Genomic DNA, 56,471 nt, shown 5'->3' with positions numbered 1-56,471 from the left:
CGTGGCCGTCACGGCCGGTCTTGGGCGTCAGGAGCCAGATCAGGCCGCCTTCGGCGAGGTACTCCAGCGCGTCGACGAGGGCGTCGGTGAGATCCCCGTCCTCTTCGCGGTGCCACAGCAGGACGGCGTCGGCCACGTCGTCGTAGTCCTCGTCGACGAGATCGGTGCCGGTGGCCTCCTCGATGCCGTCGCGGAGCTCCTGGTCACTGTCGTCGTCGTAGCCGAGCTCCTGGACGATCTGTCCGGCCTCGAAGCCCAGACGAAGCGCCGGGTTGGACTTGTCCGCGGGGTCCGCGGTCGCGCTCACGGGAATAACCTCCAGTATTCGGCTCGGCATCCATGCCGAGGCTGTGGGCGTAGTCCACACGTGCGCGGCGGTTCGCGCAAGTACCCGACACCCGATCCCACCCAAAGGTTGACGTGTCGGAGGGGAACACGCCGGGTGATGTGAGGGGAATCACACCCGTTTGCCCTTTTCTGCCCCGACCGGTGGTGCTTCGCGCGCCCCGCCGGACGTGAACGGAGTCGCACGCCTGCCCGAGATGCGAACGGCATTCGGGTGCACCCCCCATCCGGGCGTAAAGTCTCCTGTTGGCCCTCACCCCGACCGCCCGTTTCCGGGCGGGAGGGATCCAGGTCGGACCACCTCTTCGTAACACCACCACCGGGGCTGCGCAGAACGGGCGACGACGCCCGCCGCGCATCCCCTGACCGGCCCGCCCACCAGGCGGAACGGTTACCGATCGGTAGAGATGACGGATCTCCGAGTCGCGGTACACGATGGAGGCGGCGCGACACACCTCAGTTTCGACCGACAGTGAAGGAACAGCGTGGCTTCCGGATCCGATCGCAACCCGATCATCATTGGCGGCCTTCCGAGTCAGGTCCCGGACTTCGATCCCGAGGAGACCGCGGAATGGCTGGAGTCGCTCGATGCGGCCATCGACGAGCGGGGGCGTGAGCGCGCCCGTTACCTGATGCTCCGCCTCATCGAGCGCGCCCGTGAGAAGCGTGTCGCCGTGCCCGAGATGCGCAGCACGGACTACGTCAACACCATCGCGACCAAGGACGAGCCGTTCTTCCCCGGCAACGAGGAGATCGAGCGCAAGATCCTCAACGCGACCCGGTGGAACGCGGCCGTCATGGTCTCCCGGGCCCAGCGCCCCGGCATCGGCGTCGGTGGCCACATCGCCACCTTCGCCTCCTCCGCGTCCCTGTACGACGTGGGCTTCAACTACTTCTTCCGCGGCAAGGACGCCGACGGCGCCTCCGGCGACCAGATCTTCTTCCAGGGTCATGCCTCCCCCGGCATCTACGCCCGCGCCTTCCTCCTGGACCGACTCACCGAGCAGCAGCTCGACGCGTTCCGCCAGGAGAAGTCGAAGGCCCCCTACGGCCTCTCCAGCTACCCGCACCCGCGGCTGATGCCGGACTTCTGGGAGTTCCCGACCGTCTCGATGGGCCTCGGCCCGCTCGGGGCGATCTACCAGGCCCGGATGAACCGGTACCTGGAGCACCGCGGGATCAAGGACACCTCGGACAGCCAGGTCTACGCCTTCCTCGGCGACGGCGAGATGGACGAGCCCGAGTCGCTGGGCCAGCTCTCGCTGGCCGCCCGCGAGGGCCTGGACAACCTGACCTTCGTGGTGAACTGCAACCTGCAGCGCCTCGACGGCCCGGTCCGCGGCAACGGCAAGATCATCCAGGAGCTGGAGTCGCAGTTCCGCGGCGCCGGCTGGAACGTGATCAAGCTCGTCTGGGACCGCTCCTGGGACCCGCTGCTCGCGCAGGACCGCGACGGCGTCCTGGTGAACAAGCTGAACACCACGGTCGACGGCCAGTTCCAGACGTACGCCACCGAGACCGGCGCGTACATCCGCGACCACTTCTTCGGCGGCGACCTGCGCCTGCGCGCGATGGTCGAGAACATGTCCGACCACGAGATCCAGCACCTGGGCCGCGGCGGGCACGACCACCGCAAGGTCTACGCGGCGTTCAAGGCGGCCCGCGAGCACCAGGGCCAGCCGACGGTCATCCTCGCGCAGACGGTCAAGGGCTGGACCCTCGGCCCGAACTTCGAGGGCCGCAACGCGACCCACCAGATGAAGAAGCTGACGGTCGAGGACCTGAAGCGCTTCCGTGACCGGCTGCACCTGCCGATCACCGACAAGCAGCTGGACGAGGGCTACGCGCCCTACTACCACCCGGGTCGTGACTCGGAGGAGATCCAGTACATGCACGACCGCCGGCAGGAGCTCGGCGGCTACATGCCGACCCGCAAGGTGCGCCCGCGCAAGCTGGAGCTGCCGGGCGACGACGCGTACAAGGCGGTCAAGAAGGGCTCGGGCAACCAGACCATCGCCACGACCATGGCGTTCGTCCGGGTGCTCAAGGACCTGATGCGCGACAAGGGCATCGGCAACCGCTTCGTGCCGATCGCGCCCGACGAGTACCGCACCTTCGGCATGGACTCGCTCTTCCCGTCCGCCAAGATCTACAACCCGCTCGGCCAGACCTACGAGGCGGTCGACCGCGAGCTGCTCCTGGCGTACAAGGAGTCCAAGACCGGCCAGATGCTGCACGACGGCATCTCCGAGGCGGGCTGTACCGCCTCGCTGATCGCCGCCGGTTCGTCGTACGCGACGCACGGCGAGCCGCTGATCCCGGTCTACGTCTTCTACTCGATGTTCGGGTTCCAGCGCACCGGTGACCAGTTCTGGCAGATGGCCGACCAGCTGGCCCGCGGCTTCGTGATCGGCGCCACCGCCGGCCGCACCACCCTGACCGGTGAGGGCCTGCAGCACGCAGACGGCCACTCGCACCTGCTCGCCTCGACCAACCCGGGCGTCGTCGCGTACGACCCCGCGTACGGCTACGAGATCGCGCACATCGTGCAGGACGGTCTGCGCCGGATGTACGGCTCCAGCACCGAGCACCCGACCGGTGAGGACGTCTTCTACTACCTCACGGTCTACAACGAGCCGATCCGCATGCCCGCGGAGCCGGAGGGCGTGGACGTCGAGGGCATCCTCAAGGGCCTCCACAAGCTCCACCCGGGCGACGCGGGCAGCATCCCGGCGCAGATCCTCGCCTCCGGCGTGGCCGTGCCGTGGGCGCTGGAGGCCCAGCGCATCCTCGCCGAGGAGTGGAACGTCAAGGCCGACGTCTGGTCGGCGACGTCCTGGAACGAGCTGCGCCGCGACGCCGTCGAGGCGGAGCAGTTCAACCTGCTCCACCCGGAGGAGCCGCAGCGCGTCCCGTACGTGACGCAGAAGCTCCAGGGCGCCGAGGGCCCGTTCGTCGCCGTGTCCGACTGGATGCGTGCGGTGCCGGACCAGATCTCCCGCTGGGTGCCGGGTGCGTGGCAGTCGCTGGGCGCGGACGGCTTCGGCTTCGCCGACACCCGTGGTGCGGCCCGCCGCTTCTTCCACATCGACGCCCAGTCGGTCGTCCTCGGCGTGCTCACCGAGCTCGCCAAGCAGGGCAAGATCGACCGCAGCGCGCTGAAGGACGCGATCGACCGCTACCGGCTGCTCGACGTGACCGCGGCCGACCCGGGTGCCGCCGGCGGCGACGCCTGATCACCCGCTGAAGCACCCCTGCACACGGCCGGGGGGCGGGCCCCGGCACGCCGCGTGCGGGCCCCCGCCGGTGGGGGTGAGGCCCCCCGGGAGGGGGGGAGGACCGTCTCGAACTGCAGCCGGGCGATCGGCCAGTCGTCCTCGGGCACCGACACGCGGACGGCGTACTCGGTGCCGTCCGGCGTCACGAACGCCTGGTCGGCGGCGTGCCACGAGCCGCCCTCCGGGGCGCCGGAGGTGAACTCCCACAGCGCGCCGTCCCGGCCCCGGTAGACGTTCGGCCCCAGGACGAGCCGGGTGTACCCGGGCTCGGCCGCCGCGTCCTGCTCAAGCGCCAGGAAGTGCTGCTCGGACGACTGCACCACGCCGGGGGCGACCGCGAAGCGCAGCACGTGCACGCCGCCGTCCGGCGAGTAGTCGACCCACCGGCCGGCCTCGCTGCGCGTCCAGCCCTCCGGGACGGCGGCCCGGAAGCCCGCGGGGTCGTCCGCCCAGCGGAAGCCCGTCGGGGCGGCGGCGGGCGTGGCGGCGGAGGTCGCGGACGGCGTGCGGGCCGGCGTCGCCGTGCTGCCCGGCGGGGGTGTGGGCGTCCGCGGGGCGAGCGGCCCGGTGGAGGGTGTCCGGGCGGTGTCCGGGCTGCCCGTCCAGACGGCGAACGCCAGCCCGCCGGAGAGCGCGGCGGCCACCACGGCCGCCACGGCGATCGGCCGGGCCCGGCGGCGCCGCGGGGCGGCGGGCACCGGACGGACCGCAGGACCGGCTGCGGGCACGGGTGCGGGTGCGGGAGCAGCAGGTGCGGGTGCAGCGGGTGCGGGCGGCGGCGGCCCGGCGGTCGCCGGTGCCGGGCAGGCCTGCGGGCGCCGCGTCCGGGCCCGGGTGGCGCCGGGCGGGAGGCCGGCGGCGTCCTGCAGCATCGCGCGCACCTCCTCGGCGGTGGCCCGTTCGGCCGGGTCCGCGCGGAGCAGCGCCGCGATCACCGGCGCGAGCGGCCCGGCCTCCCGGGGCTCGGGCGGCGGGCCCGGGTCGCCGGTGCCGGGGGACGGCAGCGGCCGGCCCTCGACCGCCGCGTACAGCGTCGCGCCGAGCGACCAGAGGTCGGCCTCGGGGCCGGGGCTGCGGCCGGCCGCGCATTCCGGGGCCCGGTGACGGGTGCCGGGGCCGGGTCCGGCCGCGGCCGACGGCGGGGCGATGCCGAAGTCGGTGAGGACGGCCCTGCCGCCGCGTTCGAGCAGCACGTCGGCGGGCTTCACGTCGCGGTGCAGCACGCCGTGCCGGTGGGCCTCCTCCAGGGCGGCCAGCACCTGCACCCCGATCAGGGCGACCTCCCGCGGGGGCAGGGCGCCCTCGTCGGCGAGCACCTCGGCGAGCGAGGGGCCGTCGATCAGCTCCATGACGATCCAGGGGCGGCCGTCCTCCTCCACCACGTCGTAGAGGGTGATCACGCCGGGGTGGTTGAGCACCGCCGCCGCCCGGGCGTCCTGCGCCATCCGCTCGCGGAGAGCCGGGAGGTCGTCCTCCGGCACGTCGGCGGCGCCCAGCTCCTTCACGGCGACGTGGCGGCCGAGCCGGGCGTCCCGGGCGACCCGGACGGTGCCCGTGCCGCCCCGGCCGAGGCGGCGGCCGAGCAGGAAGCGTCCGGCGAGCAGGTGCCCGTCGCCGGGTGCGGCGGGGCGGTCGGGGTGCTCGTCCGCAGCGTTCATGGCCCGTCCCTGTGTGCCCGGTTCCGCGGTCCCGTCGTGGCCTTCCGGGCGACGGCCCCGTCCGGATCCCAGTCTCACGCCCGTCCCGTCACCCGGCGAGCCGGAGCGGCGGCGGAGGGTCGCCCGGGCGGGCGGGCCGGGGCGGTCCGGCGGGCCGGGCGGGCCGGGCCCGACAGCACCGCACCCGGCCGGGAACGTGCTCCGGGCCGGGTGCGGTGGTGGTGCGGTGCGGTGGTGGTGCAGTGCGGTGCGGGGACGTCAGATGTGGACGGCCGGACCGGCGTCGTTGGCGCCGCGCCTGGTGAGCAGGCCGAGGCCGGCGGCGGCGAAGGCCACCACGGCGGCGACGACGAACGCGAGCGACATGCCGCTGACGAACGAGGAGTGGACGGCACCCGCCATCGCGTCGACGACGCCCTGCGGGGTGCCGGGCTGCGCCGGCGGGGCGATGCCGAGCTGGGCGGCCTGGTTCAGGCCCTCGGCCTGGGCGCCCTCGACCGGCGGCAGGCCGGCCTTCGCCCAGGTGCCGGGCAGCACGTCGGTGACCCTGGCGGCCATGATCGCGCCGAGCACGGCGGTGCCGAGGCTGCCGCCGACCTGCATGGCGGCCTGCTGGAGGCCGCCGGCCACGCCGGAGAGCTCCAGCGGGGCGTTGCCGACGATGACCTCGGTGGCGCCGACCATGACCGGGCTCAGGCCGAGGCCCATCAGCACGAACCAGAGCGACATGACGCCGTTGCCGGAGGTGGTGCCGAGGGTCGACATGCCGATCATGGCCGCGGTGGTGAAGAGCATGCCGGCGACGATCGGGATGCGCGGGCCGAGCTTGCCGATGGCCGCACCGGCCACCGGGGCGCCGACGATCATCATGCCGGTCATCGGGAGCAGGTGGACGCCGGCGTCGACGGGGGCCAGCCCGCGGACGTTCTGCAGGTAGAAGGTGACGAAGAAGATCCCGCCGAAGAAGGCGAAGGCCATCAGCACCATGAGCACCGTGCCGGCGGACAGCGGCACCGAGCGGAAGAGGCTGAGCGGGATCAGCGGCTCCTTCGCCTTCGTCTGCCAGAGGGCGAACAGGGTCATCGCCACGACGGCGCCGCCGAGGAAGAGCAGCGTCGCCGGGTCGCCCCAGCCCCAGACGGGGGCCTTGATGATGCCCCAGACCAGCATGAACATCGCGCCGGAGAGCAGCACGATGCCGGGGACGTCGAAGGACTTCGCGGCGTTCTCGCTGCGCACGTCCCGGAGGATCCACAGGCCGAGCGCGAGGGCGATCAGGCCGACCGGGATGTTGATGAAGAACACCGACTGCCAGCTGACGTGCTCGACCAGGAGGCCGCCGACGATCGGGCCGGCGGCGGTGGAGGCGCCGATGACGCCGCCCCAGATGCCGATCGCCATGTTGAGCCTGTCGGCCGGGAACGCACCGCGCAGGAGGCCGAGCGCGGCCGGCTGGAGGAGCGCGCCGAAGAGGCCCTGGAGCACCCGGAACACGATGACGGTCCGGATGCTGCCCGCGAAGCCGATGGCGGCGGAGGTGGCGGCGAAGCCGGCCGCGCCGACGAGGAAGGTCGTCTTGTGGCCGAAGCGGTCGCCGATCTTGCCCGCGGTGACCAGGAAGACGGCGAGCGCCAGCAGGTAGCCGCTGGTGACCCACTGGATGTCGGCGGGCGAGGCGCCGAGGTCGGCCTGGATCGCCGGGTTGGCGATGGCCACGACGGTGCCGTCGAGGGCGACCATCATGACGCCGACGGCGACGGTGAGGAGGGTCAGCCACGGGTGCCCCTTGAGGCGCCCGGTACCGCCCGGCGGTGTGCTGCCGGACGCGGGCGGGGTGTCCGCCCTGCCGGTCCTGACGACGGACGAACTCATGGCTGCTGACCTCCGTGGGCGAGGGACGAGGGGATGGCGCCCGGGGCCCACCCGTCCCCACGAGCTGTCCGGCCGCGGGCGCCACACACCGCGGAACATTATGTCAGCTGCTGACATTCGGCAATTCATGACGTACGCCAGGGACTGTCATATGACAGAACCGCTATCGTGGTGTCCGTCCCGCTCTGTGACGAAAGGCGCCCTGCATGGCCCCGCCGCCCACCACCGTCCGCACCGAACAGCCGGCCGCGGCCGACTGCCGGGTCCTCGGGCTGCGCGAGCGGAAGAAGCAGCGCACCAGGGACGCCCTGGTCGCGGCGGCGCACGCACTCTTCCTCGGCCAGGGCTTCGCCCGCACCACGGTCGACGAGATCGCCGCCCGGGTGGACGTCTCCCAGCGCACCTTCTTCCGCTACTTCGGGAGCAAGGAGGAGGTCGCCCTCGCGGTCCTCGCCGACGCCGAGGACCACTTCGTCGACCGCCTGCGCCGGCGCCCCCCGGAGGAGACCCCGCTGGAAGCCATGCGCGCGGCGATCACCGAGACGTGGGACGGGCTCGGCCGGGACGCCGGCAGCGGCCCCCACGGCGTCCAGGCCGCGCTGGAACTGATCGACCTGATCGAGAGCACCCCCGTGCTGCTCGCCGCCCACCTGCGGCGCACCATCGAGCAGGAGGGCGTGGTGACGGCCGTCCTCGCCGAACGCGAGGGCCTCGATCCGCGCACCGACCTGCGCCCCCGGGTGCTGGCCGCGGCCTTCGGCGCGGTCGTCCGGGTCTCGCACCTCTCGTGGACCTCCGACACGGCGGCCCACGAGGCCGGGCCGTCCGGCATGATCGCCACCATCGAGCGCCACTGCGACCAGCTCGGCCCCGCGCTCGCCGGCTCCTGGCGCGGATGACCCCCGCCGTCGGCGGGCCCGCCTAGGCTGGCGCCCATGGTGACGTTCGACCAGTTCCTGGAGATGGGCCTCGCCCTGCCCTCGGCCACCGAGCGCCTCACCTGGGAGACCGAGGTGACGCTGAGGGTCGGCGAGAAGATCTTCGCGATGGCCTCCCCCGACTCCGGCCGGGCCTGCGTGAAGGCCACCCGGGAGGAACAGGCGGCCCTGCTCGCCGCCGCCCCCGGGACGTACGCGGCGGCCCCCTACGTCGGCCGGTACGGCTGGGTGCTGGTCGACCTCGGCCGGGTGGGAACCGAGGAGCTCCGCGAACTCGTCATCGAGGCGTGGCGCAGCACCGCGCCCAAGCGGACGGTCCGGAAGTTCGACGACGATCGGGCAACCTGACGCCACACCAGGTCCCTCGCGCGTGTGACTCATCCCACGGTTTAGACTCTGCTCACCCCGGCCGGGGCGCCTCTACCCTGGCTGGCACAGCAGTCGTACCCGTCGGGCCCCGCCCGCTGTCACCGGTCACCGGCCCCGAGGGAGAGTCGCCCATGCAGCGCAGGCGGGTCAAGCGCATGCTGATAGGCGCGTTCGCCGCCTCCGCGGTCCTGCTCGACGCCGGCGCCGCCGCCGCACAGGCCGCCGCCTCCAACGAGCAGGTCGCGATCACCTCGCCGCCCGCGGGCGCCGCCGCCTGGGTCGAGGACGAGTCCGTGGGCCGCGCCCTGCCCGACCCGGCCACCGCCGACGCACCGTCGGTCGCGGCCTTCTTCGCCACCCTCGCCGACTCCGAGCAGCAGCACCTCGCCGAGACGTACCCCCTGGTCGTCGGCAACCTCGACGGCGTCCCTCCCGCCCTGCGCTACCGCGCCAACCGGATCGCCGTCGCCGCCGAGCGCGACCGCGCCCGCGAGCGCGCCGCCGACACCGGGCTGAACGCCGCCGAGCGGGCCGCGGCCGCCGTCCGCGCCACCGACACCGGCCGCCTGCTGAAGGCCGGCCGGCAGATCCTCGCCTTCGACCCGCGCGGCCGCGGCCTGGTCAGCGAGGTGTACGGCGACCTCGCGGCCGCCGACCGCGTCGCCGTCCTGGTGCCCGGCTCGGACGCCGACCTCGCGCACTTCGACCAGACCGGCGACCCGCTGCGCTCCGTCACCGGCATGGCGCGGGCGCTCCTCGCCGAGGAGCGGCGGCAGCAGCCCGGCAGCCGCACCGCCGTGGTCGCGTGGACGGGGTACGTCACCCCGTCCGGGTTCGGTCCGGACGCCGTGACGGCCCGGCTCGCCGAGGCCGCGGCCCCCCGCCTGCTGCGCCTGCTCGCCGGCCTGAAGGTCACCGGGCACGCCGCGGTCCCGCCCACGCTGCTCTGCCACTCGTACGGGTCGGTGGTGTGCGGCACGGCCGCGCCCGGCATCCGGGAGAACGGCACCACCGACGTCGTCGTGTTCGGCAGCCCGGGCATGGGCGTGGACGCCGCGGCCGAGCTCGGCCCCGGCGTCCGGGTGTGGGCGGCCCGCAACCCGACCGACTGGATCGGCAACGTGCCGTACCTGGAGTTCGGCGGGCTCGGGCACGGCACCGACCCGACGACGCGGGAGTTCGGCGCCGTCGAGCTGTCCTCGCAGGGCTCCGTCGGCCACACCGGCTACTTCGCCGAGGGCACCGGCAGCCTGCACAACTTCGGCGCCGTCGCCCTCGGCGACTACCAGGACGTCGCCCTCCAGCAGCCCTGAGCCCGGCAGGTCACTCGCGGGCGGCCGCGGTGGACGACATGTCGGCGTAGCGGGTGCCGGTCACCTGCCCGGCGATCGGCTCCAGCGCGGCGAGCTCGGCCGGCGTGAGCACCAGCTCGGCCGCGGCGGTGTTCTCGGCGAGCCGGGTGCGCTTCCGGGTGCCGGGGATCGGCACCACGGTCAGGCCGTGCACGCCCGCCCGGTGGTGCACCCAGGCCAGCGCGACCTGGGCGGCGGTGACGCCGCGGTCGGCGGCGATCGTGCGGACGGGCTCCAGCAGCGCGGCGTTGCCCGCCGCGTTCGGGCCGGAGAACTGCGGGTGGTAGCGGCGGAAGTCGCCCTCGGAGAGCTCCTCGGCGGCCGCGAACGCGCCGGTGAGGAAGCCGCGGCCGAGCGGCGAGTACGGCACGAAGGCGACACCGAGCTCGGCGGCGGCCGGCACCGCGCTGCGCTCGACGTCGCGGGAGAAGAGCGACCACTCGGACTGCACGGCCGCGATCGGGTGCACGGCGTGCGCCTCGCGGAGCTCGGCGCCGGTCACCTCGGAGAGCCCGAGGTGGCGCACCTTGCCGGCCGTGACGAGTTCGGCCATCGCCCCGACCGAGTCGGCGAGCGGCACCTGCGGGTCGCGCCGGTGCATGTAGTAGAGGTCGATGACGTCGACGCCGAGCCGCTCCAGGGAGGCGTCGACGGCGGCGCGGACGTACGCCGGGTCGTTGCGGACGGCCCGGTACGACGGGTCGTCGGCGCGGCGTTCGATGGCGAACTTCGTGGCCAGCACGACGCGGTCGCGGTGCTTGCGGACGAACGGCCCGATCAGCTCCTCGTTGTGGCCGCTGCCGTAGATGTCGGCGGTGTCGAAGAGGGTGACGCCCAGGTCGAGGGCGGTGTCGAGGGTGGCGAGCGCCTCGGCGGTGTCGGTCGGGCCGTAGAACTCGCTCATGCCCATGCAGCCGAGGCCCTGGATGCCGACGGCGGGTCCGCCGGTGCCGAGCTGTGCGGTGGGGATGCTCATGCGCTCTTCTGCTTCCTGTCGGTCACGGTCGTGTCGGGCTGCGTCCTGGTCCGCGCGGCCGGGCCGGGCGCGGTCGTCCCGGAGGCGACGGCTGCCGGGACTCCGGCCGGGCCTGCCGCGGCGGCCACGTGGGACGCGTAGACGTCGATCTTGTGGTCGAGGACGGCGAGGGTGGCGTGCAGGTCGGCGATCCGCTGCCGCACCTCCTCGCGCTGGGCGACGAGGATGTCCCGCCGTTCGAGCTCCGTGTGGTCGCCCTCCCGGGCCAGCTCCACGTACCGCAGCATGTCCGCCACCGGCATGCCCGTGAGCCGCAGCCGCCCGAGGAACGCCAGCCGGGCCAGGTCGGCCTCGCTGTAGCGGCGCTGCCCCGAGTGCGAGCGGTCCACCGGGTCGAGCAGGCCGATCCGCTCGTACCAGCGCAGGGTGTGCGCGGTCAGACCGGTCGAGGCCGAGACCTCGCCGATCGTGCGCCACTGCGCGTGGTCCAGGACCTCCCGCAGGTCGGTCCCGCAGACGGGCGGATCGTCGGTGGTCGGTGCGGACGGTGTCACGGTGCCCCCCTTGGTCGGCGACGGCTACGACGCTAGCGAGTTCGAGTGCACTCCAGGCAAGCCTGCCACGCACCGCCCCGGGCCGGACGGCTATCGTCGGCGCATGGAGAGCTTGCGGATGATCGAGGACTGGCCGGTGCCGAACGCGGCGGCCGCGGTGGTGCGTGGCGCGGACGGCGCCGTGGTGGGGTCGCACGGGCTCCAGGAACACCTGTTCCCGCTGGCGTCCGTGACCAAGCTGCTGTCCGCGTACGCCGTGCTGGTCGCGGTCGAGGAGGGCGTCTTCGAGCTCGACGACCCGGCGGGCCCGGAGGGCTCGACCGTCCGCCACCTGCTGGCGCACACCTCCGGACTCGCCTTCGACGAGCGCCGGACGGCCGCCGGGCCCGGCACCCGGCGGCTCTACTCCAACGCCGGTTTCGACGTGCTCGCCGACACCCTCGCGCAGGCCTCCGGCATCCCGTTCGCGCAGTACGCGGCCGAGGCCGTCTTCGCACCGCTCGGCATGAAGTCCACCCTGCTCAACACCGCGCACCGGGCCCCGGCGGGTGCGGGCGGCCTCTCCACCGTCGCCGACCTGGCGCGGTTCGCCGCCGAACTCCAGGCGCCGACCCTGCTGGACGCCTCCACGGTGCACCGGGCGACCCGCGAGGTCGCCTTCCCCGGCCTGGGCGGCGTGCTGCCCGGCTTCGGCCACCGCCGCCCGAACGACTGGGGCCTCGGCTTCGAGATCCGCGACGGCAAGGACCCGCACTGGACGGGCACCACCAGCTCGCCGGAGACCTTCGGGCACTTCGGCCAGTCCGGCACCTTCCTGTGGGTCGACCCGGCCGCCGGCGTCGCCTGCATCGCCCTGACGGACCGTGACTTCGGCCCGTGGGCGGCCGAGGTGTGGCCGCGGTTCACCGACGCCGTCCTCGCGGAACTGCGCGGCTGAGGGCCGCGGCGGCGGGCCGGCGGCCTCCGCCCAGCAGGTCGGGGCCCGCGGCCCGCGTCAGCCGAAGCGCAGCGGGGAGTGCATCTCCCACAGCAGCAGTTCGGCGCCGTCCGGCCCGGCCGTCGGGTCCGCGAACGCCTCACCGGTGATCCGCACCGCGTCGCCCGGCTCCAGCGAACGCCCGCCGCCCTGCGGGCCGGGCACCGTGCGGTAGCCGAGCGAGCCCGCGGTGAGGTGCGCGTAGCGGTACGGCGCCTCGGGCAGTGCGGGCAGCGGCTCCCACGGGCCGGCCGTGACGAGGTGCAGCGCAGCGTCCGAGCGGCGCAGCCGCAGCGCGTCCGACCCGGCGTCACGGTCCATGCCGGAGGCGAGGAGTGTCGGGCCGTCCGCCGTGGGGGCGACCCGCCGCAGGCCGTACGCGGGCGGGGTGCCGAAGACGTCCGGCTGCAGCCACATCTGCACGAACCGCACGGGCCCGGTGGCCCCGCCGAGGTTGCGTTCGCTGTGGGTGACGCCCGAACCGGCGCTGAGGTGCTGCACCATGCCGGGGCGGACGACACCGGCGTGCCCGTCGCCGTCGCGGTGCGCGAGGGCGCCCTCCAGCACCCAGGTGAGGATCTCGGTGTCGCGGTGCCGGTGCGCGTCGAACCCGGCTCCGGGTGCGAGCGTCTCCTCGTTGCAGGCGAGCAGGGCACCGAAGTGGGTGTTCTTCGGGTCGTAGTGCCCGGAGAAGGAGAAGGCGTGGCGGGTCTCGATGCCGTCGGCGGGCGTCGAGCGGTAGCGCTCGGGGGCCCGGCGGAGGTCGGCGCGGCCGCGGTCTCGGGTCTCGGTCACGCGGTTCACGGTAGCCGGTCCGGGGCGCCGCGCCGGGCACGACCGGCGGGGGCTGTGCACGAGCACGCCGTACGGTGAGGCAGTCTTGTCCTGTGCCAGCCCCTTCAGCGAAACCCGACAGCGCCCCCGCCGACCCGAAGGCGACCGACAAGGCTGCCGAGAAGGCGGCCGACAGGAAGACCCCCTCCCGCAGGGCGGCCCCGGACGCCGAGGCGCCGCGTCCGGCCAGGGGCGGCAGGCTGACCGCGCAGGAGCGGAAGCTGGCCGCCGAACGCGCCGAGCTGCGCGCCGCGACGCTGAAGCGGCTGGAGAAGTCCTCGGGCAAGCTGGCCACCGCGGCGATCTCCAGGATGGACGACCAGCTGTCGTGGTACCGGCGGATGCCGCCCGAGCACCGCTCGTGGATCGGCCTGGTCGCGCAGGCCGGCATCGCCGCGTTCACCGAGTGGTACCGCCACCCGGAGGCGCCGCAGGCGATCTCGACCGACGTGTTCGGCACCGCCCCGCGCGAGCTGACCCGGGCGATCACGCTGCGCCAGACCGTCGAGCTGATCCGCACCACGATCGAGGTGATGGAGGAGGCCATCGAGGAGGTGGCCGCGCCCGGCGACGAGGACGGCATGCGCGAGTCGGTGCTCGTGTACGCCCGCGAGATCGCCTTCGCCACGGCCCAGGTGTACGCGCAGGCCGCGGAGGCCCGCGGTGCGTGGGACGCCCGGCTGGAGGCGCTCGTCGTCAACTCGCTGCTCTCCGGCGACGCCGACGAGGGAGTGCTCTCCCGGGCCGCCGCCCTGGGCTGGGGGCAGCCCAGTCAGGTGCGGGTGGTGATGGGCAGCGCCCCCGACGGCGACAGCGAGGCCGTGGTGGAGGCGATCCGGCGGGCCGCCCGCTACGCCAAGCTGCAGGTGCTCACCGGGGTGCTGGGCCGGCGGCTGGTCGTGGTGGTGGGCGGCGACAAGGAGCCGGTGCACACCGCGAAGGCGCTGATCGGGCAGTTCGCGCCGGGCCCGGTGGTGGTCGGCCCGACCGTGTCGGACCTGCTGTCCGCGACGCGGTCCGCGCAGGCCGCCGCGGCCGGCCTGAAGGCGTGCGCCGCGTGGCCGGACGCGCCGCGGCCGGTGCTGGCCGACGACCTGCTGCCCGAACGGGCGCTCGCCGGCGACCAGGCGGCGCGGCGGCAGTTGGTGGAGGAGATCTACACACCGCTCGACGAGGCCGGGTCGGCACTCCTGGAGACGCTGAGTGTCTATCTGGAGCAGGCGTCGTCCCTGGAGGGGGCGGCCCGGATGCTCTTCGTCCACCCGAACACCGTGCGCTACCGGCTGCGTCGTGTGACTGACGTCACGGGCTATGCTCCGTCCGACGTACGTTCGGCCTTCACCCTGCGCATCGCCCTTGCGCTGGGCCGTCTCGGCGTGGTCCGGGCCCAGAGCTGACCTCGCTGTAGGGACTGCACAATCCGGCGTGCTTTTCTTCGTTGTCGTCGCCTACCCGTTCGCGGGTGCCTGGCGAGAGAGGGTTGAACCGTGCTCGTAATCGTCGCCCCTGGACAGGGTGCCCAGACCCCCGGCTTCCTCGGCCCCTGGCTCGAACTGGACGGCACCGCCGACCGGCTGCGGCAGTGGTCGGAGGTCGCCGGTCTCGACCTCGTCCGCTACGGCACCGAGGCCACCGAGGAGGAGATCAAGGACACCGCGGTGGCGCAGCCGCTGCTGGTGGCCGCCGGTCTCGTCACCGCCGGTGCGCTCTTCGCCGGCTCCGACCTCCGCGCGCTCACCGGCGCGGTCGCCGGCCACAGCGTCGGCGAGATCACGGCGGCCGCCCTGGCCGGCGTGCTGACCGCCGACGACGCGCTGGCGTTCGTCCGCGAGCGCAGCCTCGGCATGGCCGAGGCCGCCGCCGTCACCGCCACCGGCATGACCGCCGTCCTCGGCGGCGACCCGGAGGCGGTCGCCGCCAAGCTCGCCGAGCACGGGGTGACCGCGGCCAACAACAACGGCGGCGGGCAGCTCGTCGCGGCCGGCACGCTGGAGCAGCTCGACGCGCTGAAGGCGGACCCGCCGGCCGGCGCGCGGCTCATCCCGCTGAAGGTCGCCGGCGCGTTCCACACCGAGCACATGGCTCCCGGTGTGACGCGGCTGGAGAAGCTGGCGCCGGGCCTGACGGTCGCCGACCCGGTGGTCGCCTACGTGTCCAACAAGGACGGCGAGGTCGTGGGCTCGGGCGCCGAGGTGCTGGCCCGTCTGGTCTCGCAGGTGTCCAACCCGGTCCGCTGGGACCTCTGCATGGAGACGCTCCGGCAGCTCGGCGCGACCGCGGTGATCGAGCTGTCCCCCGCGGGCACGCTCACCAACCTGGTCAAGCGCAACATCAAGGGCGTGGCGACGCTGGCCCTCAAGACCCCTGCCGATCTCGACAAGGCCCGTGGCCTGGTCGCGGAACACGGCGCCGAGGAGACGAACGCATGACCGCGCCCCAGATCAAGCCCGCCACCGGCGCAGCGTTCTCGCGCATCCTCGGGGTCGGCGGCTACCGTCCGGTCCGGGTGATCCCGAACGCCGAGGTGCTCAACTGGATCGAGTCCTCGGACGAGTGGATCCGCAGCCGCAGCGGCATCTCCGAGCGCCGCTGGGCCGGCCCGGAGGAGAGCGTCGCCGAGATGTCGGTGCAGGCCGCCGGCAAGGCGATCGCGCAGGCCGGCATCACGTCCGAGCAGATCGGCGGCGTGATCGTCGCGACCGTCTCGCACCTCAAGCAGACGCCCGCGGTCGCCACCGAGATCGCCGACCGCCTCGGCTGCGGCACCGCCCCGGCGTTCGACATCTCCGCGGCCTGCGCAGGCTTCGGCTACGGCCTGGGCCTGGCGGACGGCATGGTGCGCGGCGGCAGCGCCGAGTACGTGCTGGTGATCGGTGTGGAGCGGCTCTCCGACCTGACGGACACCTCGGACCGCTCGACCGCGTTCATCTTCGGCGACGGCGCCGGTGCAGCGATCGTCGGCCCGTCCGACACCCCCGGCATCGGCAAGGTGATATGGGGGTCGGACGGCTCCCAGCGCGACGTCATCTCGCAGACCCAGGCCTGGGACACCGCGTTCGCCAAGGAGGACGCCGTCAACGGCGTCGGCGACGAGGCGAAGTGGCCCGCGCTCCGCATGGAGGGCCAGACGGTCTTCCGCTGGGCGGTCTGGGAGATGGCGAAGGTGGCGCAGCAGGCCCTCGACGCCGCCGGCATCACCGCCGACCAGCTCGGCGCCTTCATCCCGCACCAGGCGAACATGCGCATCACGGATGCCATGATCAAGGCCCTGAAGCTCCCCGAGTCGGTGCCGGTCGCCCGCGACATCGCCGAGACCGGCAACACCTCCGCCGCGTCGATCCCGCTCGCCATGGAACGCATGCTGGAGAGCGGCGAGGCCAGGAGCGGCGATCTGGCGCTCATCATCGGCTTCGGGGCGGGTCTCGTGTACGCCGCCGCAGTCGTTACTCTCCCCTAGGCTTCACAGCCTCCCCCCGTACCCGCGCCGGTCCGCCGGACCGTGCGCTCTCACCACTGAAGAGGAGCAGCCGCTATGGCTACCAAGGACGAGGTTCTGGAAGGTCTCGCCGAGATCGTCAACGAGATCGCCGGCATCCCGGCCGAGGACGTCGAGCTCGACAAGTCCTTCACCGACGACCTGGACGTCGACTCGCTCTCCATGGTCGAGGTCGTCGTGGCCGCCGAGGAGCGCTTCGACGTGAAGATCCCCGACGACGAGGTCAAGAACCTCAAGACCGTCGGCGACGCGGTGGACTACATCCTCGCCAACGCCTGACCCCGCGTCGGCCGGCGCTGCCGGCCGACGCGGCCGGCCGGGGCGGGGAGACCCGCTCCGGCCGGCCACCCCCCGGCCCTCCGCCACCCCCTGCACACGTGAGAGAAGAAGAAACCAGTGACCGCTGAAAACCGCACCGTGGTCGTCACGGGTATCGGCGCCTTCACGCCGCTGGGCGGCGACGCCGCCTCGTTCTGGGAGGGCCTGCTGGAGGGCCGTTCCGGCGTGGCCGCGCTGACCGAGGAGTGGGCCGCGGACCTTCCCGTCCGGATCGCCGCGCGCACCGCGGTCGAGCCGGGCGAGGTGCTGCCTCGCCCGCTGGCCCGCAAGCTCGACCGTTCGGCGCAGTTCGCGCTGATCGCCGCCCGCGAGGCCTGGGCCGACGCGGGCTACGAGACCCCCGCCACCGACGAGTCGTCGAAGCTGGCCCCCGAGCGCCTGGGCGCCGTGGTCGCTTCCGGCATCGGCGGCGTCACCACCCTGCTCGACCAGTACGACGTGCTGAAGGAGAAGGGCGTCCGCAAGGTCTCCCCGCACACCGTGCCGATGCTGATGCCGAACTCCCCCGCGGCCAACGTGGGCCTGGAGGTCGGTGCGCGGGCCGGCGTGCACACCCCTGTCTCCGCCTGCGCCTCCGGCGCCGAGGCGATCGGCTACGCGATCGAGATGATCCGCACGGGCCGCGCCGACGTCGTGATCGCGGGTGGCACCGAGGCGGCGATCCACCCGCTGCCGATCGTCGCCTTCGCCAACATGATGGCGATGTCGAAGAACAACGACGAGCCGCAGCGCGCCTCGCGCCCGTACGACAAGGGCCGCGACGGCTTCGTGCTCGGCGAGGGCGCGGGCATCGTGGTGCTGGAGTCGGCCGAGCACGCGGCCGCCCGCGGCGCCCGGGTGTACTGCGAGGCCGTGGGTCAGGGCCTGTCCTCGGACGCCCACCACATCGCGCAGCCCGAGCCGACGGGCGCGGGCGTCGCCCGTGCGATCGCCGACCTGTTCGAGCGCAACGACCTGGACAAGTCCGAGATCGTGCACGTCAACGCGCACGCCACCTCGACCCCGCAGGGTGACACCGCCGAGGTCAAGGCGCTGCAGAAGGAGCTCGGCGAGCACCTCGGCCATGTCGCGATCTCCGCGACGAAGTCGATGACCGGTCACCTGCTGGGCGGCGCCGGCGGCATCGAGACGGTCGCGACCGTGCTCGCGCTGCACCACCGCGTCGCGCCGCCGACCGTCAACGTCGACGACCTGGACGACGAGATCACCGCCGACATCGTCCGCGGCGAGCCGCGCGCGCTGCCCGCCGCGGGCCGGATCGCCGCGCTGAACAACTCGTTCGGCTTCGGCGGCCACAACGTGGTCCTCGCGTTCCGTTCGGTCTGACGTTCCGACGCCCCCGGAGGGGGCCGGTGCCCGCGGGCACCGGCCCCCTCCGGCGTGCGCGGCGGAAACCCGGATGACCGGCGGCCGGCCGGTCCCTACGCTCGGCGGCATGGAACGCACGGGGGATCTGCTGAACGTCGTCGATGTCGAGGCGACCTGCTGGGAGGGCGCGCCGCCGCCCGGCGCGGTCTCGGAGATCATCGAGATCGGGCTGACCGTGGTCGACCTGGGCACGGGCGGGCGGGTCGGCCGGCACCGGGTGCTGGTGCGGCCGGTGCGCTCCGCGGTGAGCGCGTTCTGCACGGAGCTGACGGGCCTGACCCAGGCCGAGGTCGACACCGGCCTCGGGTTCGCCGAGGCCTGCCGGCTGCTGGCCGCCGAGCACCGGGCGGGCGAGCGGCCGTGGGCGAGCTGGGGCGACTACGACCGGCACCAGTTCACCCGGCAGTGCGGGGCCACGCGCACCGCGTACCCCTTCGGCCGGCGGCACACCAACGCGAAGGCGGTCTTCACCGGGGCGTACGGGCTGCGCAGGCGCCCGGGCATGGCGCAGGCGCTGCAGGTCGCCGGGCTGCCGCTGGAGGGCCGCCACCACCGCGGCGAGGACGACGCCTGGAACATCGCCGCCCTGGTGCTGGCGCTGGACGCCCGGGGCGCGTGGCCCCAGGCGGAGTGACGCCTGGCGGAGTGACGCCGGGTCAGACCACCTGGTGCAGCCAGCGCACCGGGGCGCCGTCGCCGGCGTACCGGAAGGGCTCCAGTTCGTCGTCCCAGGGCTTGCCGAGGAGCCGGGCGATCTCGGACTCCAGGTCGCCGCCCTCGGTCTTGACCCGCAGCAGCACCGCGCGGAGCCTGTCCTCGGGGATGAGGATGTCGCCGTGGAGGCCGGTGACGGCGTGGAAGATGCCGAGGCTCGGGGTGGAGCTGTAACGCTCGCCCTCCGCGGTGGCGCAGGGGTCGCTCGTGACCTCGTAGCGGATCAGCTGCCAGCCGCGCAGCGCCGAGGCGAGCTGCGAGGCGGCACCGGGCTCGCCCTGCCAGGAGAGCTCGGCGCGCCAGTGGCCGGGCGCGGCGGGCTGGCGGATCCAGTCGAAGCCGACCCGCACGCCGAGCACCCCCGCGACGGCCCATTCGACGTGCGGGCACAGCGCGCGGGGCGCGGAGTGGATGTACAGCACACCACGTGTCGTCACCGGGACCTCCAGGCTGTGGACGAGGGTCGCCTTCCCCAGCTGCCTCGTGCCGTGGCCGGCAGGTTCGGAGTACTACCGTGAAGCTCAACTTACTCGACATTAGGTAATCAAATTGAGCAAAACGGACAAGCTTTCACCTCATGCTAGTCGAATCCCGCACGAGGTCCACCCCTCCGCAGGTGCTCTCCCCCGAACGGACCTATGCGGCCCGGCCGCGTCCGATCCGGTCGCCCGGCACGCCCGGCGACACTCCGTCGGCCGGCCCCCGCGGCCGCCGCACCCCCGTACGCGAACCGCCCCCACGGCGCGGGCCGTGGGGGCGGACGACATGACCGGCCGTCAGAGCGAGACGACCATCTTGCCGGTGTTGTCGCCGCGGAGCAGGCCGAGGAAGGCCTCCACGGTGTTCTCCACGCCCTTCACGACGGTCTGGTCGTAGCGCAGGCTGCCGTCCTGGAGCCAGCCGGCGACCTCGGCGGTGAACTGCGGCTGCAGCGCGGCGTGGTCGCCCACCAGCATGCCCTGCAGGCGCAGGCGCTTGCCGATGGCGAGCGCAAGGTTGCGCGGGCCGGCCGGCGCGCCGGTGGCGTTGTACTGGGCGATGGCGCCGCAGAGCACGGCCCGGCCGTGCAGCCGGAGCGCGCCGATCGCGGCCTCCAGGTGGTCGCCGCCGACGTTGTCGAAGTAGAGGTCGATCCCGTCGGGCGCGGCGGCGGCGAGCTGGGCGGCGACCGGGCCGTCCTTGTAGTTGAAGGCGGCGTCGAAGCCGTAGTCGTCGACCAGGGTGGCGACCTTGGCGGCGGAGCCGGCCGAGCCGATCACGCGGGCGGCGCCCTTGAGCCGGGCGATCTGGCCGACGAGCGAGCCGACGGCCCCGGCGGCGCCGGAGACGAAGACGGTGTCGCCCGCACGGAAGGAGCCGACCTCCAGCAGGCCGGCGTACGCGGTGAGGCCCGGCATGCCGAGCACCCCGAGGTAGTACGGGAGCGGGGCGAGGCCGGCGTCGACGCGGACGGCGCGGGCGGCCGGCAGGGTCGCGTACTCGCGCCAGCCGAGCCCGTGCAGCACGGTGTCGCCGACGGCGAAGTCCTCCGCCCCGGAGGCGACGACGACGCCGACGGCACCGCCGTCCATCACCTCGCCGAGGGCGAACGGCGGGACGTACGACTTGACGTCGTTCATCCGCCCGCGCATGTAGGGGTCGACCGAGAGGTGGGCGTTGCGGACCAGGATCTCCCCGGGGCCGGGGCGGCGCACCGGTGCCTCGACGAGGGCGAAGTCGGCGGGCACCGGCCAGCCGTCGGGGCGGGCCGCCAGGTGCCACTCGCGGCCGGTGGTCGGGATGTCCTGCTCTGCCATGACGCGGTCTCCGTATCGTCCGTCGTATCGCTGGTCGACGTGAAAGGTTGAGCTACTGAAGCAATCGTGGACATGAATAGTTCACATTGTCAAATGTTCAGGTACCATGGGTCGCATGGAGACGCAGCCGCCGCCCATCGACCCGATCACGCTGGAGGTCACCGACCTCATGGCCAACCTGGTCGGGCTCTTCCACCGCGAGTACGAGGAGGCGGCCGCCGCCCGGTCGCTCACCGGGGCCCAGGCCAAGGTGCTCGCCCTGCTGCGGCGCGGCCCGATGCCGATGCGCCACATCGCCCAGACCCTCAGCTGCGAGCCGTCCAACGTCACCGGCATCGTCGACCGTCTGGAGACCCGGGGGTTCGTCACCCGCGAGGCCGACCCGCAGGACCGCAGGGTGAAGCTCGTGGCCGCCACCGTCGCGGGGTCCGCCGCCTCCGCCGAGCTGCGCGAGTCCCTCAACTTCGCCCGGGAGCCGCTGGCCGCCCTCGCACCCGGGGAGCGCCTGCAGCTGCGCGACCTGCTCCGCCGCATGCTGGAAGGCGCGGCGACCCCGGCGGGCTGAGCCCCGCGGGCACGTGGCACGATCCGGTTCGGGCCGGGAAGACCCGCCCGGGATCGGATCCGCGTGTAACCGAACGGCCCGCCAGGCCGTCTCAGTAGTGGAGGCACAGAGTGGTGCCGGCCACTCCCCCCTGCCTGGCCCCCCACGGCCGTACAGAGAGCTGCAGAGTGATGACCGAGAGAAGCCGGCCCGCGACGGCCACCCGCCGCGCGGGCCGCCTGGCGCGCGCCGCGGGGGCCACCGCGGCCGTCCTGGTCCTGGCCACCGCCGGCGCCGGCGCGTGGTTCTACCACCGGCTGGACCAGAACATCAGCACCTTCTCGGCGGACGGGGTGGCCACCAGCCGCCCGCCCGTCGCGCCGGTCCCGTCCGGTGTCCCCGGCGGCGGCCGCCCGGTCAACGTCCTGCTGCTCGGCTCCGACACCCGCTCGGACGGCAACGGCTCGCTCGGCGGCGGTGACGCGGGCGTCGGCCACTCCGACACCGCGATCCTGCTGCACGTCTACGCCGACCACAAGCACGCGGTGGGCGTCTCGATACCCCGCGACACCCTGGTCACCGTGCCGCCCTGCAAGCTCCCGAACGGCTCCTGGACGAACCCGCGCACCGACCAGATGTTCAACTCGGCCTTCACCGTGGGCCAGGACCCGCAGGGCAACCCGGCCTGCACCCAGAACACCGTCGAGGCCCTCACAGGTCTGCGGATCGACCACACCGTCGTCGTCGACTTCAAGGGCTTCGCCGCCATGACCGACGCGGTGCACGGCGTCGACGTCTGCGTGCCGGCCGACGTCGACTCCTACGGCATACACCTGGAGAAGGGGCGCCGGACCCTCAGCGGCAAGCAGGCCCTCGACTACGTCCGGGCCCGGCACGGCTTCGGCGACGGCTCCGACATCGGCCGGATGAAGCGTCAGCAGGCCTTCCTGTCCTCCCTCATCGACAAGGTGCGGTCGCGGGGCTTCGACCTCACCACCCTGCTGCCGCTGGCCGACGCCGCGACCCGGTCGCTGACCGTCGACCAGGAGCTCGGCAGCGCCATGAAGCTCGCCACCTTCGCGCAGTCGCTGCAGGACATCGAGCTCGCCGACATCACCTTCGTCACCGTCCCGTGGGAGTACGCCGGGGCCCGGGTCGCCCTCGTGCACCCGGACGTCGACACCCTCTGGGAGATCCTGCGCCAGGACCGCACCCTGGACGGCAGCCCCACCGGCTCCCCGACCGCCTCCCCTACCGCCTCGCCCTCCGCCTCCGTCTCCGCGGGCTCGACGCCCTCCGCCGCGCCCGGTGCGACGGGCACCCCCGCGCCGAACGCCACCGCCGTGCACATCACCGTGCACAACGCCTCCGGCGCCGCGGGCAGCGCGGGCCGGGCCGCCACCGCGCTCGCCTCGCACGGCTACCGGAACCTCACCGTCGGCGCCGACGCCAAGGGGCGGTCCGCCAGCGTCGTCGGCTACTCCGCCGGCCACCGCGCCGCCGCCGAACAGCTCGCCGCGCTCTACCCCGGCGCCACCGTGAAGGCGGACGCCTCCGCCGGCGGCCTGGTGCTGACGCTGGGCCAGGACCACGCCTCGGGCGACACCGCGGGCCCGGTCACCCTGCCGACCACCCTGCCCAGCGGGATCACCGACAACGCCCGCCCGGCCGACAGCGACCTCTGCTCGAACCTCAGCTACGGCTGACCGCGACGGCGTCCGGCAGCCCGGTGACGACCAGCGTCACCCGGGTGCCGCCGGCCAGCGCGCCCTGCGCCGCGAGGCCGTACACCGCGTGCAGGGCCTTGGCCACGTACCGGCGCTCGACGCCCACACCGTGCCGCTGCTCGAAGCCGGCCGCGAACTCCTCCAGCGCGGCCGGCACCCGGCCGTACCTGCCGCCGTGGTGGCCGTGGTCGATCCGCCAGTTCGCGAAGGTGCGCCCGTACGCCGCCCGGTGCAGCGCGTCGACCTCGCCCTCCAGGTAGCCCTCGCCGCGCAGCACCGCGACGCCGAGCGCCCGGGCGCCGGGCGGCAGCCCGGCCGCGATCCCCGCGAGGGTGCCGCCGGTGCCGACCGCGCAGCACACCACGTCGTGCGGGCCGAGGTCGGGCAGCTCCCCCGGCAGGGCTGCGGTGCCGTGCACCGCGAGCGCGTTCGACCCGCCCTCGGGCAGCACCAGGCAGTTCCCCCACCGCTCGGCGTACGGCCCGCCGCCCGTCCCGGCGAGCTCCCGGTACGCGCCGCGGTCCACGAACTCCAGCTCCATGCCGTCCGCCTCGGCGGCCGCCAGCGAGGGGTTGCGGGGCCGGTCCGCGAGCTCCCCGCCCCGGACGATCCCGAAGGAGGCCAGGCCGAGGGCGCGGGCCGCGGCGGCGGTGGCGCGCAGGTGGGTGGAGTACGCGCCGCCGAAGGTGGCGACCGCGGTGCGGCCCTCGGCGAGGGCGTGCGCCAGGTTGGGGGTGAGCTTGCGCCACTTGTTGCCGGGCACGGCCGGGTGCAGCAGGTCGTCGCGCTTGAGCCGCAGCTCGACCCCGGCGCGGGCGAGCACCGGGTCGGCGACCGCCGTGAGCGGGGTCGGCAGGGCGGCGGGCAGGAGCATCACGCCAGCATAGGGGCGCCGGTCAGGCCGGGCGCGAGGACGTCAGGTGGGCGAAGACCACGACGTTGTCGCTGTAGTCGTGGGTCTTGCGGTCGTACTCCCCGGCGCAGGTGATCAGGCGCAGCTGCGCGTCGGAGGTGGCGCCGTAGACCGCCCGGTCGGGGAAGGCGTTCTTGGGGAACGTCTGCACGGAGTCGACGGAGAAGACGGCGACCGTGCCGTCCTCGCGGGTGATCTCGACGCTGCTGCCCGGCAGCAGCACGTGCAGCATGAGGAAGACCGCGGGGCCCGTGGTGGTGTCGACGTGGCCGGCGACCACGGCGGGGCCGCGCTCGCCGGGGGTCGGCCCGTCCTTCCACCAGCCGACGAGGTTGCGGTCGGTCGTCGACGGGGCGGCGAGCGCGCCGTCGGGGGTGAGGCCGAGGTCGGTGAACGGCGCCTCGACGAACAGCTGCGGGATGCGCAGCCGGGCGGGCCGTGAGCGCGGCAGGGCGGGGGCGGTCCGGCCGGTCGGCGAGGGCAGCACCACCGGCGGCGGGGAGGCGCTCGCGACGGCGGCGCTGCTGTTCGCGGAGCGGGGGGCGGCGGGGGTCGTCTCCACCGACTGGTAGATGACGAGCAGTCCGACCGCCGCCAGTCCCATCGCCCAGCGCAGGGCGCCGCGGCTTCCGTCCGCTGCGGGCAGGTCCGTGCGGGCCTGGGGGTCGGGTGTCTGCCTGCTCATCGGACGTCGGCCTCTCCTGGGTGGTGCGGGGGGTGTCGCGTCCGGCCGCGCCCGGCTTCCGGGACGGGCGCGGCCGGACGCGGCCGTGGGGCGGCGGGACCGGTCGGGCGGGCCGGTTCCTACCGCGGGGGGTGGACGGGTCAGACCTGGGCGCCGGTGGGGCGGCGGCGGCGCAGGGCGACCGCGCCGACGCCGAGACCGCCGGCGAGCAGGGCGGCGCCGGTGGCGAGACCGCCGCCGGAGACCGCGAGCGCGCCGCCGCCGGTGTGGACGCCGCCGTGCGGGGCCTTCTCCGCCCAGACGTCCTCGGCCTTGGCCTCGCTGTGCTCCTTCGCCGTGCCGCTGTCCTTGGTGTCGGACTTCTCGTCGGCAGCGGCGGGCTTCTCTGCCGCGGGCTTCTCGGCGGCGGGCTTCTCGGCAGCGGGCTTGCCCGCGGCCTCCTTGCCGGAATCGGAGCCGCCTGCGGGGGCCTTCTCGGCCGGCTCCTGCCACACCCTCTGGTCGTCCGCCTTCGGGGCGGCCGGCGGGTCGGCGTAGGCGGCCGGGATGGCGATGGCCAGGGCGGCGGAGGCAGCCGCTCCGGCGAGGAGGATGCGCTTGGACAGCATGGGGTGGTCCTTCCGGCGCCTCCGTGCGAGTGCCGGCCCGTGCCGGCGCAGGGGATCGCGGACGCGCCTTCCTCACCGTCGTTCACACGCCGTCAGGCCGCCACCGCACCGGTCGGGCGGCCGGGGCGGCCGGACGGGGCGTCAGTCCGTGGCGCGCCCGGCGGGCGGCGGAGTGTCGCGGTGCCGCGCGGGCGGGGGCGGGTGGCACCCGAATGGGCCGTTGGGGTGTAGCTGGGCGGTGCTGCCGCTCCTGCCGGACGGCCCCGGGCATCCATTGATCATGTTGTCACATCATCAGCTTGTTACCCGTCGTCTGCTCCTGGCCGTCGCGGGGCTGGGCCTGCTCTCCATGTCCGGCTGCGAGTTCCCCGCCGTCGACGGCGGGGACGGCGCCGCCCCCTCCGCCGCACCCGGCACCCCGACTCCCCCCTCGGCCCCGGCCTCCCCCGCCACCTCCACCGGCCCGGCCCCGACCCCGCTGCCCCCGCAGCCCCGCAGCCTCAGCAACCCGCTGTTCTCGCTCGCCGCCGACGACCGTCTGGTGGCCCTCACCCTGGACGACGGACCCGACCCCGTCCACACCCCGCTCGTCCTCGACATCCTGCACAAGTACGGCATCCGCGCCACGTTCTTCCTGATCGGCGAGAACGCCGCCCGGCAGCCCGCCCTCGTCCGGGAGATCGCCCGGCAGGGCCACCACATCGCCAACCACACCTGGACCCACCCCGACCTCCGGTCGGTCACCGAGACGCAGATCCGCGACGAGCTGCGGCGCACGTCGGACCTGCTGGGCGAGGCCACCGGCCGCACCCCGACGTGGTTCCGCGCACCCGGCGGCGACTGGTCCGACGTCTCGCTGCAGGTCTGCGCCGACCTCGGCATGCGGCCGATGGGCTGGTCGGTCGACCCGCAGGACTGGTCCCGGCCCGGCACCTCGCTCATCACCACCCGGGTGCTGGCCGCCATCGGCCCGGGCTCGATCGTGCTCAACCACGACGGCGGCGGCGACCGCTCGCAGACCATCGCGGCCCTGGAGACCTACCTGCCCGTCCTGCTCGACGAGGGGTACCGGTTCACCGCCCCGCAGTGACCGTCCCCCCGGCGCCGGACGGCCGGGATCCTTCGGACGCATGGCGGGTCGGCCGGGCGGCCGCGACACTAGGCTGCACGGAACGGGGGCGGACCGGGCGCGAACTGACGCCGGGTCAGGAAAAGGTGCGGGCCTGGGGAGGAGCTGCCGATGTCGGACGCGGAGCAGTGGGGCCGACCGGAGCCGGGACAGACCCTGAAGGGGCTGCTGGCACTGGTGGGAGAGAGGTTCGTCGAGCTGTGCGCCGCACCGCCGGGAGAGGGGGGCACCGTCAGACGGGTGGTCCTGCTCGACCCGCTGGAGCCGCAGGAGTCCCCGGGGGACCTGCTCGTCGCGGTCGGGGTCGATCCGGACTCCGAGGAGGCCGTCGCCCTGGTGCGCAGGGCCGGAAGCGCCGGGGCGGCCGGGGTGGTGCTCCCCCCGACAGGGGCGGAGGCCCGGAACAAGGCGCTGCGGGAGGCCGCCGCCGAGGCCGGGACGGCCGTGCTCTTCCGCGGCTGGTGGACCGACTGGCCGACCGCGATCGGCATGCTGCACGCCGGGCTGTCCGTGGCGAAGGAACCGGGCCTCACCGGTGTGCCGCTGGGCAACCTCGGCGAACTGGCCAAGGCGATCGCGCTCCGGGTCGGCGGATCGGTGACGATCGAGGACCTGGACTCCAACGTCCTCGCCTACTCCCCCACCGGTCAGGGCGCGGACCCCGTCCGGGTGTGGACCATCCTCGGCGGCAAGCCGCCGGAGGGACGGCTCGCCGACATGGAGAAGGCCGGCTTCTTCCGGCAGCTCTGGAAGTCCACCGGCGTGCTGTACCGCAAGGCCCAGGGGGCGACCCCCGAACGCCTGATCGTGCTGGTGCGGGCCGGCGAGGTGCCCCTGGGTTCGATCTGGGTGGCGGCGGACGGGGAGCCCCTGTCGGTGGCCACCGCCACCGAGGCCCTGCAGGCGGCGGCGCACACGGCCGCGGCCCACCTGCTGAACGACCGCGCACGCCGGGCCGGACAGGACCAGCAACTGCTGGAGGAGGCACGGGCCCTGCTGGACGGCCGCGGCTCCGCCGAACTGCTGTCCTGGCGGACCGGACTCCCGTCGGCGGAGCGGTGCGCGGTGCTGTCCGTCCGCACCGCCCCCGGCCGGGCGGGCGACGCGGTCCGCAACCGGCTCGCCCCGCTGGTGTTCCGGCACTGCGCCCACCCCGGCCACCTGCTGGCCGTCGTGCCCTCGGACCGGGGAGCCCTGGTGCTGCTCGGCGGCCTGGCGAAGGACGCGGCGCAGGCCGAGGAGCACGTCGCACGGCTGGCCCGGTCACTGGCCCGGGACCTGTCGAAGCAGCTGGAGCTTCGGGTGCGGATCGGCATCGGCGAGGTCCAGGAGAGCCTCGACCGGGCGCCGGATTCCCGCAGGACGGCCGACCTGGCGCTGGGCGGCCTGCTGTTCGGCCGGGCGGGCCACGACTGCGCGCGGGTCGGGGAGGTCGCCGGCGCCGTGGCGCTGCTGCACTACGTGGAAGCGCTGCGGGACGAACGCCCGCCGGTGACGACACCGGTGGACCGGCTGGTCGAGAGGAACGAGACCGCGCTGGTGGACACGCTGCGCGCCTACCTCGACCACGCGCGGGAGAAGTCCAAGGCCGCGGACGCCCTGGGGGTCGCCCGGACCACCTTCGCCCACCGCCTCGACCAGACGGTGGTGAAGGTCAGCGGCATCGACCTGGACGACCCCGACGCCCGGCTGCTGGCCCAGCTCCAGCTGCGGCTGCTCGGCCTGCAGGCCGGCGACGGGGTCTGACGTCGTCACCCGGCACGAGGAGGACGCCCCGCGTTCGTCGTGCGGCACGACGGGGGGCCGGCGGGGCGCCCCGCCGGCGGGCGGCCCGGCTCCGACGGCCCCGGGCCGTCGCGCCGCACCGCCGGAGGGCGGCGGCCGCCCGTCGTCGGCCGCCGGCACGGCCGGCACCCGCGAAGCCGGGCGGGGGGACGAAGACGCGACCGCCTCCTGACGGGCAGTCTGATGGCACGGCGCCGGAGTTCCCGGGGTCGTGCCACCAGGACGACCCAGCGGAGCGTGACACCATGACCGATTCCCGGCCGACCGCCTTCCTGAGCCCCGAGCGGCGCGAGCTCGTCCTCCGGGCGGCCGTCCGCGAAGGGCTCCTCGATCCCGGGGAAGCGCTGCTCGCGGGGTTCATCGACCTCGACGCCGTCGCAGCGACCGTCGACGCGCTGCACCGCGCGTTCGAAGGCCCGCACGAGGTGCTGCACACCTTCGCGGCGAAGGCCAACTGCCTGGTCCCGGTGCTGAGGCGGCTGCGCGACCTCGGGATGGGCTGCGAGGTGGCCGGCCCCGGCGAGCTCGCCCAGGCCCTCGCCGCCGGCTTCGCCCCGGAGCGGATCGTCTTCGACTCCCCGGCGAAGACCCGCCGCGAGCTGCGGCAGGCGCTGGAGCTCGGGGTGGCGATCAACGTCGACAACTGGCAGGAGCTGGACCGGATCGACGAGATCCTGGCGGACCCCGGGGCCCCGGAGAGCCGGTCCAGGATCGGCGTCCGGGTCAATCCGCAGATCGGCGGCGGCTCCATCGGCGCGATGAGCACCGCCACCACGACCTCCAAGTTCGGCATCGCCCTGGCCGACGAGGGCAACGCCGAGCGGCTGGTCGCGGCCTTCCGCGACCGGCCCTGGCTCACCTGGCTGCACTGCCACGTCGGCTCCCAGGGCTGCCCCCTGGACCTGATGGCGGAGGGGGTGGCGGCCACCCTCGGCTTCGCCCAGAAGATCAACAGCGAGCTCGGCCACCGCCGGGTGGTGGGCCTGGACATCGGCGGGGGCCTGCCGGTCGACTTCGACAGCGACCGGGCGGACCCGGGCTACGACGCGTACGTGGAACGCCTGCGGGCCCACGCGCCGGCCCTGTTCTCCGGCGAGTTCCAGGTGGTGACCGAGTTCGGCCGCTCGGTCCTGGCGAAGGCCGGCTTCACGGCCGCGTACGTCGAGTACACCAAGAGCTCCGGCGGACGGGCGATCGCCCTCACCTTCGCGGGCGTGCAGGTGGCCACCCGGACGGTCTTCGCGCCGGACTCCTGGCCGCTGCGGATCAGCGCCCACGACGCCACCGGGGCGGAGAAGCACGGCGAACCGGTCGAGCAGGACGTCGCCGGACCGGCCTGCTTCGCCGGCGACCTGGTCGCGCGGGCCCGTCCGCTGCCGCGGCTGGAGCCCGGGGACATCGTCGCGCTGCTGGACACCGGCGCGTACTACACGTCGACCCCGTTCGGCTACAACAGCCTGCTCGAACCGGCCGTGCACGGGGCCACCGTGGCCGCCGACGGCACCGTGCGGTTCAGCCTGCTGCGGCGGGCGCAGACCGTCGAGGAGCTCCTGGACCGGACCGGTGGGTGACCCGCGAGGAGTCTCCGCCCCGCCTCCGTCCGCCGCACCGATCCCCACGTCGCCAACATCCGAGGGCCATCATGAGTCGTTCCCGCCGCCGTCCGACGCCGCCGTCCGCCCCGACCCCGCCCGGCCGCCGGTTCCGGCCGACCGACCACGTCGTGGTCGTCGCCGTCCTGGTCCTCGCCTCGGCCCTCTCGGCGGCCGGCGTTCCCACCGCCACCGTGCTGGAGGTGCTCGCCGGTGCGGGCGGCGTCGCGCTGGGGCTGATGCAGCGGCAGCCGGCCGTGTTCCGCGGTGCCCGCCGGGGGCGGCCCTGACGGTCGGCCGCGTCCACCGTCCGGCGCCGCGTCCACCGACGGGTGAATCTCGGCGTTGCGTGCGGCACCCGGGCTGCGGCCTGGTCTACAGTTCCAAGGGCAGCGGGCCGCCCTGACTGTCCGGGCGCCCTTCTGGGCTGACGTCCCGTCGGCTTCGGAGGTAGGGCGGGTGGGACTCGAACCCACGACCAAGGGATTATGAGTCCCCTGCTCTAACCGGCTGAGCTACCGCCCCCCGATCCGGCCTGCCGCGTCGGCGCGAAGGCCCCCGCAGCAGCAGACGGCCCCTCAGGGCCGTCACCGGCAGCATAGCCGGTCGATCAACCGGAATGCGCGCCGGGTACGCATCCGGGTACGCCCGCGCACGCCTCCGCCGCCGACCCGCCACGCCCCGCCCGCAGATCTGGCGGAGCCGCCGACCGTGCCGGAGGATCGTGCGGCGGAGGTCCGCACGACGGGCGGCCGGTCACCCGAGGGAAGCGAGACAGGCGGATGGCACGCATGCGGCGCACCGGCGCCCTGGCGGCGCTGCTGGCAGCCGTCCAGCTGGCGGCCGCCGCCTGCGACTGGCCCGGCAGCGCCCCCGACACCCCCAGCTCGCACCCCGCCCCCCGGGACGCCGCCAGCGACCGGATCGGCGCCCTCTTCCTCGGCAGCGTCGACGGCCCGCGGATGTGCACGGCCAGCGTCGTCAGCAGCCCGCAGCGCAACCTCCTCGTCACGGCGGCGCACTGCGTGGAGACCCTGGACCGCGGCCGCGAGGACGGCCTGGTCTTCGCCCCGGGCTTCCGCCACGGCCGCACCCCGTACGGCAGTTGGCCGCTCACCGAGGTCACCGTGGACGAGCGCTGGACGGACTCCGAGGACCCCGAGTACGACGTCGCGTTCCTCACCGTGGCGCCGGTCGACGGCGAGGAGATCGAGGACGTCGTCGGCGGCAACCGGCTCGGCACCCGCCAGGGCTTCGGCCTGCCGGTCTCCGTCACCGGCTACCCCAACGACAGCGAGGAGCCGATCACCTGCGCCACCCGGACGGGCTCGCAGAGCCCCACCCAGGAGAGCTTCCGGTGCACCGGCTACAGCGTCGGCACCAGCGGCAGCCCCTGGCTGACCCCCGACGGCACGGTCGTCGGCGTGATCGGCGGGTACGAGGAGGGCGGGTACGAGGACGCCGTGTCGTACAGCGTGACCTTCGACGGGCGGGTGGCCGAGCTCTACCGCCGGGCGACGGCGCAGGCCTGAACGGTGCGGGCCCGAGCGGCGCGGGAACGAACGACGCGGGGACGAGCAGCACGGCCCGGGCAACACGAAAGCCCCCCGGGCCCGCCGGAGGGCTTTCGCTCTGCGCCTATCGCCCATGACTCCGGGCGAAGCTCCCCCAATTGGACTCGAACCAATAACCTGCCGATTAACAGTCGGCTGCTCTGCCAATTGAGCTATGGGGGACCGCATACAGACGGGCAGCCACCAGGGCTGTCCCGAGCTCCCCCAATTGGACTCGAACCAATAACCTGCCGATTAACAGTCGGCTGCTCTGCCAATTGAGCTATGGGGGATCGAGCTTCCGCCACGGCCTCCGGTTCTCCCGGTCCGCGGCGCTCGCTGCGGGTCATACATTAGCGCACTCAGGGGGGTGGTCCGCCAATCGCTTTGTCCGGCCCCCCGGACCTCCGGGCCCCCGGCCCGCCCGGCGCGCCCCGCGCGCGGCGCCCGCGCAGGCCGGGGATGCTGGTGCCACGGCCGCGCCCGGCCTTCCGGCGCGCTGCCGCCCCGGGCGGTTCGCCGGCCGGTCCGACGGGTAGACGCACACGCGGCAGTGACCGCGAGGAAGGGCGGAGAGCAGAGCATGTGGAAGCTGACATTGGTCGTGGGGGTGGGCATCGGCTACGTCCTCGGTTCGAGGGCGGGTCGCCAGCGGTACGAGCAGATCGCCCGCACGGCACAGAAGATCTCGCAGAACCCGAAGGTGCAGGACGCCGCCGGCAAGGCGAAGCAGCAGGCCGGCGCGGTGGCCGGCAAGGCCGCCGGGGCGGTCGCGGACAAGGTCGGCGACCGTCTCCCGAACTCCGTCACCGACCGGGTGTCCTACTTCCAGCGGCACCAGGTGGAGGACGACAGCTGGGGCACCGTACGCCCGTGACCGCAGGGGATCCCGTACCGACTGGGCAACACTTGACGCGGCTGGTCACGCCGGGGCCGTCGGCTGAGGCATGATCTCGCCATGGCCATCGTCGCGGGCATCGACAGCTCCACCACACGCACCCGGATCGTCGCGTGCGACGCCGACACCGGCGCCGTCCTGCGGGACGGGAAGGCACCGCACCCGCAGCCCGAGGCGGCCGACGCCCGCAGCACCGAGGCGGACCCGCAGACCTGGCTGCACTCGCTCGGCGACGCGGCCACCGGCGGCCTGCTGGAGGGCGTGACCGCGATCGGCGTCTCCGCCCAGCAGCACGGCCTGGTCGGGCTGGACGCGGGCGGCGTGCTGGTGCGCCTCGCGCTGCTCTGGAACGACCCGCGCTCGGCCGGTGCCGCCGCCTCGCTCATCGACGCGCTCGGCGGCCCGGCCCGGTGGGCCGAGGCGATCGGCTCGGTGCCCACCCCCGCCTACACCATCGCCAAGCTGCGCTGGCTCGCCGAGTTCGAGCCCGTCTCCGCGCAGCGGATCGCCGAGGTGCTGCTGCCGCACGACTGGCTCGTCTGGCAGCTGCTCGGACACCCCAGGCGGCGCACCACCGACCGCGGCGACGCCTCCGGCACCGGCTACTGGTCGCCGGTCACCGGCGAGTACCGGCAGGACCTCGTCGAGCTCGCCCTCGGCCACGAGCTACGCGTGCCGGACATCCTCGGCCCGGCCGAACCCGCCGGGCACACCCCCGAGGGGCTGCTGATCTCCGCCGGCACCGGCGACAACATGGCCGCGGCCCTCGGGCTCGGCCTCCGCCCGGGCGACGCCGTCGTCTCGCTCGGCGGCAACGGCACCATCTTCGCCGTGCACGAGCAGGCCGTCGTCGACGCGACCGGCGTGATCTCCTCCTTCGCCGACGCCACCGGCCGCCACCTGCCGATGGCCGGCACGCTCAACGCCGCGCAGGTGCTGCGCTCCGCCGCCGCGATGCTCGGCTGCGACCTCGAACAGCTCGGCGACCTCGCCCTGCAGTCCTCCCCCGGCGCGTACGGCCTCGTGCTGCTGCCCTACCTGGACGGCGAGCGCACCCCCAGGCTGCCGCACGCCGCCGGCACCCTCACGGGCCTGCGGGCCGAGTCGATGGGCCCCCAGCACCTCGCCCGCGCCGCCGTCGAGGGCATGCTGTGCAACATCGCCGAGGCGCTGGACGTGCTGCGGGGGCACGGGGTCGCCGTGAACCGGGTCTTCCTGCTCGGCGCCGCCGGACGGCTGGCCGCCGTCCGCGACAGCGCACCCCGGCTCTTCGGGGTGCCCGTGGTGATACCGCCGCCCGGTGCGCACGCCGCCCGCGGCGCCGCCCGGCAGGCCGCCTGGGCGCTGGCCGGCACCCCGGAGCCCCCCGTGTGGGAGCTTCCCGACGCGGTGACCCTCGCCCCGGAGGGCGAGCAGGACCTCGCGGTCGGCAACGCCGTCCGGCAGCAGTACCAGGCCGTGCGCGAGCAGTTCCACCCGGAGACCGCGGAGGGCTGACCCCGTCAGTCCAGGTAGGCGCGGAGCTGGTCCGCGTAGGCGTGGGAGCGGAGCTTGCCGAGGGCCTTGGCCTCGATCTGGCGGATCCGCTCCCGCGTCACGCCGAACAGCAGGCCGATCTCCTCCAGGGTCCGCGGGCGGCCGTCGTCCAGGCCGTACCGCAGCCGGGCGACCTGGCGTTCGCGCTCCCCGAGGGTGGAGAGCACCGCGTCGAGGTGCTCGCGGAGCAGCAGCAGCGCGGCGCTCTCCGCGGGGGAGGCGGCGTCGGCGTCCTCGATGAGGTCGCCGAGCGCCACGTCGTCCTCCTCCCCGATCGGGGTGTGCAGCGAGACCGGTTCCTGCGCCAGCCGCAGCACCTCGCGGACCCGCTCCTCGGTGAGCTGGAGCGCCTGCCCCACCTCGGCCGCGGTGGGCGCCTGCCCGTTCTCCTGCAGCATCGAGCGCTGCACCCGCAGCACCCGGTTGATCTGCTCGACGACGTGCACCGGCACCCGGATCGTGCGCGCCTGGTCGGCCAGGGCACGGCTCATCGCCTGGCGGATCCACCAGGTCGCGTAGGTGGAGAACTTGTAGCCGCGGGCGTAGTCGAACTTCTCGACCGCGCGGATCAGGCCGAGATTGCCCTCCTGCACGAGGTCGAGCAGGGTCAGGCCCCGGCCGACGTACCGCTTGGCGACCGAGACCACCAGGCGCAGGTTGGCCTCGATGAGGCGCCGCTTGGCCATCCGGCCGACGACCACCAGGCGGTCGAGGTCGCGGACGAGCCCGCCGTCGAGGGCGTCGCCGCCGGCGGCCGCCCGGCCCAGCGCCTCCTCGGCGAACAGGCCGGCCTCGATCCGGCGGGCCAGCTCGACCTCCTCCTCGGCGGTGAGCAGCCGCACCCGGCCGATCTCGCGCAGGTACTGCCGCAACAGGTCGGCGGACGGGCCGACGGCCTCGTCCAGGGCGGGCGGCGGCGCGGAGTCCGGCGCCTCCTCGGCCGCCCGCGGGGGCGCGGCACCGGCACCGGCACCGGCGGCGGCCTCCGCGCCCGGCGGGCCGCCCTGCACGGGCACCCGCGCCTCGTCCCCCGGCGGCGGCGCCGCACGGTCGTGCACGGTGCCGTCCACGCTCTCGACGGCCTGGGTCCGGCTCACTGCGGCAAGCTCCACGGGAATCCCTTCGGGCCCGCGCGCGGCAGCTGGGGGACGCCGCGCCGTACCGACTGGGATACCCACCGGTGTGGGCTACGCCACACTCCCGGCCGAGAACCCTGCCGCCGGGTCAGCCGGGCGGCGCTCAGAGTGCCGCGGCTCCGCGGGAACGCAGCTGGTGGCCGTACTGCTGGAGGGCGTAGAGCTCGCTCTGCACGGCGTTCATCTCCTCCGCGGAGGCGCGGCTGCCGAGGCGCTGGAGGTGGGCGCGGACCTCGGCGACCCGGCGGTCGACCGCCTGGAGCCGCAGCTTCACGAGGAACTCGCCCGCGTAGAGGACGTCGGCCTTGCGCCGCGAACGGATCGGTTCGACCGTCAGCTCGGTGACCAGACGGCGCACCTCGTCGTCCGGGCAGGCCTCGCGGACGGTCGCGGTGAAGTCCGGCAGCGCGGCACCGTACGCGGCACCGCCGGCCCGGCCGACCGCCTGGCGCACGGCGCGGTACGGCGGCGTGGGGAACTCCTCCTCCGCGTACTGGTCGAACGCGGGGCTCACGAGGTCGGGGTGCTGGAGGGCGAGCTTGAGCAGCTCGCGCTCGACGAACTGCGCCGGGTCGCGCGGGTCGAGCCGGTAGGCGGGCACGGCGGCCCGGACGGGCTGCGGCGCGGGCTCGGCGCGGCGGGCACCGGGCCGCTGCCGGCTGTTCTCCTGGTTCTCCCGCTGCCAGCGGGCGAGCTGACCGATGCGGCGGACGACGAACTGCTCGTCGAGGATGCCGAGCATGCCGGCCAGCTGCACGGCGTACTCGTGCTGGATCGAGCGGTCCTTGATCCGGACGATGATCCCGGCCGCCTCCTCCAGGGCCGAGGCCCGCCCCTCCGCCGTGTCGACCCGGTGGCGGGCGACGGCGGAGCGCAGCGCGAACTCGAACAGCGGGGTGGGGTCGGCGATCAGCTCGCGGACGGCGTCGTCGCCCTTGGCCAGCCGGAGTTCGCAGGGGTCCATGCCGTCGGGGGTGATGGCGATGGAGGTGCGGGCGGCGAACTTCTGGTCGTCCTCGAAGGCGCGCAGGGCGGCCTTCTGGCCGGCGGCGTCGCCGTCGAAGGTGAAGACGGTCTCGCCGCGGTACTGCGAGGTGTCCATCAGGAAGCGGCGGATGATCTTGATGTGGTCCTCGCCGAACGAGGTGCCGCAGGTCGCCACCGCCGTCTCCACGCCCGCGAGATGGCACGCCATCACGTCGGTGTACCCCTCGACCACCACCGCCCGGCCCGACTTGGCGATCTCCTTGCGGGCCAGGTCGATGCCGTACAGCACGTGCGACTTCTTGTAGAGCGGCGTCTCGGGGGTGTTGAGGTACTTGGGGCCCGTGTCGTCCTCGCGCAGGCGGCGCGCGCCGAAACCGATCACCTCGCCCGAGGTGTCGCGGATCGGCCACACCAGCCGGCCGCGGAAGCGGTCGATCAGCCCGCCGCGCTGTCCCTTCGAGGCCAGGCCGCCGAGCAGGATCTCCTTGTCGGTGAAGCCCTTGCCGCGGAGGTACCGCACCAGGTGCTCCCAGCCCACCGGGGCGTAGCCGACACCGAACCGCTTGGCCGCCACCTCGTCGAAGCCGCGCTCGGCGAGGAAGCGGCGGCCGATCTCGGCCTCCGGCGAGGCGAGCTGCTCCTCGTACCAGGCCGCGGCCACCTTGTGCGCGTCGACCAGGCGGGTGCGCTCGCCCTGCTGGTGGCGGGGCGAGTAACCACCCTCCTCGTACCGCAGGGTGATGCCGGCCTGGGCGGCCATCCGCTCGACGGCCTCGGCGAACGAGCAGTGCTCGATCTTCATCAGGAAGGAGATCGTGTCGCCGGACTCGCCGCAGCCGAAGCAGTTGAAGACGCCCTTGCCGGGATGCACGTAGAACGAGGCGGACTTCTCGTCGTGGAACGGGCAGACGCCCTTCAGCTGGGCGCCGCCGCCGTTGACGAGCTGCACGTAGTCGCCGACCACGGCGTCGATCGGCAGCGCGCTGCGCACCGCCTGCACGTCCTCGTCCCTGATCCGCCCGGCCACCCGTGCAGTGTAGGCGACCGGGCGGGACGGGCGGGGTCAGCGGTGCCCGACGACGCGGGCGTGCAGGGCGAGGGCCGAGGCGTCGGTGAGGGTGGCGATCTGGTCGACGACGGCGCGCAGCGCGGCACCGTCGTCCTCGGCCTCCTCGTACAGCGCGGCGAACACCGGGTCGAGGCCGGCCGGGGCGCCGCGGGTGAGCGCGTCGGCGAGCTCGGCGATGACGATCCGCTGCCGCGAGCGGAGCTGCGCCTGCTCGTCGCGCTGCATGACGTAGCGGACGGCCACGGCCTTGAGCACCGCGCACTCCAGCCGGACCCCGCGCGGCACGACCAGCTCGGCGGCGTACCGGGTGAGCCGGCCGGGGCCGTAGCGGGCCCGGGTGGCCTGCTCGGCGGCCAGGCAGAACCGGCCGATCAGCTGGCTGGTGAGGTCCTTGAGCCCGGCGCGGGCGCGGGCCGAGCCGTCGTAGGCGCGCGGCCACCAGTCCTCGGCCCGGAGGCGGTCGAGGGCCTCGGCGAGCTCGGCGGGGGCGGCGTCGGGGGCGTACCGCTCCGCGATCTTGAAGAGCTCGGCCCGCTCCTCGGCGGAGCGCAGCGCGGCCGGGTCGATGTGGCCGGCCTGGAAGCCGTCCTCGACGTCGTGGGTGGAGTAGGCGACGTCGTCGGACCAGTCCATGACGGTGGCCTCGAAGCACTTGCGGTCCGCGGGGGCGCCGGCCCGCAGCCAGCGGAAGACCGGCAGGTCGTCGGTGTAGACGCCGTACTTGGTGGAGTCCGGGTCGGAGGGGTGGCCGCCGCGGGCCCACGGGTACTTCGTGGCGGCGTCGAGGGCCGCCCGGCTGAGGTTGAGGCCCACGCTGCGGCCGGGCCGGGCGGAGAGCCGCCCGGGCGCCTCCCCGGGCGGGGAGAAGCGCTTGGGTTCGAGCCGGGTCAGGATGCGCAGCGACTGGGCGTTGCCCTCGAAGCCGCCGCAGGCGCGGGCGGCCTGGTCGAGCGCCTCCTCGCCGGTGTGGCCGAACGGCGGGTGGCCGATGTCGTGCGCGAGGCAGCCGGTCTCGACGAGGTCGGGATCGCAGCCGAGCGCGGCCCCGAGCTCGCGGCCGACCTGGGCGCACTCCAGGGAGTGGGTGAGGCGGGTCCGCGGGAAGTCGTTCTGCAGCGGCGCCACGACCTGGGTGGTGCCGGCGAGCCGGCGCAGGGCGGCGGAGTGCAGGACACGGGCGCGGTCGCGCTGGAAGGCGGTGCGGCCGGGCCGCTTGTCCGGCTCCGGCACCCAGCGGGCCTCGGCGGTCGGGTCGTACGGCGTGGTGTCGTCCATATGTCGGCCACGGTACGCCTGGTGGCGGACATCCAGGGAGGCGCCGCGCTACGCCCGGGCCGCCGTCAGGCGGCGCCAGCGGGGCTGCTCGGCGACCAGGCAGGCCGCGGCGAGCGCGGTGGCGGGGACGGCCGCCCAGGCGGGCCAGGCGGCCCAGGCGCCGGCGACCGCGGCGACCAGCTGCAGCAGGACCAGCCCGACCGTGGCCGCCCCGGGGACGGCGACGACGACCTGCGTCTTGTCGCCGGGGGTGGCGAAGACCGTCGGCAGCCCGATCAGCAGGACCAGCGCGGCGGCGGAGAGCCAGAGCGACACCCCGGCGAGCGCCCAGGGCACGGCGACCCAGGCGACCAGCTCGGTCAGGAAGCGCAGCGCGTCGGGCACGCGGACGGGACGCGCGGCGGCGGGACCGGGGGCAGGATCGGCGGCGCGGGCGGGGTCGGCCATGCGGCAACCCTGGCACAGGGCGGCGGGCGTGCCGGCGGCGGCCCTGGTCCTCCGGTTCTCCCCGGTACGCCGCTGCCGCGACCTGCCGACCGGACCCCGCGGCACCACCGCACGGCCCAGCGGGCGCGGGACCGGGTGACGGCGCGGGGAGCGGGCGCCGGAGACCGGCCGCGGGTCTCAGGCCGCGGCGGGCAGCAGCGCCGGCACGCACGCCCGGTAGCGTTCCAGCACCAGGCGCACCATCGCGTCGTGCGCCCCCAGCGCGGCGGACGCGAGGTCGCCGCCGGCCGCGGCGGCGAGGCGGGCGAAGTCGCCCGGCGCCGTGAAGTACCCGGCGACCGCCACCCGGCGGCCCTCGGCGTGGAACGCCGACACCGCCTCGGCGACGCTCGGGCCGCCCGCGGCGACGTACCCCGGCCGCACCGGCACCCCCAGGCGCAGCGCGAGCAGCCGGGCCTGCTCCTCGGTGTCGAGGGCGGCCTCGGCGTCCCGCGAACCGGACGCGGCGAGCACCACCGCGTCGCGGCCGTCGGCGCCGCGGTGCCAGCCGGCCTCGGTGAGGCGGGCGTGCAGGGCCTCGGCGAGCAGCGGGTGCGGGCCGAGCGGCGCCGCGATCGCGCCGGTGACCTGCGGGGCGGCGGCGAGCGCGCCCGGGATGTCGACCTTGGCGTGGTAGCCGCGGCTCAGCAGCAGCGGCACCAGCACCGCCCGGCCGACGAGGCCGTCCAGCACGTCGGGCAGCAGCGGGGCGTTGAGCCCCAGGTGGGCGAGCCGGACGTCGAGCTCGGGCCGGGCGGCGCGGAGCCGCTCCAGCAGCCGGGCGATCTCCGCACCGGCGGACGGATCCCGCGAGCCGTGCGCGACCAGCACCAGCGCCGGGCGGCGGGACGCGTGCAGCACGCGCAGCGGGCCGGCCTGCGGCGGGGCGGCCCGGCGGGCGGCCTGCGGCGGGGCAACGGCGAGGGTGGGGGTCGGCGTCATGCACTCCAGCGTCACCCACCGCTGTTTCCCCGCCGTTGCCCGATGGTCACGAGTGGTTTCCCTGGCCTCACAGCCGCCGCGGGGCGCCGTGAGGGTCGCGCCGGGGGTGGCCCGGGCCTCCCTCACAGGGCGCGGACGCCGAGGTGAGGGCGGTGTGCGGGCTCCGTAACCTGCGGGCCGCCCCGGCGAAACAGCGTCGTAGCACAGTGGCCGGTATGAACGATGCCGCCACCGACACCCACTGCCCGTACTGCGCCCTGCAGTGCGGGATGGGGCTGCGCCGCACCGACGGGCCCGTGCCCGTCACCGTGGTGGAGCGGCCCTCGTTCCCGGTCAACCAGGGCGCACTGTGCGGCAAGGGGTCCAACGCCGCCGCGGTGCTCGCCCCGGGCGCCCGGCTGACCACCCCGCTGGTGCGGGTGGACGGCGAGCTCCGGCCGGCCGGCTGGGACGAAGCGCTGGACCGCATCACCGAGGCCCTCGCGGCGACCGCGCGCACGCACGGGCGGGACGCCGTCGGGGTGTTCGGCGGCGGCGGGCTGACCAACGAGAAGGCGTACCTGCTCGGCAAGTTCGCGCGGGTGGTGCTCGGCACCTCCGCCATCGACTACAACGGCCGCTTCTGCATGTCGTCGGCGGCGGCGGGCGGCATCCGGGCGTTCGGCCTCGACCGCGGCCTGCCCTTCCCCGTCGAGGACATCCCGAAGGCCGGCTGCGTGATCCTGGTCGGCGGCAACCCCGCCGAGACCATGCCGCCCTTCGTCCGCTACCTGCGCGAGCTGCAGGAGAACGGCGGCCGCCTGATCGTCGTCGACCCGCGCCGCACCCGCACCGCCGAACTCGCCGACCTCCACCTCGCGCCGCGGCCCGGCACCGACCTGGCGCTGGCCCTCGGCATGCTGCACCTGGTGGTCGCGGGCGGGCTCACCGACGAGGCGTTCATCGCCGACCGCACCACCGGCTGGGCCGAGACCCGGGCCGCGGCCATGGCGCACTGGCCGGAGCACGTCGAGTCGGTCACCGGGGTGCCGCTGCCGCAGCTGCGGGAGGCCGTCCGGCTGTTCTGCGAGGCGCCGACCGGCATGGTGCTGACCGCCCGCGGCCCGGAGCAGCAGGCGAAGGGCACCGACACGGTCAGCGCCTGGATCAACCTCTGCCTGGCCACCGGCAACGCCGGGCGCCCCAACGCCGGGTACGGCTGCCTCACCGGCCAGGGCAACGGCCAGGGCGGCCGCGAGCACGGCCAGAAGGCCGACCAGCTGCCCGGCTACCGCAAGCTGGACGATCCCGCGGCGCGCGCCCACGTCGCCGCGGTGTGGGGCGTCGACCCGGAGAGTCTGCCCGGCCCGGGGCGCAGCGCGTACGAGCTGCTCGACTCGCTCGGCACGGACGTCAGGGCGCTGCTGCTCATGGGCTCCAACCCGGTCGTCTCCGCGCCGCACTCGCAGCACGTCACCGGGCGGCTGCGCTCCCTGGACTTCCTCGCCGTCAGCGACGTCGTGCTCTCGGAGACGGCGGCGCTCGCCGACGTCGTGCTGCCGGTCACGCAGTGGGCGGAGGAGACCGGCACGATGACCAACCTGGAAGGACGCGTCATCCTGCGCCGCAAGGCCGTTGACGCGCCGGGGGGCGTGCGCAGCGACCTGGACGTGATGCACGCGCTGGCCGGGCGGCTCGGCCACGGGGAGGGCTTCCCGACCGAGCCGGAGAAGGTCTTCGACGAGCTGCGCCGGGCCTCGGCGGGCGGCCCGGCCGACTACGCGGGCATCAGCTACGAGCGGATCGCCGCGGAGGACGGGGTGTTCTGGCCGTGCCCGTCCGCCGAGCACCCGGGCACGCCGCGGCTGTTCCTCGACCGGTTCGCGACGCCGGACGGGCGGGCCCGCTTCACGGCCGTCCAGCACCGGCCGGCCGCCGAGGAGCCGGACGACGCCTTCCCCGTACGCCTGACGACGGGCCGGGTGCTCGCCCAGTACCAGTCCGGCGCCCAGACCCGCCGGGTGGCCGAGCTCAACGCCGCCTCCCCCGGTGCGTTCGTCGAACTGCACCCGAGACTCGCCGAGCGGCTCGGGATCCAGGACGGCGAGCAGGTGGCCGTGGTGAGCCGGCGCGGGCGGACCGTCACCCCCGCCCGGCTCACCACCGCGATCAGGCCCGACACCGTGTTCATGCCGTTCCACTGGCCGGGCGCGGCCAACGCCAACGTGCACACCAACCCGGCGCTCGACCCGGTGTCGCGGATGCCGGAGTTCAAGGCGTGCGCGGTGCGGCTGGAGCCCGCCGGGGGGCCCGCGCCCGCGGACTGAGCACCGCGGGGCGCCGGAGCGGGTCCGGTGGCGGCCTGCGGGAGGGCGGCCGGTGTCCTGTTCCGGCCACCCTGGGGCCCGTCCGGCCCTGGGAGGATGGCGGGATCCCCCGTACCGACCTTCCCAGGAACCGTCCATGGCGCTGTCTCAGGGCCCGCTCAGCCACCGCTACCGCGGCGAGCACCCCGTCCGAACCCTCCTCTACCTCTTCCGGCCCGACCGCGGGCGCGTCGCCCTGGCGGTCGCCGTGTTCCTCGCCAAGCACTCCCCGGTGTGGCTGCTGCCGCTGATCACCGCCAACATCGTCGACGTCGTCGTCCGGCACCGGCCGATATCCGTGCTGTGGTGGAACTCCGCCGTCCTGCTGGTGATCCTGCTGCTCAACCTGCCGCTGCACCTGCTGTACGTGCACTGGATGCACGGCTCGATCCGGCGGATGGGCACCCGGCTGCGCTCCGCGCTGTGCCACCGCATGCAGCAGCTGTCCATCGGCTACCACTCGCGGGTCAGCGCGGGCGTGCTGCAGGCGAAGGTGATCCGCGACGTCGAGGGCATCGAGACCGCCTCGCAGCAGACCGCCGACAACGGGCTCGCCGCGATCGCCACCCTCACCGGCGGCCTGGTCGTCATCGGCGTGCAGACCCCGGCCTTCCTGCCCGTCTTCCTGCTGATCGTGCCGGCCGCCGCCCTGCTCGTGGTGCGGCTGCGCGAGCGGCTCAAGAGCCAGAACGAGTCGTTCCGGCAGGAGGTCGAGCAGCTCTCGTCCCGGGTCAGCGAGATGACGACGCTGATCCCGATCACCCGTGCGCACGGTCTGGAGCGCACCGCGCTGCGCCGCGTCGACCGCACCCTGGGCCGGGTGCTGGACGCCGGGCTGCGGCTCGACCTGCTCAACGGCCGTTTCGGCTCGCTCTCGTGGATCATGCTCAACGCGATCGGCGTCGGCTGCCTCGCGGGTTCCGCGGCGGTCGCCTACTACGGCTGGCTGGCCGTCACCCCGGGCGCGGTCGTGATGCTGAGCGCGTACTTCTCCAGCCTGACCGGTTCGGTCACCACGCTGCTCACGCTCACCCCGCAGCTCGGCAAGGGGCTGGAGTCCGTCCGCTCGGTCGGCGAGGTGCTGCAGGCCCCCGACCTGGAGGAGAACTCCGGCAAGGCCGACGTGCAGCAGGTCACCGGCCGGATCGACTTCCAGGGGGTCGTGCACACCTACCCGGGCGGCGGGGAGCCCTCCGTCGCCGGTTTCGACCTGACGGTGCAGCCGGGCGAGACGATCGCCCTGGTCGGCGGGTCGGGCGCGGGCAAGTCGACGGTGCTGAACCTCGTCATCGGCTTCCTGCGGCCCACCGAGGGCCGGATCCTGCTGGACGGCACCGACATGGAGCAGCTCGACCTGCGCAGCTACCGGAAGTTCCTGTCGGTGGTGCCGCAGGAGTCGATCCTCTTCGAGGGCAGCATCCGCGAGAACGTCACCTACGGCATGAAGGACGTGCCCGAGGAGACCGTGCGCACCGCGCTGCGCGACGCCAACGCGCTGGAGTTCATCGACCGGCTCCCGCAGGGCCTGGACACCGTGGTCGGCGAGCGCGGCGCGCGGCTCTCCGGCGGCCAGAAGCAGCGCCTGGCCATCGCCCGCGCGCTGATCCGCGACCCGCGGGTGCTGATCCTCGACGAGGCGACCTCCGCGCTGGACTCCCGCTCGGAGGCGCTGGTGCAGCAGGCGCTGGGCCGGCTCGTGCAGGGCCGCACGGTGTTCGTCGTCGCCCACCGGCTCTCGACGATCCGGGGTGCCGACCGCATCGTCGTGCTGCACGAGGGCCGGATCGCCGAGATCGGCTCGCACGCCGAACTCCTGCGCAGCGGCGGGGCGTACGCGGGCCTCCAGGCGGCCCAGCTGGCCTGAGCAGGGGCTCACAACCGTCCGCGCGCGGCGCTGAGGTCGAAGTTCCGCTCGCGAAACAGAGCGGCCCCGACCGGGTAACTTCCGCCCCGCATGCTCAAGGGCATGACAGCAGCGGACAGTGCAGCGGAGCAGCGGATCGTGGTGATCGGCGGCGGCATGGCCGGCCACCGGGTCGCCCAGCAGCTCGTGACCCACGGCGCCCGCCGGGTGCTGCTGCTCGCCGAGGAGGAGCACGCCCCGTACAACCGGGTACTGCTCGCCGAGGTGCTGGCCGGACGCTACAGCCCGGACATTGCGGCCCTGACGGCGCTTCCCCCGCAGGTGGAGCGCCGTCAGGCCCGTGCCGTCCGGATCGACCGCGACGAGCGCCGTGTGCTGTGCGACGACGGCGCGGTCGTCGACTACGACCGCCTCGTGCTCGCCACCGGGTCCAACCCGGTGCTGCCGCCGCTGCGCGGCCTGTTCGACGACGCCCTGACGGGCAGCGAGAGGCACGAGCTGCCGGCCGGCGTCTTCGCCTTCCGGACGATGGCCGACTGCGCCGACATCGACGGCTACCTGCCGGGTGTCCGGCAGGCCGTGGTCGTCGGCGGCGGCCTGCTCGGGGTGAGCGCGGCCCGTGCCCTGGCCGCCCGCGGCGTGCAGGTGGTGCTGGCCCACCAGGGCGAGCACCTCATGGAGCGCCACCTCGACGAGGAGGCCGCGGAGATGCTGCGCGCCCACCTCGCCGAGCTGGGCGTCGAGGTGCACACCGAGTGCCGTGTCCGCTCCGTGCTGACCGAGGACCGCCGGGTGACCGGCGTGGAACTCGCCGACGGCTTCCGTCTCGACGCCGAACTGCTGATCACGGCCGCCGGGGTGCGGCCGCGCGGCGGACTCGCCCAGGCCGCCGGCCTGGACGTCCGCCGCGGCATCGTGGTCGACGACCGCCTCCGTACCGGTGACCCGTACATCCACGCGCTCGGCGACTGTGCCGAGCACCGCGGCGTGGTGTACGGCCTCGCCGGGCCGGCCCTGGCCCAGGCCGACCGGCTCGCCCGGATCCTGACCGGCCACGACACCTCCTACCAGGGCAGCCGCCTGCTGACCAGGCTGACGCTGACCGGCCCCGACTCCGCTCCGCTCGACCTCGCCGCGTTCGGCGAGACCGAGCCGGCCGGACCCGAGGACCGGGTGGTCCGGCTGGCCGACGCCAGCCGGGGCACCTACCGCAAGGTCATCGTCCGCCGCGACGAGCAGGGCGGCGACCGGCTCGTCGGCGGTGTCCTGCTCGGCGACCTCGACACCGTCGGCGACCTCGCCGGCACCTGGGAGGGCGACGAGGCCCTGTCAGCACACCCGCTGCACCTGCTCACCACCCAGAGCACGACCACCGGAGGGCCCTCCCGATGACTACCAGCCCGATGACCACCACCAAGCCGACCGTCGTCCTGGTCGGGTACGGCATGGTCGGCCACCGCTTCCTGGAAGCCCTGGCCGACACCGGTGCCGCCGACCGCTACCGCGTCGTCGTCCTCGCCGAGGAGCCCCGCCACGCGTACGACCGCGTCGCCCTGACCTCGTACTTCTCCGGCAAGAGCGCGGACGACCTGCTGCTCGCCGAGGCGGGCTTCACCGACACGCACGGTTTCGAGGTGCACCTGTCGTCGCCGGTCGCCTCGATCGACCGGGCCGGGAAGTCCGTCACCACCGCCGCCGGGCACACCGTGGCGTACGACACGCTGGTGCTGGCCACCGGCTCGTACCCGTTCGTGCCGCCGGTGGACGGCAAGGACGCCGAGGGCTGCTTCGTCTACCGCACCATCGAGGACCTGGAGGCCATCGAGGCCTACGCGGCGACGGCGAACGTCGGCGCGGTCGTCGGTGGCGGCCTGCTCGGCCTGGAGGCGGCCGGCGCGCTCAAGGGCCTCGGCCTGGAGACCCACGTCGTCGAGTTCGCGCCGCGGCTGATGCCGGTGCAGGTCGACCCCGCCGGTGGCGAGGCGCTGCGCCGCACCATCGAGGAGATGGGCGTCGTCGTCCACACCGGGGTCGGCACCAAGACCGTCGTCGTCACCGACGGCAGGGCCACCGGGATGACCTTCACCGACGGCTCCGAGCTGGAGACCGACCTGGTGATCTTCTCCGCCGGTGTCCGCCCCCGCGACCAGCTGGCCCGCGACTGCGGCCTGACGGTCGGCGAGCGCGGCGGCATCGCGATCGACGAGCTGTGCCGCACCTCCGACGAGCACGTCTTCGCCATCGGCGAGTGCGCGCTCGCCGTCGACGGCCGGGTGTACGGCCTGGTCGCCCCCGGCTACGAGATGGCGCAGAGCGTCGCCCAGCAGCTCGCCGACGGGACGGGCAAGTCCTTCACCGGCGCCGACCTCTCCACCAAGCTGAAGCTCCTCGGGGTGGACGTCGCCAGCTTCGGCGACGCGTTCGGCACCACTCCCGGCTCGCTGGACGTCGTCTACTCCGACTCCCGTTCCGGCGTCTACAAGAAGCTCGTCGTCACCCCCGAGGGCGCGCTGCTCGGCGGCATCCTGGTCGGCGACGCCGAGGCGTACTCCTCGCTGCGGCCGCTGGCCGGCACCGGCAACCCGCTGCCCGTGCCCGCCGAGTCGCTGGTGCTGCCGGCCGGTGTGGGCGCCCCGGTCTCGCTCGGCAGCTCCGCGCTGCCGGACGACGCGGTCGTCTGCAACTGCCACAACGTCACCAAGGGCCAGGTCCGCGCCGCGGTCACCGAGCACAGCTGCGGCACGGTGCCCGAGGTCAAGAAGTGCACCAAGGCCGGCACCGGCTGCGGCTCCTGCATCAAGTTGCTCTCCACGATCGTCACCGACGAGCTGGAGGCCTCCGGCGTCGAGGTCGACCGGGGCCTGTGCCCCTGCTTCGCCCACACCCGCGCCGAGCTGTACGAGATCGTCCGGGTCAAGCGCATCCCGACGCACAGCCAGTTGCTCGCCGAGCACGGCCGTCTGCAGGGCGAGGGCTGCGAGGTCTGCAAGCCGACCGTCGGCTCGATCATCGCCTCGCTGGCCCCCGAGCTGGAGGCGTCCGGGCACATCCTGGACGGCGAGCAGGCGGCCCTGCAGGACACCAACGACCACTTCCTGGCGAACCTGCAGAAGAACGGCTCGTACTCGGTCGTCCCGCGCATCCCCGGCGGCGAGATCACCCCCGACAAGCTGATCGTGATCGGCGAGGTCGCCCGCGACTACGGCCTCTACACCAAGATCACCGGCGGTCAGCGGATCGACCTCTTCGGCGCCCGCGTCGACCAGCTCCCGGGGATCTGGAACCGCCTGGTCGACGCCGGCTTCGAATCCGGCCACGCCTACGGCAAGTCGCTGCGCACCGTGAAGTCCTGCGTCGGCTCGACCTGGTGCCGCTACGGCGTGCAGGACTCGGTCGCCATGGCGATCCAGCTGGAGCTCCGCTACCGCGGCCTGCGCAGCCCGCACAAGCTCAAGTCGGCCGTCTCCGGCTGCGCCCGCGAGTGCGCCGAGGCCCGCGGCAAGGACTTCGGCATCATCGCCACCTCCAACGGCTGGAACCTCTACGTCGGCGGCAACGGCGGCGCCACCCCGCGCCACGCGGACCTGCTCGCCCAGGACCTCGACGACGAGCAGCTGATCAGGCTGATCGACCGGTTCCTGATGTTCTACATCCGCACCGCCGACCGGCTGGAGCGCACCTCCACCTGGCTGGACCGGATCGAGGGCGGTCTCGACCACGTCCGCGACGTGGTGGTGCACGACTCGCTCGGCCTCGCCGCCGACCTGGAGGCCATGATGGACCACCACGTCGCCGACTACCAGGACGAGTGGGCCGCGACCCTCGCCGACCCGGAGCGCATGCGCCGGTTCGTCTCCTTCGTCAACGCCCCGGGCGTGCCCGACCCGAGCATCCAGTTCACCCCGGAGCGCGACCAGATCAAGCCCGATCTGGTGCTGCTCGCCACCGAGGAGGAACTGCTCGCCGCCCTCGACCCCGACAACTCGCAGCTCCTGGAGACCCGATGACCACCGTCGCCACCACCACCCGCATCGAGCTGCTGGCCGGCCGCACCTGGACGGCCGTCTGCGACCTGGACCACCTGACCCCCGGCCGCGGCGTCGCCGTGCTGCTGCCGGACGGCACCCAGGCCGCGGTCTTCCGGGACCGCTCGGACACGCTGTACGCCGTCGCCAACCGCGACCCGTTCACCGGCGCGTACGTGCTCTCCCGCGGCCTGATCGGCTCCACCGGGGACGGCCGGGTGTACGTCGCCTCGCCGCTGCTCAAGCAGCGCTTCGACCTGGCGAGCGGGCAGTGCCTGGACGACGAGTCGGTGCGCATCCCCGTCCACGCCGTCCGGCTCGCCGCCGCCTGACGCCACCGGCCACCGGCCACCGGCCACACGCACGACCCGCCGCCCCTGACCGGTTCCGGCCGTCCGCAGTCCCTGCCCTGACCCGCGGACGGCCGGAGCCTCGTTCAGGGGCTCACGGCTGCCCGGCGGCCCCCGCGGAGCGGACCGCCGCCAGCACCGCCGCCGCCATGCCGCTCTCGCCGCGCGCGTTCGGGTGCAGCGCCGCCGCCCCCGCCGCGGGCCGGACGGGCTCGATCCACCGCACCGCGGCGCCCGCGCACATGTCGTGGCCGGCCGAGGCGGCGGCCGTGTCGACGAAGACCGCCCCGGCCGCGGCGGCGCGGTCCCGGAGCACCGCGTTCAGCTGCTGGTGCTTCTCCCGCAGGAAGCGCAGGTCGCCCGCGGCCATCACGCCGCCGACGGCCTCCGCGCAGCCGGCCGGATCGGCCGGCAGCAGCTCCGGGTAGCCCACCACGTACACCGCGGCCCGCGGCGCCCGGCGGCGGATCTCCGTGAGGGCGGCCACCACCCCGTCCCCGGCGGTGCCGATCGCGCGCTGCACCCCGTCGGGGCCGGCGCCGCCGTCCGCGGCGTAGGCGGCCCGGCAGGGCGCGGCGGAGGCGTCCGCCGCGGGCCGGAGGTTCTCCCGCACGCAGCGGGCGACGACGTCCATGAAACCGGCGTCGTTGCCGCCGATCCCCAGGGTGACCAGCCGGGTGTCCGCGCCGAGCGCGTCCAGCTGCGGCGGGTTGGTGCCGTCGGCGGTCCGCTGGGCCGCCGCGAGGTCGGCCGTGCGGGCGTCGCTGCAACTGACGTCGGTGAAGGCCGCCGGGGCGATCCCGAGGCCCTGCGCGACGAGCGCCGGGTAGTTCACCTCCGACCGGCCGCAGCCGGCCGGGCTCCCGCCCCGCGGGGGCACCCCGAGGCCGGAGGTGTACGAGTCGCCGAGCGCGGCGTACGGGCCGGCGACGCGCGGCGGGGCGGCCGACGACGCCTGCGCGCCGGACGGCGGCGCCGCGGACCGCTCTCCCCCGTCGGCGGCGCCGCAGCCCGCCGCGAGCAGCAGCGCACCCGCCGCGAGGGCGGCCGCCCCGTACCTGCGTCCCACGTGTCCCCCCGGGTCCGGTCCTGACCGGCCCAACCTACGGGACGCGGACGGCCCGGCACGGCCGGGGGCGCACCGGCGGCTACTCGGTGTCGCGCTCGTGCTCGGCGAGGAACTCCTCGAAGCGCCGGCCCAGCTCGTCGGCCGACGGCAGGTCGGCGGCCTGGGCGAGCAGGCTCTCCCGGTCGTCCGCGCCGGCGACGGCGTCGTACTGGCCCTCCATGCCGCGGATGGCGGAGGTGAGCTCGCCGTCGCCCTGGGCGAGCTGCTCCTCGATCTCGGCGTGCACCTCGTCGACGCGCAGCCGCAGCTCGGTGCCGGGCAGCACCAGGCCGGTCGCCGACTGCACCGCCTCCATGATCAGCACGGCGGCCGCCGGGTACGCCGAGCGGGCGATGTAGTGCGGCACGTGCACGGCGAAGCCGAGCACGTCGTGCCCGGACTCGGCCAGCCGGAACTCCAGCAGCGCCTGGGCGCTGCCGGGCACCTGCGCCTGGTCGAACCACTTCGGGTAGCCGGGGGCCAGGTCGAGCCGGGTGCCGTGCGGGGTCAGGCCCACCGGACGGGTGTGCGGCACCCCCATCGGGATGCCGTGGAAGTCGACGGCCAGCCGGACCTCGAACTCCTCGATCAGGCCGCGCACCGCGGCGGCGAACAGCTCCCACTCGGTGTCCGGCTCCGGGCCCGACAGCACGAGGAACGGCGCGCCGACGACGTCGTGCACCAGCTGCAGCAGGATCTCCGGCGGGTCGTAGTCCGTCCAGCGCTCCTTGTCGAACACCATCGCGGGCCTGCGCGCCCGGTAGTCGACGAGGCGGTCGTGGTCGAAGCGCGCCACGACCTGCGGCGCACCGTGCTCCAGCAGGTGCGCGACGACCTGGGTGCCGGCCTCGCCCGCGTCCATGAAGCCCTCGAAGTGGTACAGGAGCACCAGCCCGCCGTCGGCCGCGGCTGCGGCCTCCTGCGCCGCGACGACCGCTTCCGCGCCCGCCGCATCCAGCTCGTACAGCTCCTTGGGATCACGCACGGTGCACCAAACCCCGTTCCGTCTCGTCCGTCCTGAGTGGGGCCGGCCCACGTCGGCGGTGCCCCGGGCGGGCGTCTCCCCGGACGCCTGCCCGATCACTGCAGCGTGCCGGGGGCCGTCGGCATTCCCGGCGCGGCCCCGAGGTCTCCACGTCCCTTGCAGAATATTCTCACCTGCCGCGAAACCGCTGGTCGGAGTCGTTACGCGGGCGTTGCGGAGCCCGCCGGACCACCTGTGCGGCGTGCCGCCGACACGCGCACGCCCCCGATCTCGCGCCGCGAAGTGACGCACCGCCTTCTTGCAGGTATCGTCCTCTCGCTGCCTCGCATCGTCGCGTCGTCGCCACGCCGTCCGTGACGGCGCGGGCCACGTCCCGGACGCCTGCGCGGCCAGCCCGCTGCGCACCTTGCCTTCACCTGGCCGCCTGTTTCCCTTCGCGCTCACGTCTCCCTCTCGGCCATATCGCGGACGCACACTGTCCCCTCGCACACCCTGCCGGACCGGGTCGTCGACCCGTGCCCGTTCCGGCACCGCGCTGCCCGCTTCCAGGGCCGTCGCCCCACCGCACCCGGCCCCCTCAGGCCTGCGCGGGAACGGGCGCCGGGCCCCTGCGCGGGGCGAAACACCCCGCCCTCGCCGCCGCACCCAAGGCCGGGGGTCCCTCCGACGCCGAAGGACCGAAGGATCCGTGCCCGTACCCGTCACCCTCGTCGGCCGCACCGTGCGGCTGGAGCCCCTCGCCGAGCACCACGCGGAGGCACTGGCCGAGGCAGGTGCAGAGGACCGTTCGACCTACGCCTTCACCCCCGTGCCGCACGGGCTCGAAGCGGCCCGCGCGTACATCGCGAGGGCACTCGCCGACCAGGCCGCCGGCCGGTCCCTGCCGTTCGCGACCGTCGGCACCGCCGACGGCCGGGTGGTCGGCTCGACCCGCTTCCTCGAACTCGACTACTGGCAGGGCCCGCTCGTGTGGCCTCCGGTGCCCGGCGTGCCGTTCGGCGACCCCCGGGACGCCGTGCCGGACGCCGCCGAGATCGGCAACACCTGGCTCTCCCCCCGCGCCCAGGGCACCGGCATCAACACCGAGGCCAAGCTCCTGATGCTGCGCCACGCCTTCGAGGGCTGGGGGGTGCAGCGGATCTCGCTGCGCGCCGACGCCCGCAACCAGCGCTCCCGCGCGGCGATCGAACGGCTCGGCGCCACCTGCGAGGGCGTGCGGCGGGCCCACTCCCGCGGGCTGGACGGCGTCGTCCGCTCGACGGCCTTCTACTCGATCCTCGACGAGGAGTGGCCGGCCGTCCGCGACATCATCGAGCTGCGGATCGCCGCCGCCACCTCGCCGAGCGCCCCCGACCCGGCCCTCACCCAGGAGTGCCTCAGACACGGCGGCCCGCTGATCCCCGCCTGAGCGCTGCGTCCCGTGGCCGGTGCGGTACGGACCCGTGCCGCACCGGCCACGTGCGCGTGCACGGGCCCGGACGCGGTCAGGCCTCGTCGTCCCCCGGGGCGTACGGGGCCGGGTCCGCGCCGGTGCGTCGCCGCGCCAGCTCCCGGACGTCCTCCGGCAGCTCGGCGATGTCGACGAGCCCGGGCAGCAGACCCGCGTCGAGGGTGAGCGCCCGGAAGCAGCGCTCGACGGTCACGTCGTGCGCCGGCCGGTGCTCCACGGTGATCGGGTCGCCGCCGCGGATCTCGCCGGGCTCGATGATCCGCAGGTACGCGCCGGGCACGGCGGCCGCGGTGAACCTGTGCATCCAGCGGCGCTCGTCCAGCCAGGCGGCGAAGGTCGAGCACGGGATGCGCGGCACCGACACCTCCAGCAGCACCTCCTCGCCGATCCGCCAGCGCTCGCCGATCAGCGCGCCGTCGACGTCGAGGCCGGAGGTGGTGAGGTTCTCGCCGAAGCTGCCGTTCGACAGGGTGCGGCCGAGTTCCTGCTCCCAGCGGTCGAGCACCTCCCGGCCGTACGCGTAGACCGCCTGGTCGTCGCCGCCGTGGTGGCGGGTGTCGAGCACGGCGTCACCGACGAGGCCGCTGTGCAGGCCCGTGCCCTTGGGGCCGGGCGCGCGCAGCCGCACGGGATGGTCGACCGGCCGCTTGTCGATCCCCGTGCCGGCCGTGTCCGGCTTGGCGGGGTTGGGGCGGGGGCGGCCGATGTTGACGGAGAGCAGCAGAGGCATGCGCGCAGCGTAGGCGCGTCGGGCCGCGGTGCCCAGTCGTTTTCCTGACAACCGTCCCCCCGGCTGCTGCCACCCGGCGGGCGGGCTCAGAGCCGGTGCAGTACGGCCAGGAGGTCCGCCGGGGCGGTGGTGCAGCGCGCCGGATGGGCCTCGGCCACCGCGGACACCGGGCGCCAGCCGGTGCGGGGCAGCGCGGCCACCTCGACGTCGAGCAGCCCGTACCCGGTGCGGCGGTCGGTCAGGTGGAGCACCCCCTCGGCGGTGTACGCGCGGTGGTCCGGGCCGGGGTCGCGGCCGGCCGTCCTGATGCGCTGCCAGTCCTCGTCCGTCCAGCGCAGGTCGGGCAGGTCGACCGGCCGGGGCAGCAGGATCGGCGTGCCCGGCGGGTGCCCCGGGCCGGCGACGCAGCCCGGTACGGGAGCGGCCCAGCGGGGCAGCGGCTCGCGGGCGGCCAGCCAGGCGGCGGGGATGCCCGCCGTGCCGGTGTGCGCCGCGACGACGCCGCCGACGATGGCGGCCGTGGTGTCGACGTCGCCGCCCGCGGTGACGGTGTCCCAGATCGCGCGGCGGAAGTCGCCGAGGTGCCGGGCGGCGGCCCAGAGCGCGAACGGCACGGTGTCGGCGGCACTGACCCGGCTGCCGTTGCCGAGCACCGCGGCGACCGCGTGCGGGTCGTCGGTGCCGAGCAGGGCCAGGGCCTCGCCGAGGCCGCGGCGGACGGCGCCGTGCGGGGTGAGCCGGCGGACCTCGGCGAGGAGGTCCGCCGGGGCGGGGGCCGTGCCGCGGGTGGCGGCGGCGAGTGCCGCGGCCACCGCGACGGCGATGGCGCCGTCCACCGCCTGCGGGTGGGTGTGGGTGACGGCCGCGGTGTCGGCGGCCGGCCGGACGGCGCCCGCCGGGTCGGCGGCGTGGGCGGCACCGAGCGGGGCGACCCGCATGGCCGCGCCGTTGCCGTACGAGCCCTGGCCGTCGAAGAGTTCCGCGGCGAGCCGGCGGGCGTCGCCGCCCTCGCGGACCAGCCGGAGCATGCGGTTGGCGGCGGGTCCGTAGCCGCGGTCGAAGTCGTGGCGGCGGGCGAAGGCGTGGGTGAGGTCGAAGGTGTCGATGCGGCCGCGCTCGGTCCGGGCCGCGTGCACGGAGCAGGCCATCTCGGTGTCGTCGGTCCAGGGCCAGGTGCCGGGCGGGTCCTGGCGGCGCCCGAGGTACGGGCGGTTGGCGGGGACGAAGAACTGGGCGCCGAGCGCGTCGCCGACGGACAGGCCCTGCAGGGAGTCGGAGGCGGGAGTGGTGGTACCGGGAACGGTCGGGGTGGTGGGTGTCATCGCGGACCATCCTGGCAGCCGGACCGGGGGCCGGGCCAGGAGGATTCCGGCCCCGGTCCGGTCAGCAGCGGGGGTCGATCTCGCGGAAACTCGCGTAGTGGTCGGCCGTCCAGTACTGCTCCCCCGCACCGCCGGTGACGATGCGCCGGGTGCCCCGGTCGCCGGAGCCCGGGGTGACGACCGTGTACTCGTGGTAGTAGCCGGAGCCGTGCCGCGGCAGCAGGCCCTCGCGGTTCTCGAAGACGATGCCGTCGGAGCGGTAGGGGTAGGGGCCGCCGCGGGTGATCAGCACGAGGGTGGCGTCGGCCTGGGCGGGGAGGCGGGTGCGGCAGACGTCCGCGACGGCGGGGTCGTCCGGGATCCAGACGCCGGCGGGGCCGGCCGGGGAGCTGCTGGGCGATCCGGCGGCGGCCGGGGTGGTCACGGGCGGCTGTGCGGTCGGGGCCGGTGCGGGGCTGCGGTCGTACAGGGCGTACGCGGCGGCGACGACGATCCCGCACACCAGCAGGACGGCGACGGCGATCGAACGGCTTCGGCTGCTCATGGCGCACAGCTTGCCCGGTCGGCGGAGCGCGCCGGGCCGCGCTGCGCCCTCTTCTCACCCGTTCGGACGCACCCGGAGCATCGGTGGGCGGCGCGGCCGGTCCGGCGGGAGCGCACGGGAGAACACCGCCGGGGCGGGTACGGACGCCGTTGTCCGTACCCGCCCCGGCTGTCACGTCCGACGGCTCTCCTGCGCCGAGCTCCGTCGAACGCCCCTCCCCGATGGAGGGGTGCGGTCAGCGACGGACCGCGCTGCGGGGTCTCCCCCGGTCAGCGCGCGTCGCTGCCCGCCGTCCGAAGGGCGGCGCGGCCTGCTTCCAGACGCGCCACCGGGATGCGGAAGGGAGAGCAGGATACGTAGTCCAGCCCCACCTCGTGGAAGAAGTGCACCGATTCGGGGTCTCCGCCGTGCTCGCCGCACACCCCGAGCTTCAGGTCGGGGCGGGTGGCCCGGCCCGCCTCGACGGCGTGCCGGACGAGCGCGCCGACGCCGTCGCGGTCGATGGTCTCGAACGGGCTGACCCCGAAGATGCCCTTCTCCAGGTACGCGGTGAAGAAGCTCGCCTCGACGTCGTCGCGGGAGAAGCCCCACACGGTCTGCGTCAGGTCGTTGGTGCCGAAGGAGAAGAACTCGGCGGCCTCGGCGATCTGACCGGCGGTCACGGCGGCGCGCGGCAGCTCGATCATGGTGCCGAGCTTGATGTCGAGCTGCACCCCGGTGGACCTCACGACCTCGGCGAGCACCCGCTCGCACTCGTCGCGCACCAGTTCCAGCTCCTGGACGGTGCCGACCAGCGGGATCATCACCTCGGGACGCGGGTCGGCGCCGGCCAGCCGGCGTTCGGCCGCGGCCTCCGCGATCGCCCGCACCTGCATGCCGAACAGGCCGGGGATGACGAGGCCGAGGCGTACGCCGCGCAGGCCGAGCATCGGGTTCTGCTCGTGCAGCCGGTGCACGGCCTGGAGCAGGCGCAGGTCGTTCTCGTTCGGGTCCTTGCGGGCCTCGGCGAGGGCGACGCGCACCGACAGCTCGGTGATGTCGGGCAGGAACTCGTGCAGCGGCGGGTCGAGCAGCCGGACGGTGACCGGCAGCCCGTCCATCGCCTGGAAGAGCTCGACGAAGTCGCTCTTCTGCAGCGGGAGGAGGGTGGAGAGGGCGAGCTCCCGGTCCTTGTCGTTGTCGGCCAGGATGAGGTGCTCGACCTCCTTGCGGCGCTCCTCGCCGAGGAACATGTGCTCGGTGCGGCACAGGCCGATGCCCTGGGCGCCGTAGCGGCGGGCGCGCCCGCCGTCCTCGGCGTTGTCTGCGTTGGCCCGCACCGCGAGGCGGCGGCGGACGTCGGCGTGCGCCATCAGCCGGTGCACCGCCTGGACGAGGCCGCCCTGGACGTCGGCGCCGGCGTGCAGGGTGCCCTCGAAGTACTCGACCACCGGGGACGGCAGCACGGGTACCTCGCCGAGGTAGACCTTGCCGGTCGCGCCGTCGATCGAGACGACGTCGCCCTCCTCCACGACCTGCCCGGCGGCGGTGGTGAAGCGGCGGCGCTTGGTGTCGACCTCCAGCTCCTCCGCGCCGCAGACACAGGTCTTGCCCATGCCGCGGGCCACCACGGCCGCGTGCGAGGTCTTGCCGCCGCGCGAGGTGAGGATGCCCTCGGCGGCGATCATGCCGTCCAGGTCGTCGGGGTTGGTCTCGCGGCGGACGAGGATGACCTTCTCGCCGGAGCGCGACCACTTGACGGCCGTGTACGAGTCGAAGACGACCTTGCCGATCGCGGCGCCGGGCGAGGCGGCGAGGCCCCAGGCGACCTGCTTGGACGTGGCGTCGGGGGCGAACCGCGGGAACATCAGCTGGGCGAGCTGGCTGCCGGTGACGCGGTGGAGCGCCTCGTCCAGGTCGATCAGGCCCTGGTCGACGAGCTGCACGGCGATCCGGAAGGCGGCCGCGGCGGTGCGCTTGCCGATGCGGGTCTGCAGCATCCAGAGCTTGCCGCGCTCGATGGTGAACTCGATGTCGCA

At 74.6% G+C, this 56,471-nt stretch carries 47 protein-coding genes, 3 tRNA genes and 1 pseudogene (2 of these 51 only partly in view); 26 read left to right on the top strand and 25 right to left on the bottom strand.

What is annotated here, in order from left to right; translation table 11 throughout:
* Positions 1–307, bottom strand: partial view of a DUF3052 domain-containing protein gene (locus SNE206_RS06565; protein WP_407912394.1) — the 5' portion only. It extends 131 nt beyond the left edge of the window; 307 of the gene's 438 nt are visible here — the first part of the coding sequence; it begins with the start codon at positions 305–307; its stop codon lies beyond the left edge, outside the window.
* A 523-nt stretch (positions 308–830) separates the two neighbouring features.
* On the opposite strand from SNE206_RS06565, the gene aceE reads away from it, so the two are divergent.
* Positions 831–3,581, top strand: a complete 2,751-nt coding sequence (gene aceE, locus SNE206_RS06560) for a pyruvate dehydrogenase (acetyl-transferring), homodimeric type (protein WP_407912393.1) — start codon at positions 831–833, stop codon at positions 3,579–3,581.
* On the opposite strand, the gene SNE206_RS06555 is transcribed toward aceE, so the two are convergent.
* A complete protein-coding gene (locus SNE206_RS06555) occupies positions 3,524–5,281 on the bottom strand; it encodes a serine/threonine-protein kinase (RefSeq protein ID WP_407912392.1) in 1,758 nt (585 codons plus the stop codon). The genes aceE and SNE206_RS06555 overlap by 58 nt on opposite strands.
* A 258-nt stretch (positions 5,282–5,539) precedes the next feature.
* Positions 5,540–7,153 carry an MFS transporter gene (locus SNE206_RS06550; RefSeq protein WP_407912391.1) on the bottom strand — a complete coding sequence of 538 codons (1,614 nt, stop codon included), beginning with the start codon at positions 7,151–7,153 and terminating at the stop codon, positions 5,540–5,542.
* A 206-nt stretch (positions 7,154–7,359) separates the two neighbouring features.
* Between SNE206_RS06550 and SNE206_RS06545 the strand changes: the two genes are divergently transcribed.
* From SNE206_RS06545 to SNE206_RS06535, 3 genes are all read left to right on the top strand, one after another.
* Positions 7,360–8,052 (top strand): TetR/AcrR family transcriptional regulator, encoded by a 693-nt coding sequence (locus tag SNE206_RS06545; protein ID WP_407912390.1) that lies wholly within the window; start codon positions 7,360–7,362, stop codon positions 8,050–8,052.
* A 36-nt stretch (positions 8,053–8,088) separates the two neighbouring features.
* Positions 8,089–8,439, top strand: coding sequence for an MmcQ/YjbR family DNA-binding protein (locus SNE206_RS06540; RefSeq protein WP_407912389.1), 351 nt, complete (start codon positions 8,089–8,091; stop codon positions 8,437–8,439).
* A 152-nt stretch (positions 8,440–8,591) separates the two neighbouring features.
* Positions 8,592–9,773, top strand: coding sequence for an alpha/beta hydrolase (locus SNE206_RS06535; protein ID WP_407912388.1), 1,182 nt, complete (start codon positions 8,592–8,594; stop codon positions 9,771–9,773).
* Positions 9,774–9,783: 10 nt separating this feature from the next.
* Here SNE206_RS06535 and SNE206_RS06530 read toward each other — a convergent pair whose 3' ends face one another.
* Positions 9,784–10,788, bottom strand: coding sequence for an aldo/keto reductase (locus SNE206_RS06530; protein WP_407912387.1), 1,005 nt, complete (start codon positions 10,786–10,788; stop codon positions 9,784–9,786).
* Positions 10,785–11,291 carry a MerR family transcriptional regulator gene (locus SNE206_RS06525; RefSeq protein WP_407912478.1) on the bottom strand — a complete coding sequence of 169 codons (507 nt, stop codon included), beginning with the start codon at positions 11,289–11,291 and terminating at the stop codon, positions 10,785–10,787. The genes SNE206_RS06530 and SNE206_RS06525 overlap by 4 nt, the downstream gene beginning before the upstream one ends.
* 154 nt (positions 11,292–11,445) lie before the next feature.
* Between SNE206_RS06525 and SNE206_RS06520 the strand changes: the two genes are divergently transcribed.
* Positions 11,446–12,279, top strand: a complete 834-nt coding sequence (locus tag SNE206_RS06520; RefSeq protein ID WP_407912386.1) for a serine hydrolase domain-containing protein — start codon at positions 11,446–11,448, stop codon at positions 12,277–12,279.
* Between the two features lie 57 nt (positions 12,280–12,336).
* On the opposite strand, the gene SNE206_RS06515 is transcribed toward SNE206_RS06520, so the two are convergent.
* On the bottom strand, positions 12,337–13,113 hold the full coding sequence (locus SNE206_RS06515; RefSeq protein ID WP_407912385.1) for a pirin family protein: 777 nt from the start codon (positions 13,111–13,113) through the stop codon (positions 12,337–12,339).
* Between the two features lie 239 nt (positions 13,114–13,352).
* On the opposite strand from SNE206_RS06515, the gene SNE206_RS06510 reads away from it, so the two are divergent.
* The 6 genes from SNE206_RS06510 to SNE206_RS06485 all read left to right on the top strand — a co-directional run bounded on the left by SNE206_RS06510 (position 13,353) and on the right by SNE206_RS06485 (position 18,989).
* On the top strand, positions 13,353–14,549 hold the full coding sequence (locus SNE206_RS06510; RefSeq protein ID WP_407912477.1) for a PucR family transcriptional regulator: 1,197 nt from the start codon (positions 13,353–13,355) through the stop codon (positions 14,547–14,549).
* A 90-nt stretch (positions 14,550–14,639) separates the two neighbouring features.
* Positions 14,640–15,581, top strand: a complete 942-nt coding sequence (locus tag SNE206_RS06505; protein WP_407912384.1) for an ACP S-malonyltransferase — start codon at positions 14,640–14,642, stop codon at positions 15,579–15,581.
* Positions 15,578–16,609, top strand: coding sequence for a beta-ketoacyl-ACP synthase III (locus SNE206_RS06500; RefSeq protein WP_407912383.1), 1,032 nt, complete (start codon positions 15,578–15,580; stop codon positions 16,607–16,609). Before SNE206_RS06505 ends, SNE206_RS06500 begins: the two co-directional genes overlap by 4 nt.
* 75 nt (positions 16,610–16,684) lie before the next feature.
* Entirely contained in the window at positions 16,685–16,927 is a 243-nt protein-coding gene (locus SNE206_RS06495) for an acyl carrier protein (protein ID WP_100890366.1), read from the top strand.
* Between the two features lie 117 nt (positions 16,928–17,044).
* Positions 17,045–18,313, top strand: coding sequence for a beta-ketoacyl-ACP synthase II (fabF, locus tag SNE206_RS06490; protein ID WP_407912382.1), 1,269 nt, complete (start codon positions 17,045–17,047; stop codon positions 18,311–18,313).
* Positions 18,314–18,422: 109 nt separating this feature from the next.
* Positions 18,423–18,989, top strand: coding sequence for an exonuclease domain-containing protein (locus tag SNE206_RS06485; RefSeq protein WP_407912381.1), 567 nt, complete (start codon positions 18,423–18,425; stop codon positions 18,987–18,989).
* Between the two features lie 22 nt (positions 18,990–19,011).
* Here the strand turns inward: SNE206_RS06485 and SNE206_RS06480 are convergent, their stop codons facing one another.
* Both SNE206_RS06480 and SNE206_RS06475 read right to left on the bottom strand, forming a co-directional pair.
* Positions 19,012–19,506 (bottom strand): DUF3145 domain-containing protein, encoded by a 495-nt coding sequence (locus tag SNE206_RS06480; RefSeq protein ID WP_407912380.1) that lies wholly within the window; start codon positions 19,504–19,506, stop codon positions 19,012–19,014.
* Positions 19,507–19,845: 339 nt separating this feature from the next.
* Complete coding sequence (locus tag SNE206_RS06475) at positions 19,846–20,865, bottom strand: NADP-dependent oxidoreductase (protein WP_407912379.1); 1,020 nt, start codon at positions 20,863–20,865, stop codon at positions 19,846–19,848.
* Positions 20,866–20,971: 106 nt separating this feature from the next.
* Here SNE206_RS06475 and SNE206_RS06470 point away from each other — a divergent pair, with 106 nt between their 5' ends.
* Both SNE206_RS06470 and SNE206_RS06465 read left to right on the top strand, forming a co-directional pair.
* Positions 20,972–21,430 carry a MarR family winged helix-turn-helix transcriptional regulator gene (locus SNE206_RS06470; protein WP_407912378.1) on the top strand — a complete coding sequence of 153 codons (459 nt, stop codon included), beginning with the start codon at positions 20,972–20,974 and terminating at the stop codon, positions 21,428–21,430.
* 170 nt (positions 21,431–21,600) lie between these two features.
* The gene (locus SNE206_RS06465; protein WP_407912377.1) at positions 21,601–23,115 is read left to right on the top strand and encodes an LCP family protein; all 1,515 of its coding nucleotides are present in this window, start codon (positions 21,601–21,603) and stop codon (positions 23,113–23,115) included.
* On the opposite strand, the gene SNE206_RS06460 is transcribed toward SNE206_RS06465, so the two are convergent.
* From SNE206_RS06460 to SNE206_RS06450, 3 genes are all read right to left on the bottom strand, one after another.
* Positions 23,102–24,010: a 1-aminocyclopropane-1-carboxylate deaminase/D-cysteine desulfhydrase gene (locus SNE206_RS06460; RefSeq protein WP_407912376.1), complete on the bottom strand. Its 909-nt coding sequence runs from the start codon at positions 24,008–24,010 to the stop codon at positions 23,102–23,104. The two genes, SNE206_RS06465 and SNE206_RS06460, sit on opposite strands and share 14 nt — an antisense overlap.
* Positions 24,011–24,032: 22 nt before the next feature.
* The gene (locus tag SNE206_RS06455) at positions 24,033–24,734 is read right to left on the bottom strand and encodes a class F sortase (protein ID WP_407912375.1); all 702 of its coding nucleotides are present in this window, start codon (positions 24,732–24,734) and stop codon (positions 24,033–24,035) included.
* Positions 24,735–24,874: 140 nt separating this feature from the next.
* Positions 24,875–25,342, bottom strand: coding sequence for a hypothetical protein (locus tag SNE206_RS06450; protein ID WP_407912374.1), 468 nt, complete (start codon positions 25,340–25,342; stop codon positions 24,875–24,877).
* Between the two features lie 280 nt (positions 25,343–25,622).
* Between SNE206_RS06450 and SNE206_RS06445 the strand changes: the two genes are divergently transcribed.
* The 4 genes from SNE206_RS06445 (at position 25,623) to SNE206_RS06430 (ending at position 30,138) form a co-directional block, all read left to right on the top strand.
* Positions 25,623–26,432: a polysaccharide deacetylase family protein gene (locus SNE206_RS06445; protein WP_407912373.1), complete on the top strand. Its 810-nt coding sequence runs from the start codon at positions 25,623–25,625 to the stop codon at positions 26,430–26,432.
* Between the two features lie 150 nt (positions 26,433–26,582).
* Positions 26,583–28,217 (top strand): PucR family transcriptional regulator, encoded by a 1,635-nt coding sequence (locus SNE206_RS06440; protein WP_407912372.1) that lies wholly within the window; start codon positions 26,583–26,585, stop codon positions 28,215–28,217.
* A gap of 284 nt (positions 28,218–28,501) precedes the next feature.
* Positions 28,502–29,827, top strand: a complete 1,326-nt coding sequence (locus SNE206_RS06435; RefSeq protein ID WP_407912371.1) for a diaminopimelate decarboxylase — start codon at positions 28,502–28,504, stop codon at positions 29,825–29,827.
* Between the two features lie 71 nt (positions 29,828–29,898).
* Positions 29,899–30,138, top strand: coding sequence for a hypothetical protein (locus SNE206_RS06430; protein ID WP_407912370.1), 240 nt, complete (start codon positions 29,899–29,901; stop codon positions 30,136–30,138).
* Between the two features lie 161 nt (positions 30,139–30,299).
* On the opposite strand, the gene SNE206_RS06425 is transcribed toward SNE206_RS06430, so the two are convergent.
* A tRNA-Ile gene (locus SNE206_RS06425) sits at positions 30,300–30,373 on the bottom strand.
* Positions 30,374–30,639: 266 nt separating this feature from the next.
* Here SNE206_RS06425 and SNE206_RS06420 point away from each other — a divergent pair.
* Positions 30,640–31,380 (top strand): trypsin-like serine peptidase, encoded by a 741-nt coding sequence (locus SNE206_RS06420; RefSeq protein WP_407912369.1) that lies wholly within the window; start codon positions 30,640–30,642, stop codon positions 31,378–31,380.
* Between the two features lie 131 nt (positions 31,381–31,511).
* On the opposite strand, the gene SNE206_RS06415 is transcribed toward SNE206_RS06420, so the two are convergent.
* Both SNE206_RS06415 and SNE206_RS06410 read right to left on the bottom strand, forming a co-directional pair.
* Positions 31,512–31,584: transfer RNA gene (locus SNE206_RS06415), tRNA-Asn, on the bottom strand.
* Positions 31,585–31,621: 37 nt separating this feature from the next.
* A tRNA-Asn gene (locus tag SNE206_RS06410) sits at positions 31,622–31,694 on the bottom strand.
* Between the two features lie 290 nt (positions 31,695–31,984).
* On the opposite strand from SNE206_RS06410, the gene SNE206_RS06405 reads away from it, so the two are divergent.
* Both SNE206_RS06405 and SNE206_RS06400 read left to right on the top strand, forming a co-directional pair.
* Entirely contained in the window at positions 31,985–32,278 is a 294-nt protein-coding gene (locus SNE206_RS06405; RefSeq protein WP_405013433.1) for a hypothetical protein, read from the top strand.
* An 81-nt stretch (positions 32,279–32,359) separates the two neighbouring features.
* Positions 32,360–33,796, top strand: a complete 1,437-nt coding sequence (locus tag SNE206_RS06400) for an FGGY family carbohydrate kinase (RefSeq protein WP_407912368.1) — start codon at positions 32,360–32,362, stop codon at positions 33,794–33,796.
* Positions 33,797–33,801: 5 nt separating this feature from the next.
* On the opposite strand, the gene SNE206_RS06395 is transcribed toward SNE206_RS06400, so the two are convergent.
* The 5 genes from SNE206_RS06395 to SNE206_RS06375 all read right to left on the bottom strand — a co-directional run bounded on the left by SNE206_RS06395 (position 33,802) and on the right by SNE206_RS06375 (position 39,730).
* Positions 33,802–35,013 (bottom strand): RNA polymerase sigma factor, encoded by a 1,212-nt coding sequence (locus SNE206_RS06395; protein ID WP_407912367.1) that lies wholly within the window; start codon positions 35,011–35,013, stop codon positions 33,802–33,804.
* A 61-nt stretch (positions 35,014–35,074) separates the two neighbouring features.
* On the bottom strand, positions 35,075–36,985 hold the full coding sequence (gene dnaG, locus SNE206_RS06390) for a DNA primase (RefSeq protein WP_407912366.1): 1,911 nt from the start codon (positions 36,983–36,985) through the stop codon (positions 35,075–35,077).
* 36 nt (positions 36,986–37,021) lie between these two features.
* Positions 37,022–38,302: a deoxyguanosinetriphosphate triphosphohydrolase gene (locus SNE206_RS06385; protein WP_407912365.1), complete on the bottom strand. Its 1,281-nt coding sequence runs from the start codon at positions 38,300–38,302 to the stop codon at positions 37,022–37,024.
* A gap of 48 nt (positions 38,303–38,350) precedes the next feature.
* On the bottom strand, positions 38,351–38,749 hold the full coding sequence (locus tag SNE206_RS06380) for a hypothetical protein (RefSeq protein ID WP_407912364.1): 399 nt from the start codon (positions 38,747–38,749) through the stop codon (positions 38,351–38,353).
* 177 nt (positions 38,750–38,926) lie between these two features.
* The gene (locus SNE206_RS06375) at positions 38,927–39,730 is read right to left on the bottom strand and encodes a sirohydrochlorin chelatase (RefSeq protein WP_407912363.1); all 804 of its coding nucleotides are present in this window, start codon (positions 39,728–39,730) and stop codon (positions 38,927–38,929) included.
* Positions 39,731–39,945: 215 nt separating this feature from the next.
* On the opposite strand from SNE206_RS06375, the gene SNE206_RS06370 reads away from it, so the two are divergent.
* From SNE206_RS06370 to nirD, 5 genes are all read left to right on the top strand, one after another.
* Entirely contained in the window at positions 39,946–42,036 is a 2,091-nt protein-coding gene (locus SNE206_RS06370; protein WP_407912362.1) for a molybdopterin oxidoreductase family protein, read from the top strand.
* 136 nt (positions 42,037–42,172) lie between these two features.
* Positions 42,173–43,939 (top strand): ABC transporter ATP-binding protein, encoded by a 1,767-nt coding sequence (locus SNE206_RS06365; protein ID WP_407912361.1) that lies wholly within the window; start codon positions 42,173–42,175, stop codon positions 43,937–43,939.
* Between the two features lie 102 nt (positions 43,940–44,041).
* Complete coding sequence (locus SNE206_RS06360; protein WP_407912360.1) at positions 44,042–45,331, top strand: NAD(P)/FAD-dependent oxidoreductase; 1,290 nt, start codon at positions 44,042–44,044, stop codon at positions 45,329–45,331.
* Complete coding sequence (gene nirB / locus SNE206_RS06355; RefSeq protein ID WP_407912359.1) at positions 45,328–47,946, top strand: nitrite reductase large subunit NirB; 2,619 nt, start codon at positions 45,328–45,330, stop codon at positions 47,944–47,946. Before SNE206_RS06360 ends, nirB begins: the two co-directional genes overlap by 4 nt.
* The gene (gene nirD, locus SNE206_RS06350; protein ID WP_407912358.1) at positions 47,943–48,296 is read left to right on the top strand and encodes a nitrite reductase small subunit NirD; all 354 of its coding nucleotides are present in this window, start codon (positions 47,943–47,945) and stop codon (positions 48,294–48,296) included. Before nirB ends, nirD begins: the two co-directional genes overlap by 4 nt.
* Positions 48,297–48,408: 112 nt before the next feature.
* On the opposite strand, the gene SNE206_RS06345 is transcribed toward nirD, so the two are convergent.
* Both SNE206_RS06345 and SNE206_RS06340 read right to left on the bottom strand, forming a co-directional pair.
* Complete coding sequence (locus SNE206_RS06345; protein ID WP_407912357.1) at positions 48,409–49,383, bottom strand: SGNH/GDSL hydrolase family protein; 975 nt, start codon at positions 49,381–49,383, stop codon at positions 48,409–48,411.
* A gap of 79 nt (positions 49,384–49,462) precedes the next feature.
* Entirely contained in the window at positions 49,463–50,407 is a 945-nt protein-coding gene (locus SNE206_RS06340) for a PAC2 family protein (RefSeq protein WP_407912356.1), read from the bottom strand.
* A gap of 688 nt (positions 50,408–51,095) precedes the next feature.
* Here SNE206_RS06340 and SNE206_RS06335 point away from each other — a divergent pair.
* The gene (locus SNE206_RS06335) at positions 51,096–51,815 is read left to right on the top strand and encodes a GNAT family N-acetyltransferase (protein WP_407912355.1); all 720 of its coding nucleotides are present in this window, start codon (positions 51,096–51,098) and stop codon (positions 51,813–51,815) included.
* A 76-nt stretch (positions 51,816–51,891) separates the two neighbouring features.
* Here the strand turns inward: SNE206_RS06335 and SNE206_RS06330 are convergent, their stop codons facing one another.
* The 4 genes and pseudogenes from SNE206_RS06330 to ppdK all read right to left on the bottom strand — a co-directional run.
* Positions 51,892–52,587 carry an MOSC domain-containing protein gene (locus tag SNE206_RS06330; protein ID WP_407912354.1) on the bottom strand — a complete coding sequence of 232 codons (696 nt, stop codon included), beginning with the start codon at positions 52,585–52,587 and terminating at the stop codon, positions 51,892–51,894.
* 419 nt (positions 52,588–53,006) lie between these two features.
* Positions 53,007–53,909, bottom strand: a pseudogene (locus tag SNE206_RS06325) (ADP-ribosylglycohydrolase family protein); the annotation flags it as partial.
* Between the two features lie 61 nt (positions 53,910–53,970).
* On the bottom strand, positions 53,971–54,453 hold the full coding sequence (locus tag SNE206_RS06320; RefSeq protein WP_407912353.1) for a ribonuclease domain-containing protein: 483 nt from the start codon (positions 54,451–54,453) through the stop codon (positions 53,971–53,973).
* Between the two features lie 269 nt (positions 54,454–54,722).
* Positions 54,723–56,471 carry the 3' portion of a pyruvate, phosphate dikinase gene (gene ppdK / locus SNE206_RS06315; RefSeq protein ID WP_407912352.1) on the bottom strand. Its footprint extends 960 nt past the window's final position, so 1,749 of the gene's 2,709 nt are visible here — the last part of the coding sequence; the start codon falls outside the window, past its right edge; its stop codon occupies positions 54,723–54,725.

The sequence above is a fragment of the Kitasatospora sp. NE20-6 genome (assembly GCF_045862635.1).
This window is presented reverse-complemented; position numbering and strand designations above follow the sequence as displayed.

Excerpts from the sequence above, each read along its gene's own strand:
- SNE206_RS06455 (WP_407912375.1), bottom strand. The coding sequence starts at position 24,734 with ATGAGCAGGCAGACACCCGACCCCCAGGCCCGCACGGACCTGCCCGCA.
- SNE206_RS06465 (WP_407912377.1), top strand. The coding sequence starts at position 21,601 with ATGACCGAGAGAAGCCGGCCCGCGACGGCCACCCGCCGCGCGGGCCGC.
- SNE206_RS06445 (WP_407912373.1), top strand. The coding sequence starts at position 25,623 with ATGTTGTCACATCATCAGCTTGTTACCCGTCGTCTGCTCCTGGCCGTC.
- SNE206_RS06420 (WP_407912369.1), top strand. The coding sequence starts at position 30,640 with ATGCGGCGCACCGGCGCCCTGGCGGCGCTGCTGGCAGCCGTCCAGCTG.
- nirB (WP_407912359.1), top strand. The coding sequence starts at position 45,328 with ATGACTACCAGCCCGATGACCACCACCAAGCCGACCGTCGTCCTGGTC.
- SNE206_RS06380 (WP_407912364.1), bottom strand. The coding sequence starts at position 38,749 with ATGGCCGACCCCGCCCGCGCCGCCGATCCTGCCCCCGGTCCCGCCGCC.
- SNE206_RS06375 (WP_407912363.1), bottom strand. The coding sequence starts at position 39,730 with ATGACGCCGACCCCCACCCTCGCCGTTGCCCCGCCGCAGGCCGCCCGC.
- SNE206_RS06435 (WP_407912371.1), top strand. The coding sequence starts at position 28,502 with ATGACCGATTCCCGGCCGACCGCCTTCCTGAGCCCCGAGCGGCGCGAG.
- SNE206_RS06540 (WP_407912389.1), top strand. The coding sequence starts at position 8,089 with ATGGTGACGTTCGACCAGTTCCTGGAGATGGGCCTCGCCCTGCCCTCG.
- SNE206_RS06470 (WP_407912378.1), top strand. The coding sequence starts at position 20,972 with ATGGGTCGCATGGAGACGCAGCCGCCGCCCATCGACCCGATCACGCTG.
- SNE206_RS06385 (WP_407912365.1), bottom strand. The coding sequence starts at position 38,302 with ATGGACGACACCACGCCGTACGACCCGACCGCCGAGGCCCGCTGGGTG.
- SNE206_RS06520 (WP_407912386.1), top strand. The coding sequence starts at position 11,446 with ATGGAGAGCTTGCGGATGATCGAGGACTGGCCGGTGCCGAACGCGGCG.
- SNE206_RS06555 (WP_407912392.1), bottom strand. The coding sequence starts at position 5,281 with ATGAACGCTGCGGACGAGCACCCCGACCGCCCCGCCGCACCCGGCGAC.
- SNE206_RS06485 (WP_407912381.1), top strand. The coding sequence starts at position 18,423 with ATGGAACGCACGGGGGATCTGCTGAACGTCGTCGATGTCGAGGCGACC.
- SNE206_RS06475 (WP_407912379.1), bottom strand. The coding sequence starts at position 20,865 with ATGGCAGAGCAGGACATCCCGACCACCGGCCGCGAGTGGCACCTGGCG.
- SNE206_RS06330 (WP_407912354.1), bottom strand. The coding sequence starts at position 52,587 with ATGCCTCTGCTGCTCTCCGTCAACATCGGCCGCCCCCGCCCCAACCCC.
- SNE206_RS06365 (WP_407912361.1), top strand. The coding sequence starts at position 42,173 with ATGGCGCTGTCTCAGGGCCCGCTCAGCCACCGCTACCGCGGCGAGCAC.
- SNE206_RS06405 (WP_405013433.1), top strand. The coding sequence starts at position 31,985 with ATGTGGAAGCTGACATTGGTCGTGGGGGTGGGCATCGGCTACGTCCTC.
- SNE206_RS06535 (WP_407912388.1), top strand. The coding sequence starts at position 8,592 with ATGCAGCGCAGGCGGGTCAAGCGCATGCTGATAGGCGCGTTCGCCGCC.
- SNE206_RS06500 (WP_407912383.1), top strand. The coding sequence starts at position 15,578 with ATGACCGCGCCCCAGATCAAGCCCGCCACCGGCGCAGCGTTCTCGCGC.
- SNE206_RS06370 (WP_407912362.1), top strand. The coding sequence starts at position 39,946 with ATGAACGATGCCGCCACCGACACCCACTGCCCGTACTGCGCCCTGCAG.
- SNE206_RS06440 (WP_407912372.1), top strand. The coding sequence starts at position 26,583 with ATGTCGGACGCGGAGCAGTGGGGCCGACCGGAGCCGGGACAGACCCTG.
- SNE206_RS06320 (WP_407912353.1), bottom strand. The coding sequence starts at position 54,453 with ATGAGCAGCCGAAGCCGTTCGATCGCCGTCGCCGTCCTGCTGGTGTGC.
- SNE206_RS06495 (WP_100890366.1), top strand. The coding sequence starts at position 16,685 with ATGGCTACCAAGGACGAGGTTCTGGAAGGTCTCGCCGAGATCGTCAAC.
- nirD (WP_407912358.1), top strand. The coding sequence starts at position 47,943 with ATGACCACCGTCGCCACCACCACCCGCATCGAGCTGCTGGCCGGCCGC.
- SNE206_RS06460 (WP_407912376.1), bottom strand. The coding sequence starts at position 24,010 with ATGCTCCTGCCCGCCGCCCTGCCGACCCCGCTCACGGCGGTCGCCGAC.
- SNE206_RS06360 (WP_407912360.1), top strand. The coding sequence starts at position 44,042 with ATGACAGCAGCGGACAGTGCAGCGGAGCAGCGGATCGTGGTGATCGGC.
- SNE206_RS06430 (WP_407912370.1), top strand. The coding sequence starts at position 29,899 with ATGAGTCGTTCCCGCCGCCGTCCGACGCCGCCGTCCGCCCCGACCCCG.
- SNE206_RS06450 (WP_407912374.1), bottom strand. The coding sequence starts at position 25,342 with ATGCTGTCCAAGCGCATCCTCCTCGCCGGAGCGGCTGCCTCCGCCGCC.
- SNE206_RS06530 (WP_407912387.1), bottom strand. The coding sequence starts at position 10,788 with ATGAGCATCCCCACCGCACAGCTCGGCACCGGCGGACCCGCCGTCGGC.
- SNE206_RS06400 (WP_407912368.1), top strand. The coding sequence starts at position 32,360 with ATGGCCATCGTCGCGGGCATCGACAGCTCCACCACACGCACCCGGATC.
- SNE206_RS06545 (WP_407912390.1), top strand. The coding sequence starts at position 7,360 with ATGGCCCCGCCGCCCACCACCGTCCGCACCGAACAGCCGGCCGCGGCC.
- SNE206_RS06550 (WP_407912391.1), bottom strand. The coding sequence starts at position 7,153 with ATGAGTTCGTCCGTCGTCAGGACCGGCAGGGCGGACACCCCGCCCGCG.